Here is a 56306-nt window from a genome sequence, read left to right as displayed (position 1 = left end):
CGGTGCGCTGGGTGGCCCGCGGCCAGCACGCCGACCGGATCGAGGAGGTGCGCGAGCAGTTCCGCCGGCACGGCTGGCAGATCATCGTCGCCGGGCGGCTGCTGCCGGCCGGGCGCATCCCGGTGCTGCTCGCCGCCGGGGCGCTGACCTACCCGTGGCGGCGGCTGCTGCCGGCCTCGCTGCTGGCCGCCACGCTGTGGGCGGTCGCCTACGCGCTGATCGGCGTGGCCAGCGGCGGCGTCTTCGACAACCCGCTGCTCGCCACGCTGGTGGCCACCCTGCTGGTGCTGCTGGTCGGCGCGGTCCTCAACCTCGTGCAGTCCCGCCGGCGCCGGCACGCGGCCGAGCAGCCGGGCGGCCCCGGCGACGGACCGGACGACGCCGACGACGACGCCCCCGCCCCGGCCACCCCGTGCGGCCCCGCGTCGTGACCCGCTCCCCCGGACGCGGCGGCGGCCGGATGCTCGGCCGCGGGCGGGCGCCGGCCCGCGTCCTGCTGACCTGGCTGCTCACCACCCTCGCCCTCGTCGCCCTCGACCGCTGGCTCGAGGGCTTCGAGATGGGCAGCTGGTGGCAGCCGCCGCTGGCCGCGCTGCTGCTCGGCGTGCTCGCCGGGGTGGTCTGGCCGCTGGTCATGCGGGTCGCGCTGCCGCTGGCGTTGTTCACCCTGGGCCTGGGCAGCTTCCTGCTGCTGGGCGCGGCGGTGCTGGCGGTCTCCTTCGCCATCCCCGGGGTGCGGGTGGCCGACCTGCGCACCGGCGTGCTGGTCGTCGTCGCGATGGCCGCGGTGACGGCGGTGGTCAACAGCGCGCTGGCCATCGACGAGGACGAGGTGTTCTTCCGCCGCGCCCGCCGCCGCGCCGCCGCCTCCGGGGCGGCCGCGCCCTCCCCGCCGGGCGTGCTGTTCCTGCAGATCGACGGCCTGGGCGCCGACACCGCCCGCCGCGCCGTCCGCGACGGGTCGATGCCCACCCTCGCCGCCTGGCTGCGCTCGGGCAGCCACGCCCTGACCAGCTGGCACACCGACTGGAGCTCGCAGACCGGCGCCTCGGTCTGCGGCATCCTGCACGGCTCCAACCACGACGTCGTCGGGTTCCGCTACTACGAGAAGGACCGCGACCACGTCGTGCAGGTCTCGCACCCGGCCGACGCCGCCGAGGTCGAGCGCCGCCACTCCGACGGGCGCGGGCTGCTGGCCGGCGGGGGCGCCAGCCGCGGGAACCTGTTCAGCGGTGACGCGCCGCACGTCAGCCTGACGATGAGCTCGCTGCCGCTGGTCACCACCCGCCGGGCCGGACGGCGCCGCGAGCGGGTCGGCGCGGGCTACTACGCCTACTTCGCCAACCCGGTGAACGCGATCCGCACGCTGGGCGTCTCGCTGGTCGACGTCTACCGGGAGCTGGCCGCCGCGGCCCGGCAGCGGCGCGCCGACGTCCGCCCCCGGGTCAGCCGCGGCGGGATCTACCCGCTGGCCCGGCCGGGGACGACGGTCATCGCCCGCGACGTCGTCGTCGCGGCGATCCTCGAGGACATGCTGGCCGGGCGGCCGGTCGTCTACGCCGACTTCCTCGGCTACGACGAGGTGGCCCACCACAGCGGCGTGGAGCGCTTCGACACCCTCGAGGTGCTGCGCAGCATCGACCAGCAGATCGGGCGGCTGGCCCGCGCCGGCCAGCTGGCCCCGCGGGACTACCACCTGGTGCTGCTGTCCGACCACGGCCAGACCCAGGGCGAGGCCTTCGCGCAGCGGTTCGGCGAGACGATCGAGGCGTTCGTGGGCCGGCACTGCGGCGGGTCCCCCGCGCCCGACCACCGCGGGCCCGAGCCGCGCGACAGCCGCCGCGCCGCCGAGGGCTGGCAGGTCGCCTCGGCGCTGGCCGAGGCGGCGTCGGGGCCGGGCCCGATCGCCCGTCGGCTGCGCGAGCGGGTGGAGAGCGCCGGGGCCACCGAGCACCGGCACCGGACGCCGTCGGGGCGCCCCGGCCAGGTCGCGCGGGTGGCGCCGGGCGTGGTGGTCGTCGTCTCCGGTCACACCGCGGGCATCTCCTTCGCCGACCTGCCCGGCCGCGTGCCGCTGGAGGAGATCGAGCGGCACTGGCCCGACCTGCTGCCCGTCCTGGTCGACCACGACGGCGTCGGGTTCGTGCTGGTGCACTCCGAGGAGCACGGGCCGGTCGTGCTCGGCCGCGACGGCCTGCACCGACTCGACTCCGGGGTGGTCGTCGGCGCGGACCCCCTGGTCCCCTACGGCGAGCACGCGCCCGCACTGGTGGCGCGGGTGTCGGGCTTCCCGCACTGCCCCGACCTGATGGTCAACAGCCGCTACGACCCCGACACCGACGAGGCCTCGCCCTTCGAGCCGCACGTGGGCTCCCACGGCGGGCTCGGCGGCCCGCAGCAGCGCGGCTTCCTCGCCCACCCGCGGCAGCTGACCCCGCCCGGCGAGATCGTCGGCGCCGAGCACCTGCACCGCGTGCTGCGCGGCTGGCTCACCGAGCTCGGCCACCCCGAGCCCGACGGCGCCGGCGCGGCTGTCGGCCCGCTCAGCGTCACCGCCCTGTACGAGGCCGACCGCAGCCGCGTCTGACCGGTGACCTCCCGGCTACGGGTGCGTGAACACGTGCTGCGCCCGTGGCGACGCCGGCCGGGTCTCCACGACAGTGGGCCGATGCGACCCGACGCCCGCGCCTGGTTCTCCGGCCGCACCTCCACCGTCCGCTCCCTCGCCGACGTCGACGTCGACGCGCTGCTGCTGGCCAAGCGCCGCGGCGGGCACCGGGTCAGCGTGGTGCTGCCCGCGCGGGACGAGGAGGCGACCGTCGGCGGGCTGGTCGCCGACCTGGTCGAGCGGTGGGTGCGGGCCGTGCCGCTGGTCGACGAGGTGCTCGTCGTCGACTCCGACTCCACCGACCGCACCGCGCAGGTCGCCCGCGCCGCCGGCGCCGAGGTCGTCGCCGCCGCCGCCGTGCTGCCGGCCCACGGGTCGCGGCCGGGCAAGGGCGAGGCGCTGTGGAAGGCGCTGGCCGCCACCGACGGCGACCTGCTGGTCTTCCTCGACGCCGACCTGCTCGGCGACGTGTCGCACTACGTGCCGGGGCTGCTCGCGCCGCTGCTGGCCGATCCGCAGGTCGGCTACGTCAAGGGCTGCTACACCCGCCCGCTGGAGGTCGGCGGCCGCTCCACGCCGGCCGGCGGGGGCCGGGTCACCGAGCTCACCGCCCGGCCGCTGCTCAACGCGCTGTGGCCGGAGCTCGCCGGGTTCGTCCAGCCGCTGGGCGGGGAGTACGCCGGCCGCCGCGGGGCCCTGGAGCAGGTGCCGTTCCTCTCCGGCTACGGGGTGGAGGTGGGCCTGCTGGTCGACCTGCTCGGGCTGCTGGGCCTGGGCGGTCTGGCGCAGGTCGACCTCGGGGTGCGCCGGCACACCTCCCAGGACCAGGAGGCCCTGGGCCGGATGGCCGGGCAGGTGGTCTCGGCGGTGCTTGCCCGCAGCCGGGCCGGGTCCGCCGGCGCCGGCGGGCTGCTCACCCAGTTCCGCGGCGACGGCACCGGTTTCACGCCGGTGAGCACCCCCGTGGCCGTCGACGAGCGGCCGCCGATGACGACCGTCCCCGAGTACCGGGCCGGCCGCGCCGGGGCCGTCTGAGACCCGGTCCCCGGGACCCGCAGCGCCGCCACCTGCGAGGACGCCCTCCGGACGCCCCGGCGACGGAGGGGTGCCACCGGGGGCGCCGTACGGCATCCTGTCGCGACGGGGGTCCCGTGTCGGCGGGGGTGCCGGCACCCGACCATGGGGAGACGACCCATGCGGCCTGACGTCCGCCGGTGGCTGAGCCGGCGCACCTACACCGCGGCCAGCTGGACCGCGGCCGACCTGGCCGGGGCCAAGCGGTCCCGGGGCAGCACCGTCAGCGTCGTCCTGCCCGCGCTGGACGAGGAGCCGACCGTCGGCGCGATCGTCGCCGCCATCCACGAGGCGCTGGTCCGGGACGCGCCGCTGGTCGACGAGGTGGTCGTCGTCGACAGCGGGTCGGCCGACCGCACCGCCGCCGTCGCCGCGGCGGCCGGGGCGCGGGTCGTCGACACCGCCACCGTGCTGCCCGCCCACGGCCGGGTGCCGGGCAAGGGCGAGGCGCTGTGGAAGGGGCTGCACGCCACCAGCGGCGACCTGGTCGTCTTCGTCGACGCCGACCTGGTCGGGTTCGACCCGCAGTTCGTCGTCGGCCTGCTCGGCCCGCTGCTCACCGACCCGGGGATCGGCTACGTCAAGGCGCTCTACGACCGCCCGCTGGTCACGACCGAGGGCATCGTCCCCTCCGGCGGCGGCCGGGTGACCGAGCTGCTCGCCCGGCCGCTGCTCAACGCCTGGTGGCCCGAGCTGTCGGGCTTCGTGCAGCCGCTGGGCGGGGAGTACGCCGGCCGCCGCGAGCTGCTCGAGCGGGTGCCCTTCGTCTCCGGCTACGGCGTGGAGTTCGGCCTGCTCGTCGACCTGGCCGGGCTGGCCGGGGTGGACGCGCTCGCGCAGGTCGACCTCGGCACCCGCACGCACGGCCACCAGTCCGACGCCGCCCTCGGCCGCATGGCAGGGCAGATCCTGCAGACCGCGATCGCCCGCCGGCCCGGCACCGGCAGCCCCTCCCCGGAGCTGCTGCAGTTCCTGCGCACCGCCGACGGCGTGGAGGCGGTGAGCTGGGACGTCGCGGTGACCGAGCGGCCACCGATGCGCACCGTGCGGCCGGCGGCCGGGCGGGGCCGCTCGTGAGGATCCTCATGGACAGCGGCCCGTGGCTGCCGGTGCCGCCGTCCGGCTACGGCGGGCTGGAGAACGTGGTGGCGACGCTGACCACGGAGCTGCGTGCCCGCGGGCACACCGTCGTCCTCGCCGCGCCGGGCGACTCCCCGCTGCCCGTCGACGGGCTGGTCAGCGCCTTCCCCGCCGGCCGGTTCGACCGGCTGGGCGCGCCCTACGCGCACGTGGTGGGCACCGCGCACGCCCACGCGCTCGTGGTGGCCGAGGCCCTCACGAGCGCCGCCGAGCCCTTCGACCTGGTGCACACCCACCTGGAGGTCGTCGGCCCGGCGCTGCTCGGCGCGCTCGGGCCGGCCGCTCCCCCGGTGCTGCACACGCTGCACTGGGACGTGCGCCGCAACGCCGACTTCTACGAGCGCTTCGACGGCCGCGGCCGGGTGTTCTTCGCCGGCGTGTCCGACAGCCAGGTGGCCCGCGGGCCGGAGCGGATGCGCCGGCAGACGCTGGGCGCGGTGCCGCTGTCGGTGCCGGTGGACGGGCGCCCGCCACTGCCCCGCGAGGAGCGCGACGACGCCGTCCTCGTCCTCGCCCGCCTCTGCGAGCTCAAGGGCACCGACACCGCGGTGCGGGCCGCGGCCGCCGCGGGCGTCCCGGTGGTGCTGGCCGGGCCGGTCGGGCCCCTCGCCGACCGCGCCGCCCTCGACGCCGCGCTCGCCGTCCCCGGGCACCCGGCGCTGGGCCACCCCGACGTCGCGTGGTTCCGCGAGCACGTGGCCCCGCTGCTCGACGGCGACCGCGCCCGCTGGGTGGGCAGCGTGGCCGGGGAGGCGAAGGCCGACCTGCTGCGCCGCGCGCGTGCGCTGCTGTCGCCGGTGCGGTGGGACGAACCGGGGGCGACGGCGGTGTGCGAGGCGCTGGCCGCCGGCACGCCGGTGGTCGCCACGCCCCGTGGGTGCCTGCCCACGCTCGTCGACGACGGCCGCACCGGGTTCCTCGCCGACGACGAGGCGGGCCTGGCCGCGGCGCTGCGCCGGGTCGGGACCCTCGACCCGCGGGCCTGCGCGGAGGAGGGGCGCCGGCGGTTCGCCCCCGCCGTCATGGCCGCGGCCTACGAGCGGCTCTACGGCGAGGTGCTGCGGCGCGCCGCTCAGGCGTCCAGCCGCACCCGCGACCCGGTCCTGGCCGACTCGGCGACGGCGACGGCGAGGCGGTGGGTGCGCAGCGCCTCGGCGTAGTCGACCAGGCCCTCGGCGCGGACGCCGGAGACCACCAGGTCGACGAAGGCCCGGTCGACGGCGGTGCGGGCGTCCACGGCCGGCTCGCGGTGCTCGGCGCCCTCCGCCGTCGTCACGGTCAGCGACGTCTCGGTGAGCTCCACCGCCGCGCCCGGGCAGGAGAGCTCGAGGCCGGCGCGGGTCCTGGCCGGCTGCACGCACGCGGCGGTCAGCGTGCCCACCGCCCCGGAGGCGAAGCGCAGCAGCGCCGCGGTGGCGTCGTCGACGTCCCGGGACGACGGGTCCGACGACGGCGCGGCCACCGCCTCGACCTCGTCCACCTCGCCGGCGAGCACGCGGGCCAGGTCCAGCACGTGCGTGGCCTGCTCGACCACCTGCCCGCCGGACCGCTCGGCCCGCGCCCACCACGCCGGCGGCGGCACCTTGTCGTACCAGCTCAGCGACACCAGCCGCGGGGGGTGCGCCGCGCAGACCGCCCGCGCCGCGGCGACGGTGTCCAGGTGCCGCCAGTGGTAGCCGGTCGCCGTCGGCAGGCCGGCCGCGGCGACGGCGGCGGCCACCTCCTCGGCGACGGCGAGACCGGTGCCCAGCGGCTTCTCCACGAACAGCGGCAGCCCGGCGCGGACCACCGCGAGCTCGAGCTCCCCGTGCGCGAACGGGGGCACGCACAGCCACACCGCGTTGACCCCGGCGCGCAGCAGCTCGTCGACCCCGAGGGCGGGCACGCCGAGCTCGGCCGCGAGCGCGGCCCCCGCGGCGGGGACCGCGTCGGCGATCCCCACCAGCTCCACGCCGTCGAGGCCGCTGAGCGTGCGCCCGTGCCGGGCGCCCACACCACCGGCGCCGACCAGGCCGGCCCGCAGCGTCACGCGAGGGGGGTGCCGCCGAGGCCGGCGAGCAGCTCGCCCGGGGTGTCGAAGACCCCGACCGCGCCGGCCTCCCGCAGCTCCTCGTCGCCGGCGCCCCCCGAGCGCACCGCGACCGCGGGCATCCCGGCGTTCGCCGCCGCCTCCACGTCCCACACCGGGTCACCGACCACGACGCTGCGGGCGCCCTCCGGCTCCCCGAGCTCGCGCAGCGCCACCTGCAGCAGGTCCGGCGCGGGCTCGGTCGCCTCGACGTCCCCGCTGGTGATCCACGCCTCGGCGACGTCGCGCGCGTCGAGCAGGTCGAGGTAGTGGTCGACGTGGTGCGGCTTGCCGGAGCTGGCCAGCACCACCCGGTGCTCCCGCTCGCGCAGGCCCACCAGCAGGTCCCGGGCGCCGGGCAGCGGCGCGACCTCCGGCAGGAGCGCGTCGAACTCCTCGACCCAGCTCTCCCGCGCCCGGTCGCCGATGCGCTGGTCGAGCTCCTCGCCGCCGATGGCCTCGACGAGCTGGTCCCCACCCATGCCGATGAGCCGGTGGATGCGCCAGACCGGGAACGTCTCCCCCAGCGAGCGGAACGCCCGGTACCAGGCGAGCGCGTGCTGGTAGTCGGTGTCGACCAGGGTGCCGTCGACGTCGAGGACCGCGACGAGGGGCGTGCTCATGGGCGGGAACTGCCCGGACCCGCACCCGCGGAACCCCCGCCCCGTTCCGGGGGCCCGCCGCCCGTACGGCAGGATCGGCACCGTGTCCGTCGGCCGGGAGCCGGACGGCGCCCCGGCCGACTCGGCAGATCCTGTTCCGTATCCTGCGAAGCGAGCACTCCCCGTTGTTAATCTCCGAACCGTGAGTGAGCAGCCCCGCCGCGCACTGAAGAAGGCACGGACCCGCGCCCAGGTGCGAGAGACGGCCCAGCGCCTGTTCTGCGAGCGCGGCTTCGACACGGTGACCATCGCCGACGTCGCGGCCGCGGCCGGTGTGGCCGTGCAGACGGTGTTCAACCACTTCGCGACCAAGGAGGAGCTCTACTGGTCCGGCCGGTCGCCGTGGGTCGAGGGCCCCGCCGACGCGGTGCGGGACCGGGCCCCGGGCGTGCCGGCGCTGACCGCGCTGCGCGAGCACCTCACCGAGGCGATGGGGAGCTTCGTCGAGCGCCTGGCCGCGCCGGAGGGACGCTGCACCGCCGGTGACCTCGACCGGTCGGCGGCACTGCAGGCGGCCGAGCGGGAGCTGCACCACGGGGCCGAGCAGCAGCTGCGCGCGGCCCTGGAGGAGGCGTGGACCGGCCCCGACGCCGACCGGCCCGCACCGGCCGACCCCCGGCTGACCGCCGGGCTGGTGGCCGCCACGTGGCTGGCGACGACGCGGACGCTGGTCACGGAGCTGCGCGACCGACCGCCCGCCCCCGAGGAGGTGCCCGCGGTCGCCGCGCGCACCCGCGCGCTCACCGACCGGCTGCTCGCCCGGCTGGAGGACGACCTGCGGGCCGCCCCGGGGACCGGTCCCGCCCGGGACGACGCGGGCCCCGGCGTCCTGCGCGCCGTCTGACGGCGGGCCGCCGGGAGGCGCCGGTCAGTGGTGGGCGGGCTCCGCGGCCGGCGCCACGATCGGCATGAGCACCTCGTCGACGACCTGCTCGACGTGCTCGGCCACCATGGCGCCGTCGCCGGCCACGGTCAGCCGCTGCCACCAGAAGGCCTCGAGCACCGAGCGCAACAGCGCCAGGCGCTCGGCCGGGACGTCCTCACCGTGCTCGGCCCACCGCGCCCCGAGCGTGTCGACCACCGCCGTCAGCGGGTCGACCAGCGCGGCGTCGAGGCCGGCCCGCAGGTCCTCGTCGTGCCGGGCGGCACCGACGAGGCTGGCCACGGCCCGCTCCTCGCGCGAGAGCGGCCGGCGCCAGGAGGCGACCAGCGCGACCAGGTCGGCGCGGGGCGAGCCCTCGTCGTCCGGTACGCGCACCAGCCGGAAGCGGCTGACGGCCGAGCGCGCCAGCGCGGACATCGAGGGCCAGCGCCGGTAGATGCCGGCCTTGCCGGCGCGGGCCCGGGCCGCGACCCGGTCGCTGTTGAGGCGGCCCCAGCCCTCCTCGGCGAGGATGTCGACGGCGACCGCGACCAGCTGCTCGGACAGCTCGGCGCTCAGCGGGCGCCCGGGGGTGCCGCTCACGAGCGGATCCGTTCGCACGTCATCAGGTTGTGCACTGCCTCATACTGGCGCCTGGATGGAGTGACCACAACGACCGAATTGCGGCGACCGGCGCGCGGCCGACGAACGCACAGCTCAGGCGCCTGCAGCGCTCTCCACGTGGACCTGCAGCGTGGCACCGTCCTCACTGAGCCACCCCCGCTCGCGGGCGTGCTCGACCATCCGGTCCCAGCGCTGCGCCCAGTCGGCGACGTCGGCGTCCGGCTCGGCGGCGGCCCGCAGCGCCGCGGCGTCGAGCGACCCCGTGTCGGCGTCCTCCAGCCGTCCGAGCCCCGCCTCGCGCAGGGCCTCGTCGGCCTCCTCGTCGGTCACCTGGCCGAGGGCCAGGTGGAGCCTGGTCAGGTCGTCGGTGTCGACGACCCGCACCTCGGGACGCTCGTCGGCGCCCCCCACCACCTCGACGATCATGTGCATCCTCTCCAGGGAACTCTCGGGTGCGGCCCCGTCCCGGGTCCCGCCCCGAGCCTGCGAGGGGTGGGGAGGACGGGGTCGCTCACACGTGCCAGGGGAAGCGGGAGAAGTCGGGATCGCGCTTCTCCAGGAAGGCGTCGCGCCCCTCCACGGCCTCCTCGGCCGCGTAGGCCAGCCGGGTGGTCTCCCCGGCGAACAGCTGCTGGCCGACCAGCCCGTCGTCGACCAGGTTGAACGAGTACTTCAGCATCCGCTGGGCGGTCGGGCTCTTGGCGACGATCCGCCGGCCCCAGTCCAGCGCCGTCGCCTCGAGCTCGGCGTGCGGGACGACCCGGTTGACCATCCCCATGCGGTGGGCCTCCTCGGCGGAGTACTCCTCCCCGAGGAAGAAGACCTCGCGGGCGAACTTCTGCCCGACCTGGCGGGCGAGGTAGGCCGAGCCGAAGCCGCCGTCGAAGCTGCCGACGTCGGCGTCGGTCTGCTTGAACCGGGCGTGCTCGGCGCTGGCCAGGGTCAGGTCGGACACGACGTGCAGGCTGTGCCCCCCGCCGGCCGCCCAGCCGGGGACGACGCAGACGACGACCTTCGGCATGAACCGGATCAGCCGCTGCGCCTCGAGGACGTGCAGCCGCCCGCTGCTGCGCCCGACCTGGTGCTCGTAGCCGTGCCGCCCGCGCACCCGCTGGTCCCCGCCGGAGCAGAACGCCCAGCCGCCGTCCCGCGGGCTCGGGCCGTTGCCGGTGAGCAGCACGCAGCCGACGTCGGTGGACAGCCGGGCGTGCTCGAGCACGGCGATCAGCTCGTCGACCGTCTGCGGCCGGAAGGCGTTGCGCACCTCCGGCCGGTCGAACGCGATCCGGACGACGCCGGCGTCGACGGCGCGGTGGTAGGTGAGGTCGGTGAGGTCGAAGCCCTCGACCGGCCGCCACGCCGCGGCGTCGAAGATCTCCGAGACGTCGTCGCGGGCGCTCACGGGGAGAAGGTATCGACTCCGGCCGGGTCCGGCCCGCTCCCGGGTCCCACCCCGAGCGTGCGAGGGGGGGAGCGGGTCCTTCGTGCAGCGAGTGCTGCTCGGCCGGGCGCGGCGGCCGCCGCGCGGCTAGCGTCGCGGGCGTGCCCGACGGCGGAGCCCTGCGCGTGGGCACCCTCAACCTCGCCTCCGGGCGCGGTCCCGACGGTCGCGTGCTGACGGCGCCGCGGCTGGCCGCCGCCGTCGCCGGGCTCGACGCCGACGTGCTGGCCGTGCAGGAGGTCGACGCCTGCCAGCCCCGCTCCGGCGGCGCCGACCAGGCCGCCGTCGTCGCCGGGGCGCTGGCCGCGGCCGACTGGCGGATGGCCGCCACGCTCGACGGGACGCCGAGCCCCTTCCGCGGCACCTGGACCGCGGCCGACCCGGCGGGGCTGCGCGGCCCCGGGGACCCGGTGTCGGAGCCGGCGTACGGCATCGCGCTGGTGTCCCGCCGCCCGGTGCGCCGCTGGGCGGTGCTGGGGCTGGGCACGGGGCGGGCGCGGCTGCCGCTGCGGGCTCCCGACCCCGGCGCCGGCCGGCTGCGCACCTGGTGGGTGCCCGACGAGCCACGCGTCGCCGTCGCCGCGTGCCTGGACGGGCTGACCGTGGTGGCCACCCACCTGTCGTTCTCGCCGCCGACGGCGGTCCGCCAGCTGCGCCGGGTGCGGCGGTGGGCGGCGGCGCTGCCCGGCCCGGTGGTGCTGGCCGGTGACCTCAACCTGCCCGGCGGCGTGCCCGCCCGGCTGACCGGTGCGGCGCGGCTGGTGCAGGAGGCGAGCTTCCCTGCACACGCGCCGCGGCTGCAGCTGGACCACGTGCTGGCCCTCGGCCGGGCGGCGACCGGCCGCGACCCCGCGGTGCAGGAGCTGCCGGTGGGCGACCACCGGGCGCTGACGGTGACCGTCGACAGGGGTTAGGCCGCCGTCCCGTCGGAGAGCAGCGGCCGCAGCCGGTCCATCGAGGCGGCCAGGCCGGGGTGCAGCGTCACCTGGTGCAGCGACGCCAGCGCCACCCAGGCCACGCCGGTGCTCTCGCCGTCGAGCCGCAGCCGCGAGGGGTCGAGGTCCCCGACGGGGCGGGCGAGCACGGTCGTGTAGGCCCAGCCGCCGTGGTCGTCGACCGACATGGCACCGAGAACCAGGTCGCCCGCGGCCAGGCCGAGCTCCTCCTCCACCTCCCGCAGCGCCCCCTGCTCGGCCGTCTCATCCAGGTGCAGCGCGCCGCCCGGCGTCCCCCAGGTGCCGCCGTGGTGCGACCACAGCGCGCGGTGCTGCAGCAGCAGCTCCGGCCCCCCGGCGCCGTCGCGGTGCACCAGCAGCCCCGCGGCACCGGCACGCCCCCAGTGGCGGTGGCCGAGCGAGCAGGTGGTCCAGCCGTCGGTGGGGGTCAGCCCGCTGGTCGCCACGCCTCCATTCCACCGCACCGGCCCGGTCCCCGCCCCGGCCCGGCGGTCAGTCCCAGCCCGGGGGGCGATGCCTGCGCCTCGGCCTCCAGCTGCCAGGCGCCCTCGCCGTCGATCGGCTTCCGGATGACGTCGGCGTGGCGGGCCTGTGCCAGCGCGCTCGCCCTCGGCGTGGCGGGCTGGGCTCGGGTTCCTCCTGGCCGACGCCGGTGCGGCCGTCCTGCGCCGCCCGAGCGGGACGGACCAGGGCCGCGACCGCGCCGCCCCGGTGGCCCCCGGCGACCGGGCTGCCTAGCGTCGCCGTCGTGGAGCGCTGGGACGTCGTCGTGGTCGGGGGCGGTCCGGCGGGCGCGGCCGCGGCGCTGTCCGCCCTGCACACGGGCGCGTCGGTGCTGGTGCTCGACCGGGCGGACTTCCCGCGCGACAAGGTCTGCGGCGACGGCATCGCCCCGGAGGCGCTCGACGTGCTGGCCGGTCTCGGGGTCGACGTCGCCGCGCTCACCGCCGGGTACGCGCCGGCGCCCCGGCTCTCGCTGCGCTCACCGGGCGGCGCCGCCGTCGAGCGGACCACGCACCGGCCTTCGTCGGTGGTGCCGCGGGAGGTGTTCGACGCCCGCCTGCTCGCCGCCGCCCTCGACCGGGGTGCGGTGCTGCACCGGCACACCGTCCGCTCGGTCGCGCCGGGACCCGACGGCGTCGTCGTCGACGGCGCGCTCACCGCCGGGGTGCTGGTCGGCGCCGACGGGGCGGAGTCGGTGGTCCGGCGGGCGCTGGAGCTGCGGCGCAACCGTGACGACCGGCTGGCCGTGGCGCTGCGCGGCTACGCGCCGGAGCCGCCAGGGCAGGCCGGCACGCAGGTGCTGGTGACCACCGAGCAGCGCTGGCCGGCCTACGCGTGGTCGTTCCCGCTGGGCGACGGGCGGGTGAACGTCGGCTACGGCGAACTGGTCTCCGGCGGGGCGAACCGGGCGGCGCTGGTCGAGGGCCTGCACCGGCTGCTGCCCGGCGTCGAGCCGGAGGGTCTGCGGGCGCACCGGCTGCCGCTGTCGACCGGCCGGCCGCGCCAGCCCGACGGGCGGGTGCTGCTGGCCGGCGACGCCGCGTCGCTGGTCAACCCGATGACCGGTGAGGGGATCTTCTACGCCGTCCTGTCCGGGGCGCTGGCCGGAGCCGCGGCGTCGGCGGGGGCCGGCGCGGGCGCGGTGCACCGGCGGGCGCTGCGCTCGCGGCTGGGGGCGCACCACCGGTCGGCGTCGGCGGCCTCGTGGATCAGCCGGTGGCCGGCGGTCATGGACGCGGCGTTCCGCGCGGCGGCGGCCGACCAGCGGGTGTTCGACGACGTGGTGGCGCTCGGGCTCGCCGACGGCCGGCTCACCGCCCGCGCCCTCACCGCCGCCGCCCGCCACCTCCGCCGGTGAGCAGCCCTCATCGCGCTGTTGGCACCCGGAGGAGGATGCCAATATCGCGATAATGGCCCCTCCTCAGGCGGGGGCGACCTCGACGCGGCCGCGCCCGCCCCGCTTGGCGCGGTAGAGCGCCCGGTCGGCGGCGGCGTAGAACTCGCGGCGGCCGAGCGCGCCGGCACGGCAGTGCGCCACCCCGACGCTCACCGACATCGCCAGCAGGCTGCCGTCGGGCAGCGTGAGCGGAGTGGACAGCACCGTCTCCAGCACCGACTCGGCGCGGGCGACGGCCACCGCGGAGCTGCAGCCGGGCAGCAGCACGGCCAGCTCGTCGCCGCCCAGCCGGGACAGCACGGCGTCGCCGGCGCGGATCTGCCCGCGGACGATCCCGGCGAGGTGCACCAGCGCGTCGTCTCCGACGGGGTGACCGTGCTCGTCGTTGATCTGCTTGAACGAGTCGACGTCGAGCAGCAGCAGGGCCGTGCCCTCGTCCCCGGACCCGGTCAGGGCGACGGTGAGGGCGTCGTCGAGGACGCGGCGGTTGACCAGGCCGGTGAGGGTGTCGACGGTGGCCTGCTGCTCGAGGGCCTCGACCAGCCGCTCCTGCACCGCGCAGGAGCGCTCCAGCATGGACGCGACCACGGTGAGCACGACCCCGGTGATGAGCACGTCGCTGATCCCGACCTCGAGGGGGACGAGCAGCGGCACGACGACGGCGTTGGCCACCACCGCCGTCGCCGTCACCACGGTGACCGCGGCCCGGCGCAGGTGCGACGCCGCCCAGAGCACCGGGAAGGCCAGGAAGGCCTGGGCGCCGGCCGAGGAGTCCTGCGTGAGCAGGTTGAGCCCGCAGACGAGCAGGGCGCCCGCCGCACCGGCCGCGGTGAACAGGCCGGCGCGGTCGAGGCGTTCGGGGTCGATCGACCGCACGGCGACGGCCAGGACCACGAGGAGGCCGACCCCGGCCCAGGAGGCCCCCGTGCTCAGCCAGCTCGCCGCGTTGGTGCCGAAGGTGCTGACGACGGCGAGGACGAGGGCTGAGACGCCCAGCATGAGCACGAGGGACCGCGCGGCGGCCCACGGCTGCCGCGCTCTCAGTCCCCGGGGAGCGGCCACACCTCATCCTTCGGCCGCAACGGGCCGTTGCCCTGAGCCGACCCACCCGAAGGGGGCGGGTGTCGGCGCGCGGACGGCGTGTCGGGCGGTGCCGGCGTCGGTGCGGAGGGCGTGGGATTCGAACCCACGATGGGTGTGACCCCATAGCGGTTTTCAAGACCGCCGCCATCGGCCGCTAGGCGAGCCCTCCTCCGTCCCCCGCCCGTGGGCCGGGGTGCGGGCTGCCGACGCTACCCGCCCCCGGACCCGGCCGGCGTGTGCACCGGCGGACGATCGTGGACGCGCAGGACGGCGGCGGTCGCCCCGCCCGGGATCAGCAGCAGGCGGCCGCGGTGACCGGAGCAGCGGGCGAGGTCGACTCGCCGGGGTCGGTGGGGGTGCAGCAGGCCCCGCCCTCGGCCCCGGCGGCCGCCGGAGCGGTGTCGCCGGAGAAGGTGGCGCTGTCGGCGAGCACGGTGTAGACCTCCCACCGCTCCCCGCCGGGGGTGTTCTCCACCCAGAACTTCGTCTGCTTCGCGTAGCAGCAGGTCGAGTCGCGCTCCTCGGTGGAGGCCAGGCCGACGGCGGCGAGGCGGGTCCGTTCGGCGTCGACCTCCTCGACGGAGGCCACCTCGACGCCGAGGTGGTTCAGCGTGCCGCCCGACCCCGGGTTCTCCAGCAGCACCAGCTTCAGCGGCGGGTCGGCGACCGCGAAGTTGGCGTACCCCGGCCGGGTCTTGGCCGGCGCGACACCGAAGAGCCTGGCGTAGAAGGCGGTCGCGGCCTCGACGTCGTCGACGTTGAGGGCGAGTTGCAGACGGGACACGGCTGACCTCCTGGGGTGGCGGCGCGGACGCCGGAAGCATCGACGATTGTCGATGCGTCACTGTGCCGCTACCATCGATGGCTGTCAATGGGTCCGTGGCAACGGGCCGCGACGACGGAGGAGACCGACCCGATGACCGCTCGCGAGCTGCCCGTCCTCGACGCGCCCGACGTGGCCTGCTGCGCGCCGCTGTCGGTCGAGGTGCTCTCCGAGCCCGGCGCGGAGACCCTCGCCCGGCAGTTCGCCGCGCTGGCCGACCCGGTCCGGCTGCGGCTGGTGTCGCTGCTGGCCACCGCGGAGGGCGGCGCGATCTGCGTGTGCGACCTGACCGACCCGGTCGGCCGCAGCCAGGGCACGGTGAGCCACCACCTGCGGATCCTGGTGGAGAGCGGGCTGGCCACCAGCGAGAAGCGCGGCCGCAACGTCTGGTACGCCGTCGTCCCGGCCGCGCTGGAGGCCCTGCGCGCCGCCCTGGCCACCCGCTGACGGCGATGGGCCCGGCACTGACGCGCACGGCGCTCGCCGAGGCGCTGGGCACCATGCTGCTGGTGGCCACCGTGGTGGGCTCCGGCATCGCCGCGCAGCGGCTGTCCCCCGGCGACGCCGGCCTGCAGCTGCTGGAGAACAGCCTGGCCACCGGCGCCGTCCTGGTCGCGCTGGTCCTGGCGCTCGGGCCGGTGTCGGCGGCCTTCAACCCGCTGGTCACCCTCGCCGAGCGGGCCTTCGGCGCGATCACCACCCGCGACGCGGTGGTGGTGGTCGCCGCCCAGCTCGCCGGCGGCGCGGCCGGGGCACTGCTGGCCAACGTGATGTTCGACGTACCCGCGGTCGAGCTCAGCACGCGCGACCGGTCCGGTGGCGGGCTGTGGCTCGGCGAGGTGGTGGCGACGTTCGCCCTGCTGCTGGTCGTCTTCGGCGTGGTCCGCTCAGGCCGGGCGTCGCACGTCGCCTACGCCGTCGCCGGTGTCATCACCGCCATGTACTGGGCCACGAGCAGCACGTCCTTCGCCAACCCCGCGGTCACCGCCGCGCGCACCCTGTCGGACACGTTCGCGGGCATCGCGCCGTCCTCGGTGCCCGGGTTCGTGCTCGCCCAGCTCGCCGGCGCCGCGCTCGCCGTCGGCGCGGTCCGCCTGCTCTACCCGGACGCCGCCGCGGTCGCCGGGGAGCTCGCCGGCACCGGCCGCGGCGACCGCCGACGCCCCTCCTCGGAAGGCACTCCATGACCTCCAGGCCGTCCGTCCTGTTCAGCTGCGTCCACAACGCCGGCCGGTCGGTCGCCGCGGCCGCCCTGCTGCGCCACCACGGCGGCGACCGCGTCGAGGTCCGCAGCGCCGGCTCGCAGCCGGGCACCGAGGTGAACCCGGTCGTCGCCCGGGTGCTCGCCGAGCGCGGCCTGCCGGTGACCGACCACACGCCGACCAGGCTGCGGCACGACCTGGTCGAGGCCGCCGACGTCGTGGTCACCATGTCGTGCGGCGAGACCTGCCCCTACGTGCCCGGCACGCGGTACGAGGACTGGCCGGTCGACGACCCGAAGGACCAGGACCTCGACACCGTGCGGCGCATCGTCGACGACCTCGACGCCCGGGTCCGCGCCCTGCTCGCCGAGCTGGTGCCGCCGGCCGCCCAGGACCGGCCCCCGCGGCACGGCTGACGGGCCGACGCGCCCGGCGCTGCCGGTCCGGCCGCGGTGCGGCGGGTAGATTCCCGGGCGCCGGCCCGTCCCCCTCCCGCGCGGACGGGCCGCACCGTGCCGCACCCCGGCGCAGCCCGCTGCCCCGTGCCGAGGGAGGCCTCCCGCCGGCCGGCGCGACGTCCGACGGCGATCGACCCAGAGCGGAGCGGCTGGCCATGACAGCGACCGGGGACCTGCTGGGCCACCGGTACCGGCTGGGCACCATGATCGCCGGCGGTGGCATGGGCGAGGTGTGGCGCGCGCAGGACACGCTCCTGGAGCGCACCGTCGCGGTGAAGCTGCTGCGCCGGGAGTTCACCGGCGACCCGGCCTTCCTCCAGCGGTTCCGCGCCGAGGCCCGGCACGCCGCCCTGCTCAACGACCCCCACATCGCCGCGGTGCACGACTACGGGGAGGTCGAGGGCCCCACCGGGACCCTCCCCTACCTCGTCATGGAGCTCGTCCACGGCACCCCGCTGTCGGAGCTGCTGGTGCAGCGGGGGCGGCTCGACGTCGCCTCGACGCTGCGGATCGTGCGCCAGACGGCGGCGGCGCTGGCGGCCGCCCACGCGGCCGGCGTCGTGCACCGCGACGTCAAGCCGGCCAACGTGCTGGTCACCGGCGACGGCGACGTGAAGATCACCGACTTCGGGATCGCCTGGTCGGCGTCCAGCCTGCACCTCACCCGGACCGGGCAGGTCCTCGGGACGGCGCACTACCTCTCCCCGGAGCAGGCCGACGGCGTCCCGGCCAGCCCCGCCAGCGACGTGTACGCGCTGGGCGTGGTGGCCTACCAGTGCCTGGCCGGCCGGGTGCCGTTCGACGGCGACGGCCCGGTGCAGATCGCACTGGCGAAGATCCGCCAGCCGGCCCCTCCCCTGCCACCGGACGTGCCCGGGGACGTGCGCGACCTCGTCGCGCGGGCCATGGCCCGGGACCCCGCCGCCCGGTTCCCCGACGGAGCGGCCCTGCGCGACGCCGTCGACGCGCTGACCCCGGCTGCCCCCGCGACCGCCGCCGCGCCCGACGTCGGCGTGGACCGCCACGCCACGGCGGTGCTGCCGTTCCCGCTCCCGGCCACCGGGCCCGCCGCCGCGCCCCTCGACACCTCCACCGGGGACACCGCCGGGGACACCGCGGTGCACGACGGCACGGCGCCGGAGGAGCCCCCGCGCCGGCGCAGGGCGTGGCCGGCCGTCGCCGGCGCCGCCGTCGCGGCGGTCCTCGTCGCACTCGGCGTCTGGGGCCTGCTCGGCAGCGCGGGCGACGACCCGTCCTCCCCCCCGGCCGGCGCCACGGCGGCGACCACGACCAGCAGCGCCCCCGCTCCGCCGAGCACCGTCCGGATCGACCCCGCCGCGCTGGTCGGCCGGCCGGTCGCCGAGGTGGAGGCCGAGCTCGCCGCGCTGGGCCTGCAGGTGCAGCGGCGCCCGCTCACCACCGCCGACGTCGCCGACGGGCTGGTCATCGCCGTCGACCCCGCCGGGGAGCTGCTGCCCGGGCAGCCGGTGACGCTGACCCACGCCGTCGCCCCGCCGCCGGCCCCCGCCCCCACCGCGACGCCGGCCCCTGCGCCGGCCCCGGCGCCGGAGGAGCAGGACAGCGGTGACGACGGCGACGAGGGCTCCGGGAACGGCAACGGCAACGGTCGGGGCAACGGGAACGGCAAGGACAAGGACAAGGAGAAGGACTGAGGGAGGCCGCCCGGGCATGGAACCGGCCCGATCGGTGTTGACCCGGAGTTGCCCCGCTGCCGATCGCGGCGGCCGCATCCCTCCCGCACGACCGACCCGAGGACCTCTCCTGCCCGAGACCGCTCCCCCGCCGTCCACCGTCCGCCGCCGCGAGCGGCGCTCCGCCGCCGAGCGTCCCGCCGCGGGCCACGCCGTCGGCCGCACCGACCGTGCCGCCGCCCGGGACGCCGACCGCGAGGCCGCCCGCGCCGAGCGGCGCGCCCAGCAGCTGTGGGTGGAGGGCGCCGCGCCGGAACTGCCCGTCCGCACCACCCCGCCGCAGCGGGTCGTGTTCCACCTCGGCCCCACCAACTCCGGCAAGACCTACGAGTCGCTGCAGGCGCTGGCCGCCACCGGCTCGGGCGTCTACGCCGCACCGCTGCGCCAGCTCGCCCACGAGGCCTACGCCAAGCTCGCCGCGCTGCTGCCCGAGGGCACCGTCGGCCTGTCCACCGGCGAGGAGGAGATCGACCCCTCCGCGCCGATCGTCTGCTGCACGGTGGAGAAGGCACCGGTGCGCGGCGAGCTGCTCGTCCTCGACGAGTCCCACTGGGTCGCCGACCCCGACCGCGGCCACCACTGGGCGCGGCTGCTGCTCACCGGCGAGTACCGCGAGATGCACCTGATCGCGGCGGCCGAGGCCCACCCCCTGCTGGCGCCGCTCGTCGACGACGCCGGCGACGTCGAGGTCGTCCACCACCAGCGGCTGTCCCGGCTCGACGTGCTGCGCGCACCGGTCCGCACCACCGGCGTCCGCCCGCAGACCCTCGTCGTCGCCTTCTCCCGCAAGACCGTCTACGCCGTCGCCGCCGAGCTCGACCGGCACCGGCCGGGGCGGGTGGGCGTCCTCTACGGCGCGCTGCCCCCGGCCACCCGGCGGGAGGTCATCGACCGGTTCGTCACCGGCGAGCTCGACGTCCTGGTCACCACCGACGTCATCGGGCACGGCATCAACGTCCCGGCCACCACCGTGCTGTTCGCCGAGACGACGAAGTTCGACGGCGTCGAGCTGCGGCCGCTGCGCACCTGGGAGACCGCGCAGATCGCCGGGCGGGCCGGCCGCTACGGCCTGACCGGGCACGGCGCCGTGGGTGTCCTGACCGGCGTGCCGAAGCTGCGGCCCTCCGTGGCGCTGGTGGCCGTCGGCGCCGAGGTCGCCCGCGGCGACCGGGCCAGCGACCTGCCCGAGCGCCGGCCGCGGCTGCGGCCCGAGCTCGAGGACCTCGGTGCGATCGAGGCCGTCGACCTGCCCGAGGCGCTGGTGCGCTGGCAGGCCTGGGCCCGCGCGGCCACCCGCGACCAGGCCATGACCCCCGACGACGTCGGGCCCCTCGTCCTGCGGGTGCAGGCGCTGCTGCCGCTGCTGCGCGGCCCGCTCGGCGCGGCCGGTGACCTGCACACCGTCTGGCGGCTGGTGAACCTGCCCATCGACTACAGCCCGCCGCGGCGCACCCGCTGGCTGGTGCTGGCCCGGGCGGCGCTGCGGCACGCGGTCGGCCTGCCGGTCCGCCCCGAGCTGGTGCTGCCCGACGTCCCGGTGGGCGGCGGTGTCGAGGACTTCGAGCAGACCGCCGCGGCCGCCCGGGACGCCCAGACGCTGCTGCGGCAGTTCCCCGGCGTGGCCGGCCTCGACAGCGACGACGCCGCCTGGGTCGAGGAGGAGTGCGCCGAGGCGATCAGCGAGCTGCTGCCCGACGCCATCGCGGTCAGCCGGTCCAGCGCCTGCGTCGAGTGCGGCACCGCCATCGCGCCGTGGTTCTCCACTTGCCGGCCGTGCAGCGCACCGCGCGGACGGGCCCACGACGGTCACCCCCGCGCCGGCGGCCGGGACACCCGGCGCGGCCCTCGCTCGGGCTCCCGGCAGGGCCGCCGTCCCACCCGCAGCGGCCGGGGCTGACCCGGGTCCCCTAGCGACGACGGGGGCGCCCGGCGCGCTCAGGCCTCCGGGGGTGCGCCCGAGGACAGCAGGCGGTCGTAGACCAGGGCCGCGAGGACGCCGCCGACGACGGGGGCCAGCAGGTAGATCCACAGCGACGACAGCTGCCCGGCCAGCACGTTCGGCCCGAAGGCGCGCGCCGGGTTCACCGCCCCGCCGGTGAGCGGCCCGGCGGCGAAGACCGCGGCGGCCAGCGCGAAGCCCACGGCCACCGGCGCGATCGAGGACTCCGCGCGGTCGTCGGTGGCGACCGAGACGACGACGAGCACCAGGACGAAGGTCACCAGCGCCTCGGCCAGGAACGCCTGCCCCGACGAGACCCCCTCCTGTGGCGTCGTGGCGCCGAGCACCGCCTCGCTGCGGGCGGCTCCGCCGTAGACCGCCCACGTGGCCGCCGCGCCGGCGAGGCCACCGGCGAGCTGCGCGGCGACGTAGGCGCCGGCCGCCCGCCACGGGAAGCGTCCCGTCACCGCCAGGCCGAGGGTGACGGCGGGGTTGAGGTGGCACCCCGAGACGTGGCCGAGGGCCGCGGCGAGCGCGGTGAGGGTCAGGCCGAAGGCGAGCACCACGCCCAGCAGCTCGTAGAGGCTGCTGCCGGTGGCGGGCCCGGCCACCACCACGCTGGTGCCGACGAACACCAGGATCGCCGTCCCGACGAACTCGGTGAGCGCCGTGCGCCCCACCCTCGGCCCGATCCTGCTGCCGTAGAGACCGGTGGCCACGGCACCCCGGTCGGTCCTGCTCGACGCCATCACGCGATCCCCGTCCCCCGCAGCACGCCCTGCGCCGCCTCCCGGCGCGCGGTAGCCGGACGATCACGCAGGCAAACGGACGGCCGCGTCTCGCGGGTCAGCGCGCGGGGTCGCCGGCGTCGACCGGTTCGCCGGGCCGCTCCCGCTGCACCGGCGTCCCGACGACGCCGTGCAGGTGGCAGGCGGCCACGTGCCCGGGCGCGGACCCGACCGGCTGCAGCGCGGGGTCGACGTCGGGGCAGGGCTCGAAGACGTCGGGGCAGCGGGTGCGGAAGCGGCAGCCGCTGGGCACCCGCGCCGGCGAGGGGACGTCGCCGCGCAGCACGATGCGCCGCCGCGAGCGCTCCAGCTGCGGGTGCGGCAGCGGCACCGCCGACAACAGCGCCCGCGTGTAGGGCATCTGCGGTTCCGCGGCGACGGCGGCCGCGGGCCCGACCTCCACCACCCGGCCCAGGTACATGACCGCGATCCGGTCGGACACGTGCCGCACCGCCGACAGGTCGTGGGAGATGAACAGCAGGGTGAGCCCCAGCTGCCGCTGCAGCCGGCGCAGCAGGTTGAGCACCTGCGCCTGCACGCTGACGTCGAGGGAGGCGATCGCCTCGTCGCACACCAGGAAGTCCGGCTCCCCGGCCAGCGCCCGGGCGATGCCGACGCGCTGCCGCTGCCCGCCGGAGAACTCGTGCGGGTAGCGGGCGGCGACGCCCGGGTCGAGGCCGACGAGCTCGAGCAGCTCGCGCACCCGCGCGGCGCGCGCCTGCCGCCCGGGGTGCAGGCCGTGGACCTCCAGCGGTTCGCCGACCGTCTGCGCCACGGTGCGCCGCGGGTCGAGGGAGGCGAAGGGGTCCTGGAACACCATCCCGGCGCGGCGGCGCAGGTCGCGCAGCTGCGCCCGCGACATCGCGGTGACCTCGGCGCCGTCGAAGGAGACCGTGCCGCCGGTGGGCCGGACCAGGCGCAGCAGCGCGTTGCCGAGCGTGGACTTGCCGCACCCGGACTCCCCCACCAGGCCCAGCGTCTCGCCGCGGTACACGTCGAGGTCCACGCCGTCGACGGCGCGCAGCACGCCGGTGCCGCGGCGCAGCAGCCCGCCGGCGCGGATCGGGAAGTGCACCTCCAACCCGCGCGCGGAGACCAGGACCTGCCGCTTCGTCGTCGACGTCACGATCCGCTCCCCTCCGCGCACCACGTCGCCGCCCGGTGCGGCACCCCTGAAGTGCCTTCGTCGCGATATTGGCCCTCCCCCGGCACCCCGGAAGTGCCTTTGTCGCGATAATGGCTCCCCTTCACCGGGGCGAGGGGCGGCTGCTCGGTCTCGCACCGGGCGTCGCCGCGCACCGGGCAGCGCGGCCAGAACACGCACCCGGCCGGCAGGTCCGTCGGGGGCGGCGGGGTGCCGGCGATGGTGGCCAGGTCGCCGCCGTCGTCGGCGGCGAGGTCGGGCAGCGCGCCGAGCAGGCCGCGGGTGTAGGGGTGCGCCGGCCGCTCGAGGACGTCGTCGACCGTGCCGTCCTCCACGCAGCGCCCCCCGTACATGACCAGCACCCGGTCGGCGATGCCGGCGACGACGCCGAGGTCGTGGGTGATCCAGACGACGCCGGTGCCGTGCTCGGTCTGCAGCCGCTCGACCAGGTCGAGGATCTGCGCCTGCACGGTGACGTCGAGGGCGGTGGTGGCCTCGTCGGCGATCAGCAGCGACGGGGAGTTGGCCAGCGCGATCGCGATGACCACCCGCTGCCGCATGCCGCCGGAGAGCTCGTGCGGGAAGCGGTCCACCGCCCGGCCGGGATCGGGCAGGCCCACCTCGCCGAGCAGCTCCACCGCGCGCGCCCGCGCCGCGGCCTTGGACACGTGACCGTGCGCCCGCAGCCCCTCGGTGAGCTGCCGGCCGACGCTGAGCACCGGGTTGAGCGAGGTCATCGGGTCCTGGAACACCATGCCGACGCCGGGGCCGCGGACCTGCCGCAGCCGCTCGGGGGACATGGTCAGCAGGTCCTCGCCGTGCAGCAGCGCGCGGCCGCTCACCGTCGCCGTCCGCGGGGGGAGCAGGCCCAGCAGCGCCAGCACCGAGACGCTCTTGCCGCTGCCGGACTCGCCCACGACGGCGACGGTCTCGCCCGGGCCGACGGAGTACCCCAGCCCGTTGACCACGTGCGCCGTCCCCCGCGGGGTGCGCAGCCGCACCCGCAGGTCCTCGACCTCCAGCACGGGCCCGGCCGCGGGCTGCGGCGCCTTCGACAGCGACGTCACCGGCCGCCCCCGGCCATCAGCGTGCGCTGGCGCGGGTCGAGGACGTCGCGCAGGCCGTCACCGAGCAGGTTGAAGCACAGCACCGTGACGACGATCGCCAGGCCGGGGAAGACGGTGTACCACCAGGCCTGCTCGATGAAGCCGCGGCCGTCGGCGAGCATCAGCCCCCACGACGGGTTGGGCCGGCGCGGGCCCAGGCCGAGGAAGGACAGCGCCGCCTCGGCCAGCACGGCGAAGGCCAGGCTGATCGAGGTCTGCACGATGATCGGCGGGGCCGCGTTGGGCAGCACGTGCCGGGTGATCAGCCGCCAGTCCGAGGCACCCACCGACCGCGAGGCCCGCACGTAGACCTCCTCGCGCACGCCGAGCACGCTGGCGCGGGTGACACGGGCGAAGATCGGCACGTAGACGATGCCGATGGCCAGGATCGCGTTGGCCGGCCCGGCGCCGCGGATGGCCACGATGGCGATGGCCAGCAGCACCGCGGGGAAGGCGAACAGCACGTCCATCAGCCGCATCAGGGTGTCGTCGACCCACCGGCCGTAGAAGCCGGCCAGCAGCCCGATGAGGGTGCCCACGACGAGGGCGAACGCGACGGAGAGGAACCCCACCCGCAGCGACGTCGCCGCGCCCAGGACGACCCGGCTGAACACGTCGCGGCCGAACTCGTCGGTGCCGAACGGGTGCGCCCAGCTCGGCGGCTGCAGCTGCCGGCCCGGGTCCTGGTCGTTGGGGCCGTCGGGCGCCAGCGTCTCGTCGAAGACCGCGACCAGCACGATCAGCACCAGCACGACGGCGGAGACGGCGGCGGTCGGGTTGCGCGCGAGCAGGCCGAGGGTCTCCCGCCAGCGCGGCCGGGGCGGGGCCGCCGCCGGGATCGGCTCGGACGGCGGGGGCTGTGCGGGGGTGGCGCCCGGCGTGGGCAGCTGGGTCATGAGCGCGAGATCCTCGGGTCGATCCGGCTGTAGAGCAGGTCCACCAGCAGGTTGATCACCAGGAACACCAGGGCGAACAGCAGCACCGCGCCCTGCAGCACCGGGAAGTCGCGGTCGCGGACCGCCTGGTAGGCCAGCTGACCCAGGCCCGGCCAGGAGAACACGATCTCCACGACGACGACGCCGGACAGCAGGTATGCCAGCTGCACGCCGGTGACGGTGACCAGCGGGAGCAGCGCGTTGCGCAGCACGTGCCAGGTCAGCACCTGGCGGGTCGGCACGCCCTTGGCCTGGGCGGTGCGGACGTGGTCGGCGCCCAGCGCCTCGAGCGTGCTCGACCGGACGAACCGGGTGATCACCGAGCCGGAGACCACCCCGGTGGCGATCGCGGGGAGGACCAGGCGCTGCAGCCAGCCCAGCGGGTCCTCGGTGAGCGAGACGTAGCCGCCCGAGGGCAGCCAGCCCAGCGTCCCGGCGAAGACCAGGATGAGCATGATCGACAGCCAGAAGTCCGGCACCGAGATGCCGAACTGGCTGACGACGGTGGCCAGCCGGTCGACGAACGACCGCGGGTGCAGCGCCGAGAGCAGCCCCAGCGGCAGCGCGATGACCAGCGCCACCAGCAGCGCGGCGACGGCCAGGGTCAGCGTCGCGGGCAGCCGCTCGGCGATCAGCGCCGTCACCGTCTCCCCGCTGCGGAAGCTCACCCCCAGGTCGCCGGTCACCGCCCGGCCGGCCCAGGTGAGGTACTGCTCGACGAGGGGGAGGTCCAGGCCGCTGCGCTCCCGCAGGGCGTCGTAGGTCTCCTGGGAGTACCGGGTGCCCAGCGCCAGCCGGATGGGGTCGCCGCGCACCAGGTGGATGAGGGAGAAGACCAGGACGCTGACGCCGGCCAGGACCACCAGGGCCTGGCCGGCGCGCCGGAGCAGGTACCCGGTCAGGGCAGCTCCACCGTCTCGAAGTTGATCGCCGCGTCGGCCCGGACCTGGTAGCCGGTCAGCCCGGCCGCCCAGGCCTGCACCTCGTCGGGGTTGTAGAGGTACAGGTAGCTGACGTCGTCCACGATGATCCGCGCGGCCTGGTCGTAGAGGTCCTTGCGGACCGCCTGGTCCGGCTCGGTGGCCGCCTGGGTCAGCAGGGTGTCGACCTGCGGGTTGGTGTAGCCCTGGTAGTTGCTGCCGCCGGTGGACAGGTGCTGGTTCTCGTAGAAGTCCGCCGGGTCGATGTTGCCGATCCAGCTGAGCAGGAAGGCGTCGAAGTCCCCCTGCGACTGGCGGTCGAGCCAGGTGGCCAGGTCCTCCTCCTGGATCTCCACCTCCACGCCGATGGGCTGCAGCTGGCTGGCGATCACCTGGGCGGCGGCCACCGTCTCGGGGATCTCGTCGGTGACCATCAGGCCCATCGTCAGCGGCGTCTGCACGCCGGCCTGCGCGAGCAGCTGCCGGGCCGCCTCCTGGTCCGGCGTGAAGGGCGCGTAGTCCAGGTACCAGGGGCTGCCCTGGGGGATGGCGGTCTCGTTGGGCTGCGCGGCACCGAACCGGGCGGCCTGGGTGACCTCCTCGCGGTCGACGGCGGTCGCGATCGCCCGGCGCACGTCCCGGTTGTCGAACGGCGGGACCCGGTAGTTCATCGACAGGTAGTAGTACTCGACGCTGGTCACCGAGCCGATCTCGACGGCGTCGTCGTCCTGCAGGGACTCGATGTTCTGCGGGGGCACGTTGTCGGTCCACTGCACCTCGCCGTTGCTCAGCGCGGTGAGCGCCGCGCTGGGCTCGGTGATGTAGCGGAACTCGACGCCGTCGACGGTGGGCGCGCCGCCCCAGTGGTCGTCGAAGGCGGTGAGCACGGTGGCGTTGGCGTCGGAGCTCTCCAGCTCGAAGGGGCCGGTGCCGTTGGCCTCGGTCTGCAGGTCGAGGTCCTCGGCGGCGTTCTCCGGGAGGATCGCCATGCCCTTGAACGAGCCGATGAGCTCCAGCAGGTTGGGCGTGGGCCGGGTGAGGGTGAGGACCACGGTCCGCGGGTCGGGTGCGGTGACGTCGGCGACGGTGGCGAAGCGGTAGGCGTTGGCCAGCTCCTCGTCGATGATCCGCCGGTAGCTGTAGACGACGTCGGCGGAGTCGAACTCGCTACCGTCGTGGAACGTGACGCCGTCGCGGAGGGTGAACGTCCAGCTCAGCCCGTCGGGGCTGGTGGTCCACGACTCGGCCAGGCTCGGCTGCATGGTGAGGTCCTCGGGGTCCGGGACCACGAGGGTGTCGTAGACGTTCTCCAGCACCTGGAAGCTCGCGTAGGCGTTGGTGGCGTGCGGGTCGAACTGGTCGGGCTGGGCGCTGACCGCTGCCACCAGCACGTTCTCCCCACCGCCGCCCCCGCCGGTGTCGACGCTCTCCCCTCCCCCGCAGGCGGAGAGGACCAGGGCCGCGGCCGCGGCGAGGGGCAGGAACCGGTTCGTACGCACGCGGACCTCCGGGGGTCGGGGCGGTGTCCTCCGCCTCCGACCCTGGCCCTGTCGCTCCGGCCGTGCCAAACGAGAACTCGATCGTTACGTTCCGTCCACCTCCCGGGCGGGGAGTTCCCGTGCCGTGCGCACGCTGCTCGCCGGAGGCCGGCTGCTCGACGCCGGCGGGGTCACCGGCGACGGGTGGGTGCTGTTCGACGGCGACACGATCACGGCCACCGGCAGCGGGCCGCCCCCGCCGGCCGAGGAGACCGTCGACCTGTCCGGCGCGGAGCTGACCCCGGGGTTCGTCGACCTGCACGCGCACGGGGGCGGCGGGTCCTCCTTCGACGACGGCCCCGACGCGGTCCGCCGGGGTCTCGCCGTGCACCGGGCCGCGGGCACCACCCGGTCGGTGGTCAGCCTGGTCGCCGCGCCGGTCGGGGAGCTGGCGGCGTCGCTGGCCGGCATCGCCGACCTGGCCGAGGCCGACCCCACCGTCCTCGGCGCGCACCTGGAGGGGCCCTTCCTCGCACCGGCCCGCTGCGGCGCGCACGACCCCCGCCACCTGCGCGCGCCCACCGCCGGCGACGTCGCCCGGTTGCTGGCCGCCGCCCGGGGCACGCTGCGGCAGGTCACGATCGCACCGGAGCTGCCCGGGGCGCTGGAGGCGGTGCGCGCGTTCACCGCCGCGGGCGTCGTCGTCGCCGTGGGGCACACCGAGGCCGGCGCCGCGCTCACCGCGGCCGCGTTCGACGCCGGCGCCCGGCTGCTCACCCACGCGCTCAACGCCATGCCCGGCCTGCACCACCGCGAGCCCGGCCCGGTCGGCGCCGCGCTGGCCGACCCCCGGGTCACCCTCGAGCTGGTGCTCGACGGCGTGCACGTGCACCCCGTCGTCGCGCGGTTGCTGATGGCCGGGGCGCCGGGGCGGGTCGCGCTGGTCACCGACGCGACGGCCGCCGCCGGGGGTGCCGACGGCGGGTACCGCATCGGCGGGCGGGCGGTCACCGTGCGCGACGGGCGGGCGGTGCTCGCCGGCACCGGCACGCTCGCCGGGTCCACGCTCACCCAGGACGCCGCGCTGCGCGCCGCCCTCGACGCCGGCGTCGACCCGGTCGCCGCGGTCACCGCGCTCACCGCGACGCCGGCCCGCGCGCTGGGCCTCGGTCACCGGTTCGGCCGGCTGGCCCCCGGGTGCGCGGCCGACGTCGTCGCCCTGGGTGCGGACCGGTCCGTCACCGCCGTCTGGGCGGCCGGGCAGCGGATCGGTTAGGACGCCCGAGCGTGTGCGCCGACGCCGCACGACCGGCGGTCGGGTGCGGCCTCCGCGCACACCCTCGGTCCCGGCCGGGCGCGCACGCGCCCGGCCAGGGGCTCACTCGGCCGGGGGCAGCCCGCCGTTGACCGTCACCGAGTCGACGGCGCCGTGCCCGACCTCCCAGCGGTCGAGCAGCTGCTGGTAGACGCCGTCGTCGACGAGCCGCTGCAGCGCCCGGGTGAGCGTGTCGCGCAGCCCCGGCCGGTCGGTGGCGACGGCGATGCCGTAGAGCCCCGGCTCGTACTGCGTGTCGGAGACCAGCTGGAAGCTGCTCTGCGTCCGCGGGTCGGTGGTCACGAAGACCGCCGGCGGGTAGTCGGCGACGACGGCGTCGGCACGGCCGGTGCGCAGCTCGAGCAGGGCGTCGTCGTTGGTGGGCAGCTCGTGGACGTCGATACCGCCGGTGCACGAGGACTGCGCCCGCTCGAGCAGCCCGACCTGCACCGTCCCGGCCTCGACGGCGACGCTGCGCCCGCACAGCCCGGCCAGGTCGTGGATGCCGTGCGGGTTGCCCCGCGAGACGACGATCGAGGACCCCGCGCGGAAGTAGTTCACGAAGTCGGCCTGCTGCTCGCGCTCCGCGGTGTCGGTGACCGCGCTCATCACCAGGTCGAACCGGTCGGCGGCGAGGTCGTCGAGCAGGGTGTCGAACGACGACGCCTCGAACCGCACCTCCACGCCGAGCAGGTCGCCGAGCGCCGCGCCGAGGTCGGGCTCGAAACCGACGATCGTGCGCCCGTCCGGGCCGAACGACGACGCCGGCGGGTAGGACGGGTCGTTGGCCACGGTGAGGACGCCGCTGTCGCGCACCTCCTCGGGCAGTGCCGCGTGCAGCCGCTGGTCCACGGTCACCGCCGGTGCGGCGTCGGTGGCGGGCGCGGCCGGGTCGGCCGACGCGCCGCAGCCGGCGGCGAGCAGGGCGGCGGCGAGGACGGCGGTGCCGGCGAGGGCACGGTGGGTGCGGGTCACGCGAGGACCTCCACGGAGGGCGCGGACACCGCTGCGGCCGCGCGGGAGAGCTCCGGCCACGGGCGCGGCCGGGAGAACAACCAGCCCTGGGCGCGGTCGCAGCCGACCGCCCGCAGCCAGGCCGCGACGGCGGGCGTCTCCACGCCCTCCGCGCAGACCGACAGCCCCAGGCCGTGCGCGAGCTCGACCAGCGACCGCACGACGGCGGCGTCCTCGGCCGAGACGTCCACGCCGGTGACGAAGGCGCGGTCGACCTTCACCTCGGTCAGCGCCAGCGAGCGCAGGTGCGACAGGCTGGCGAAGCCGACGCCGAAGTCGTCGAGCGCGGCGCCGAAGCCGTGCGCGGCCAGCTCGGCCAGGCACGCCGAGGCGGTGGCGAGGTCGGCCGGCAGCGCGGTCTCGGTCACCTCGAGGTGCAGCCGCGCCGGCGGCACCCCGGCCGCGGCGGCCAGCCGGGCGACGGTGGCGGCGAACCCGGGGGTCTCGAGGTTGCGCACCGAGACGTTGACCGACACCGTCCAGTCCTCGCCCACGGCGCTCCAGGCGGCGCAGTCGGCCAGCGCCTGCCGCAGCACCCACTCGGTGAGCGCGCCCATGACGCCGGACTGCTCCAGAGCCGGCAGGAAGTCACCGGGACCGAGCAGCCCGCGGACCGGGTGCTGCCAGCGCAGCAGCGCCTCGACGCCGACGGTGCGGCCGGAGGCCAGGTCCACCTGCGGCTGGTAGTGCAGCCGCAGGTCGCCGTCGGCCAGGGCGCGGCGGACGTCGTGCTGCAGGGCCGGCGAGTGCGGCGAGGGCGCGGTGGCGCGCGGGTCGAAGACGACGACCCCGGTCGCGCCGCGCTTGCCCTGGTACATGGCGGCGTCGGCGCAGGTCAGCAGCGTCTCGACGTCAGTGGCGTCGGCCGGGTGCATGGCGATGCCGCAGCTGGCCTCCACGGCGAGCGGCACGCCCTCGACGACGGTCTCGACCGACAGCGCGTCGCTCACCCGCTGCACCAGCTCCCGGGCGTCGGCGGCGCTGTCCATCCCGGGCAGCAGCAGGCCGAACTCGTCGCCGCCGAGGCGGGCCACGGTGTCCCCCGAGCGCACGGTGGCGGTCAGCCGGCGGCCGACCTCGACCAGCAGCTGGTCCCCGGCGTGGTGGCCGAGGGTGTCGTTGACCTCCTTGAACCGGTCGAGGTCGACGAGGACGACGGCGCCGGGCGTGCCGCGGCCGATCTCGGCGGCGACCCGGCGGGCGAACAGCTCGCGGTTGGCCAGCCCGGTCAGCGGGTCGTGCAGGGCGTCGTGCTCGGCCTGCGCGGCCTGGCGGCGCAGCCGGCGCGTGGTCGACCAGGAGATCCCGGCGAGCACGACGTAGAGCGCGGCGAGGCCGGCGCCCAGGCGCCAGTAGGTGCGGGTGGTGGCCGCCTCGACCTGTGCGGCGACCGTGTCGTAGGGCAGCAGCAGCTCCAGGACGCCGACCGAGCGGCCGGAGGAGTCGGCCACGATCGGCTGCAGCACGCGGATCATCCGCCCGACGGCCATGCCCTCGCCGTCGAGGAGGGCGACGTCGGTGCCGCCGGTCGCGGCCGTGGTGAAGGCGGTGCCGCCGGCCGGGACGACGCCCTCGCCGGCGGGGTAGTCGGGCAGCGCGGTCTCGGGGCCGGTGGCGCCGTCGTCGGCGAAGACCACCGCGCCGGAGAAGTCGCGCAGCCGCAGCCGCAGGATCGAGCCGCGGAAGACGGCCAGGTCGGTGGCGGTCTGCAGCCGCAGGAGCTCCGCGCCGCTCACGCCGGCGGCGAGGTCGCGCCCGCGCAGCGCCGGGGCGATGGCCATCTCCTCGACGACGGCGGCCTGGGCGTGGCCGTACTCGAGCGCGCGGTCGACGGCGTCCTGCCGGATGCCCGCCGCGAGCCCAGCACCCAGCAGCACGACGGGCACCAGGCTGGCCGCGGCGTAGGCGGCGAACAGCCGGGTGCCGACCGCCTGGGCGACACGGGACCGGATCACGGAGACCAGATCGACCGGAACCCGGAGGAGTTCAACCGCCCCTCACCCGTCGGGGTGGTCCGCGTCCCGGCCGGGCGCGCCCCGGGCGGGAGGATGGTCGGCCGTGAGCACCCTCGCCGCGACGGCCGAGACCCTGCACGTCCCGGCCGCCGTCGACCTCGCGGCGATCGTCGTCGGCGCGCTGACCGGCGGGCTGCTCGCCGCGCGCGAGGGCTTCGCCGTCTCCGGCGTGCTGCTGCTGGCCGTCAGCGGCGGCCTCGGCGGCGGCCTCATCCGCGACGTGCTGCTGGCCCAGGGCCCACCGGTGGCGCTGACCGACCGCAGCTACCTGCCCGCCGTCGCGATCACCGCGATGGTCACCTTCTACTTCTCCGGCTGGCTGTCCCGGCTCACCGCCCTGCTGGTGGTGCTCGACGCGCTCACCCTCGGCCTGTTCACCGTGATCGGCGCCCAGAAGGCCCAGCTCGCCGGGCTGCCCAGCGCCTCGGTGGTCTTCATCGGGACGCTGACCGCCGTCGGCGGGGCGGTGATCCGCGACGTGCTGCTGGCCCGGCGCGCCGACATCGTGCAGCCCGGCCCCTACAACGCCGTCGCCGCGCTGCTCGGGGCCACGGCGCTGACCGTGCTCGCCGGTCCGCTCGGGCTGGACCCGATCCCCGTCGCGCTGGTGGTCATCGCCCTGGTCTCCGGGCTGCGGGTGCTGTCGGTCTGGCGCGGGTGGGAGGCCCCGGTCGCCGTCGACCTGCCCGGCCGCGCCCGCACCCGGCTGGCCCGCACCGGCCGCCCCCGGCGCCGACGCGGGCGGGCCGACGGGCGCGGCCGGAGCTGACGGGCGGGGTCGGGGCTGACGGGCGGGGTCGCCCCCTCCCGGGGCAGGATCGGGCGGTGACCGGACCCTCGCGCGAGCACGACGTCGTCCTCTTCGGTGCCACCGGGTACGTCGGCCGGCTGGTCGCCGGCTACCTGGCCGAGACCGCGCCGCCCGACCTGCGGGTGGCGCTGGCCGGCCGGTCCCGCGAGCGGCTGGCCGCGGTCGCCGCCGAGCTGCCCGCCCCCGGCCGCGCGTGGCCGCTGCTGGAGGCCGACAGCGCCGACCCGGCCTCGATGACCCGGCTGGCCGAGAGCACCCGGGTGCTGGTCACCACGGTCGGGCCCTACACACGCCACGGGCTGCCGGTGGTCGAGGCCTGCGCGCGGGCCGGCACGCACTACGCCGACCTCACCGGCGAGGTGCTGTTCGTCCGCGAGGCCATCGACCGCTGCGACGCCGTCGCCCGGGAGACCGGCGCCCGCCTGGTGCACGCGGCCGGCTACGACTCGATCCCCTCCGACCTGGCGGTGTTCCTCCTGGCCGAGCGGGCGCGCGCGGACGGCGCCGGCGGGCTCACCGACGTCCGGCTGGTGGCCGGTCTCCGCGGCGGGTTCAGCGGCGGGACCGTCGCCTCGATGCGCGGGATGGTCGAGGACGCCGCCCGCGACAAGGCCGTGCGCCGGCTGCTCGCCGACCCGTTCTCCCTCTCCCCCGACCGCGCCGCCGAGCCCGACACCCGCCAGCCCCCGGACGCCACGCCGCCGGCACTCGCCGCCGACGGCCGCTGGACCGCGCCGTTCGTCATGGCGTCGTTCAACACCCGGATCGTGCGGCGCAGCAACGCGCTGCAGGAGTGGGCCTACGGCCGCGGCCTGCGCTACGGGGAGTCGATGAGCGCCGGCCGCGGGATCACCGGGGCGTTCACCGCCGCGGGGATCACCACCGGCCTGGCCGCCGCCGTCGGTGCGCTGGCCTTCGCGCCCACGCGGGCGCTGGTCGACCGCGTGCTGCCCGCACCGGGCACCGGGCCGTCGGAGTCGGCGCGGGAGAAGGGCTGGTTCCGCATGGTCGTCGACGCCGACACCGAGGGCGGGCGGCACTACCGCGCCACCGTGGCCGGCACGGGCGACCCGGGCTACGCGGCGACGTCGGTGATGCTCGGGCAGGTCGCGCTCGGCCTGGCCCTCGAGGGCGACCGGCTGCCCGAGCGGGCCGGGTCGCTCACCCCCGCGACGGCGCTCGGCGGCGTGCTGGTCGAGCGGCTGCGCGCGGCCGGGCACACCTACGAGGTGACCGCCCTCTGACGCAGCCCCAGACCGGGCACTTCCGCGGAAGTGCCCGGTCCAACCCGTGCACCTCCGCGGAAGTGCCCGGACGGTGTCACAGCACGCGGACGGCGAGCAGCGCGACGTCGTCCTCGGCGTCGGGGAGGAACAGCCGCTCCAGCACCCGGTCGCACAACCGCTCCAGCGGCAGGTCGGCGGCCTCGCGCAGGACGGTGAGCAGCTGCTCGGTGCCGGCCTGCAGGTCGCGGTCGCGCCGCTCGATCAGCCCGTCGGTGTGCAGCAGCACCGTGCTGCCCACGGGCAGGACGGTGCTGTGGTCGGTGCGCCGGCGACCCGGGTCCACGCCCAGCAGCAGGTCGGCCGACCCGGGGGCGAGCACCCGCACGCTCCCGTCCGGGTCGACGACGACCGGCGGCGGGTGGCCGGCGCTCGACCAGTGCAGCACGGCCTCGTCGGGGCCGGTGCGGTCGAGCCGGGCCACCAGCGCGGTGGCCATCGCGTCGAGCGCCAGGCGGTCGGCGGCCCGGTCGAGCTGGCCGAGGACCTCGGCCGGGTCGGCGCCGCTGGCGTGGCTGATGCCGCGCAGCAGCCCCCGGAACTGGCCCATCAGCGCGGCGGCGTTCCGGTCGTGGCCGACGACGTCGCCGATGACGAGGACGGTGCCGCCGAGCACCCCGGGGAAGGCGTCGTACCAGTCGCCGCCCACCTCGGCGCCCTCCGACGCCGGGACGTAGCGCACGACGATGTCGAGCCCCTCGGGCCGCGGCGGCGCGGTGAGCATGCTGCGCTGCAGGGCGTGCGCCAGCCCGCGCTGCTGCTCGTACAGGCGCGCGGTCTGCAGCGCCAGGCCGGCGCGGCGGCCGACCTCGGCGGCGGTCTCGACCTCCGCCGTCGTGTGCGGGCCCCGCTCGGCGCCGTTGGCGGTGCCCAGGGCGCCGATGACCTCCCCGCGGGCCACCAGCGGCACGATCAGCGCCGAGTGCGGCGCCAGCCGCAGCAGCGCCTGCTGCGCCGCGGGCTCGTGCAGCGACTGCTGGATCCGCTCGACGTCGACCTCCGGCACCACCAGCGGACGGCCGGTGCGGGTCACGACCCGGGCGGCGTGCTCGTCGGTCATCCCGTGCACCATCGCCCCGACGTACTCCGCCACGGCCTCCCGCTGGGCGGGGTCGCGGTGGGACCAGGCCATCTCGTGCAGCCGGCCCTGCTCGTCGGTGACGACGATCCAGCACCAGTCGGCCAGCGCCGGCACCACCAGGTCGGCCAGCCGGCCCAGCTGCTCGGTGATGTCCAGGCTCCCGGACAGCACCCGGCCGGCGTCGGCGAGCAGCTGCAGCCGCTGATTGGCCTCGGCCATGGCGGCGACGGCGGCCGCCCGCTCGGCGTCGGCCCGCAGCCGGGACACGCTGAGGGCGATCTGCGCGGTCAGCGCGTCGAGCAGCTCGACGTCGACGTCCTCGAAGGCGTGCTCGGTGTCCCAGACGACGACGAAGCTGCCCAGCAGCCGGCCCTCCACCCGCAGCGGCAGGGCGGCGAGGGCGCGCAGGCCGAGCGCCGGACCGACCTCGGCCATCCGCGGGAACCGGGCGACGGCGTCGTCGAGGTCGGTGAGCAGCACCCGCTCGCCGTGGCGGGCGGCGTACTGGGTGGGCAGCTCGTCGTCGAGCTCGATCTCCAGCCCCTCCGGCGGGGCCTCCACCTCGGCCTCCGCCGCGGCGGCCGCGACCGTGTCGGCGAGCTGCCGGGCGAGGTAAATCCGCAGCGCCTCCTGGGTGTCGAAGGCGGCCAGCGCGCTCGACGACGCCCCGAGCAGCCGGGCGCCGCGCAGTGTGATGTCGGCCAGCTGCGACAGCGCGGTGGCGTTGGCCAGCTCGGCGGCGACCTCGGCGACGGCGGCGGCGCGCTGCACCGCGGCCATCCGGCGGGCGGCCTGCTCGCGGGCGTCGGTGACGTCGACGACGGTGCCGAGCACCCGCACCGCGTCGCCCCGGGAGTCGCGCACGACGCGGCCGCGGGAGACCGTCCAGCGCACCGTGCCGTCGGTGTGCAGCGCCCGCGCCTCGACGACGTACTCCCCCGTGCCGCGCAGCGCGTCGGTCATGGCGTCGCGGACGGCGGCGTGGTCGTCGGGGTGGATGCGGTCGGCGAGCATCCCGTCGACGTCGGTGATCGTCAGCGGGCCGTCGAGTCCGTGGACCGCGGCGCAGCGCTCGTCCCAGTGCAGGACCCGCGTGCGCAGGTCGTGGTCCCAGATGCCGATCGCGCCGGCCTCGAGGGCGACCTCGAGGCGGACCCGCGAGGCCCCGATCGCCGACCGGGCGGCGGCGAGCTCGAGCTCGGCGACCACCGAGTCGGCCAGGTGCTCGAGCAGGGCGACGTCGTCGTCCTGCCAGGTGCGCGCCCGCCCGTCGTAGACGGCGAGGACGCCGATGACGTGGCCGGAGGCCGAGATCAGCGGGATGCCGAGGTAGGCGGTGACCTCACCGGCGGTGACGGCGGGGAGGTCGGACAGCCGCGGGTCGACGCGGGCGTCGGGGACCACGAGGGCCCGGCCCTCCCGGACGACGCACGCGGAGAACGCCCCGGTGAGCTGGGCCCGGCCGCCGACCACCCCGGGCGGCAGGCCGTGTCCCCCGACGACGGTGTCCTCGTCGGTGAAGACGGTGACCTTGGCGTGCCCGGCGCCGAGCAGGCGGGCGGCGAGGCCGGAGAGCCGGTCGTAGGCGGCCGGGCCGGGCACCTCGAGGAGGAGCCGGCGCGCGGCGGCGACGCGCTGGGCGTCGTGCAGCACGTCGGCGGCAGGCGACGGCGCGGGGACGGACACGGCCCTCCTCGGCCAGGCGCGGCCCGGGCGGCCGCAGCCGACCATGCTGCCACGCGTGTAGCGGAACGGAACCGACCGTCCGGCCTTCCTCCCCGGACGGGTCGTCACCCGGCCGGGTGAGGCTGTGGGAGCCGCAGGTCGAGCGGCCGTCGGCCGGGGCCGATGGTCGGCGCATGACGGGGATGCTGACGCGGAGGCTGCCGGACTGCCGGCCGCTGCTCGCCGACCCGGACGACCTGACGCTGGTCTTCCAGCCGGTCGTCGACCTCGCGCGGGCCCGCGTCGCCGGCTACGAGGCGCTGGCCCGGTTCCCCGGCACCGCCGGCCCCGACGTGTGGTTCGCCGCGGCGGCCGACGCCGGCGTCGCCGCCGAGCTCGAGGCGCTGGCGCTGCACAAGGCCCTCGCCGCGGTGCCCGGGCTGCCCGCCGACACCTTCCTCTCCGTCAACGTCAGCCCCGCCCTGCTCGGCACCCGCCCGGTGCAGGCTGCCCTGGCCACCCGGCCGGACCTGCGCCGCGTCGTCGTCGAGCTGACCGAGTCCGCCCCGGTGCCCGACCTCGCCGCGCTGCGGGTCGAGGTCGCCGCGCTGCGGGCCCGAGGCGCTCTGGTGGCCCTCGACGACACCGGCTCGGGCTGGTCGGGCCTGCGGCAGCTGGCCGCGCTGCGACCCCAGCTGGTCAAGCTCGACCGGTCACTGGTGGCCGGTGCCGACACCGATCCGGTGCGTGCGGCGCTGGCGGGGGTGGTCGGCGAGTTCGCCGCCCGCATCGACGCCTGGCTGGTCGCCGAGGGCATCGAGACCCGCGGCGAGCTGGCCGCCTTCTCCCGGCTGGGCGTGCCGCTGGCGCAGGGCTGGCTGCTCGGCCGGCCCTCGCCGTCGTTCGCGCCGCTGGCCCCGGAGGTCGTCGCGCTGGTCCGCGGCCAGGCCGCCCGCGCCCGGGCGGAGTCGGCCGTGGCGAGCCTGCTGCGGCCGGTCCGCCAGTGCGAGGTCACCGAGGCCTCCCCCGGCGTCCCCCCGGTGGTGCTCGTCGGGCCGCAGGGCGAGCCGCTGGCGCTGCGGCTGACCGACCCGCGCACCGGGCTGGCGCACACCGCGCCGGTGTCGCTGTGCGCCCGCCCGACCGACGACGTCCCCGGCACGCTGCACCGCGCGCTGACCCGCCCGCCGGCCCACCGCTTCGACCCGGTGGTCTGCACCGACGCGACCGGCGCGGTGCTGGGCCTGCTGCGCGTGGAGGACCTCGCCTCCGCGGCGGCCGCCCGTTGACGAAGGACCCTCCTGCCCCCCGCCACTCGCACGCTCGCGGCGGGCCCCTGCAGGAGGGCCGCCCGCGTCAGTCGCTGGCGGCGGTCAGGGCGGCGCGCTCGTCGTCGGCGAGGACCAGGTCCAGCACCGGCAGCAGGTCGGCGACCTGGTCGACGTCGCGGGCGCTGGCGATCGGCGCGGTGACGGTGGGCCGGTCGGCCAGCCAGCGCAGCGCCACCGCGGCCTGGCTGACCCCGTGCGCGGCCGCCACCTCCGCCAGCGCGGCGAGCACCCGGTCGCCCCGCTCCCCCGCGTAGGCCTGCGCGCGCGGGGCACGCGGGGAGTCGACCCGCTCGCCGGCCCGGTACTTGCCGGTCAGGAACCCCTTGGCCAGGCCGAAGTAGGGCAGGCAGCCCAGCCCGTGCGCGGCGACGACGTCGCGCAGGCCGTTCTCGTAGTCGGCCCGCTCGACGAGGTTGTAGTGGGGCTGCAGCGCCACGTACCGGGTGACGCCCAGCCGCTCGGAGGTCTCCAGCGCCTCGGTCAGCCGGGCCGGGGAGTAGTTCGACGCCGCGACGTGCAGCAGCTTGCCCTCGCGCACGAGCTCGTCGAAGGCGGTGAGCGTCTCCTCCAGCGGGGTCGTCTCGTCGTCGTAGTGCGCGTAGTAGAGGTCGATCCGGTCGGTCCGCAGGTTGCGCAGCGACCGCTCGGCGGCGGCCTTCACCTCCGCGGCCGCCAGCGGGTGGGCCTTCTGCTGCGGTGAGGCCTTGGTCGCCACCACCACGCGGTCGCGCAGGCCGCGCTCGGCCATCCACCCGCCGAGGATCTGCTCGGAGCGGCCGTCGCCGTACATCTCGGCGGTGTCGACGAACGGGTGCTGGGTGCTGGGGACGGCGTCGACGAAACGGTCGAGCACGGCCTGCGACGTCGGCTCGTCGGCGGTCCAGCCGAAGACGTTGCCGCCCAGGCACAGGTCGCTGACGATCAGGTCGGTCCCGGGCAGCTGCGGCATGCCCTCACGCTATGTCGGACCCCGGGCGCCCGCCCCCGCTGGGACGGGTGGTACCGGCGGTTCGGCTGGGTGCCTCCGTGCCCCTGGACTGGCCAGATACCCCGCTGTCGTGACACGGTGCCCCGGGCCGGACCCCCGCGTGGGGACCGGTCCGTCCCGGGTGACCGCCCGGGAGCGACCGGCCGCGCCGCCGCGGCCGGCACCGTCACCGGCGGCCCACCGAGCACCGGGCGGGCCGCGCCCCCCAACGAGAGGATCCCCGTGAACAAGGCCGAACTCGTCACCGCCATCGCCAAGCGCGCCGACGTGCCCAGCGCCACCGTGGACGCCGTCCTGTCGGGCCTGCAGGAGGAGCTCGTCGACGCGATCACCCGCGGCGAGAAGGTCGCCGTCTCCGGTCTGCTGACCGTCGAGCGGACGCAGCGGTCGGCCCGGACCGGCCGCAACCCGCAGACCGGCGAGTCGATCGACATCCCCGCCGCCAACACCGTCAAGGTCACCGCCGGCTCGAACCTGAAGAAGGCCGCCAGCAACGTCCCGGTGTGACCCGCCGCGTCCCCTGCGACGTCCCGGTGTGACCCGCCGCGTCCCCGCCGGGGCGGCGCCTGCCTCCCTGTGACCCGCTGCACACCCATGGGTCAGGATGCGCAGGCAGGCGCCGCCCGAGGGGGACGGCACCGGGACGGAGGCACGCGTGACGAGCGGACTGACCCACGACACCGACCCCGCCGAGGTCGGCCTCGACGGCACCCGGCTGGAGCGCCTCGACCGGCGGCTGGCCCGCTGGGTCGACGACGGGCAGCTGCCCGGCTTCCTGGTCACGGTGTCCCGGCACGGCCGGCTGGCACACGTGGGCCGCTACGGCTCGCGGGACGTCGAGAACGGCCGGCCGGTCGAGGAGGACACCCGCTGGCGCATCTTCTCGATGACCAAGCCGGTCACCTCGGTCGCGGCGATGATGCTGTACGAGGAGGGCGCCTTCGAGCTCGGCGACCCGATCGCCCGGTGGCTGCCGGAGTTCGCCGAGACGCGGGTCTACGTGGCCGGGTCGGCGCAGAAGCCGGTCACCCAGCCGCAGATCGAGCCGATCCGCATCCGGCACCTGCTCACCCACACCTCGGGGCTGACCTACGGCTTCCACCACGCCCACCCGGTCGACGCCATGTACCGCGCGATGGGCCACGAGTGGGGCACCCCGCCCGGCGTCGACTCCGCCGAGGCCTGCCGGCAGTGGGCCTCGGTCCCGCTGGTCTTCCAGCCCGGGTCGGAGTGGAACTACGGGGTCTCCACCGACGTGCTGGGCCGGCTGGTGGAGGTGGTCTCCGGCCAGACGCTCGACGTGTTCTTCCAGGAGCGGGTGTTCGCCCCGCTCGGGATGACCGACACCTCCTTCGGCCTGCGGGAGGCGGACGACGTCGACTCCCTCGCCCGGCTCTACGCCGCCGTCCCCGGGCAGCCCGGCGGGGCGCCCACCGGGTACGCGCCGATCGACGCCATGGGCCAGGCGGCGCTCACCCGGCCCACGTTCCTCTCCGGCGGCGGCGGGCTGGTCTCGACGGCGGCGGACTACCTGCGCTTCTGCGAGATGCTGCGCCGCGGCGGCTCCTACGACGGCGGGCGGCTGCTGGGCCCGCGCACGCTGGCGCACATGGTGCGCAACCACCTGCCCGGCGACGCCGACCTGGAGGCCTTCGGCCGGCCGCTGTTCGCCGAGACGCCGCTGCGCGGGGTCGGCTTCGGCCTGGGCTTCTCGATGGTGATCGACCCGGCGCGCTACGGCGGGGTCGCCAGCACCGGGGACTACAGCTGGGGCGGTGCGGCGTCGACGGCGTTCTACGTCGACCCGGTCGAGGACGTCGTCGTCACGTTCTTCACCCAGCTGCTGCCCTCGAGCACGCTGCCGATCCGCGCCTACCTGCGGGCCCTGGTCAACCAGGCCATCGTCGTCTGACCGTGCACTTCCGCGGATGTGCCCGGGGCACATCCGCGGAAGTGCAGGCCTCAGACGTAGCGGCGGAAGAGGATCGAGGCCACCATCGCCGGCTTCGGCGCGCCCTCGATCTCCATGGTGATGCCGAGGTTCATCTGCACGCCGCCCTCGAACTGCTTGGCGTCGTTGAGGGTCGCCGAGGCGCGGATGCGGGCACCGACCGGCACCGGCGAGATGAAGCGGATCCGGTCGGCGCCGTAGTTGACGCCCATCCCGAAGCCCTTCGCGTCGATGATCTGCGCGGTCAGCGCCGACACCAGCGACAGCGTCAGGTAGCCGTGCGCGATCGGGCCGCCGAAGGGGCTCTCCCGCTTCGCCCGCTCGACGTCGACGTGGATCCACTGGTGGTCGTGGGTGGCCTCGGCGAACTGGTTCACCTGCTCCTGGGTGATCTCCAGCCAGTCGCTGTGCCCGAGGTGCTGGCCGACCTTCGCCAGCACGCCGTCGATGCCCTCCACGGTGGTCTGCGCCATCGCCTGTCCTCCTGTGTCCTGGATCGGTGTCGCGGGTGGTCTGGTTGGCTGACTCCACCACACCGGCGACGGGGACGGGGGCGACGGGTGCTGCGACTGGGCCGGCTGGACGTGCCCGACGGCGGTCTGGTGGTGATGGCCATCGTGAACCGCACGCCCGACTCGTTCTACGACCGCGGTGCCACCTACGAGCTCGCCGCCGCCGTCGAGCGGGTGGACCGGGTCGTCGACGAGGGCGCGGACGTGGTCGACGTCGGCGGGGTGAAGGCCGCGCCCGGCGAGGAGGTCGACGCCGCCGAGGAGATCCGCCGCACCGTCGACCTGGTCGCCGCGATCCGGGCCGCGCACCCCGACCTGCCGATCTCCATCGACACCTGGCGGGCGGAGGTGGCGCGGGAGGTGCTCGCCGCGGGTGCCGACGTCGTCAACGACGCGTGGGGCGGCGTCGACCCCGAGCTGGCCCACGTGGCGGCCGCGGCGGGCGCGGGGATCGTGTGCACGCACGCCGGCGGGCTGCCGCCGCGCACCCGGCCGCACCGGGTGCAGTACGACGACGTCCTGGCCGACGTCGTCGCGCGGACGACGGCGCTCGCCGACGCCGCGGTGGCCGCGGGCGTCGACCCCGAGCGGGTGCTGGTCGACCCCGGCCACGACTTCGGCAAGAACACCCGCCACTCGCTGGAGGCCACCCGGCGGCTCGGCGAGCTGGTGGCCACCGGCTGGCCGGTGCTGGTGGCCCTGTCGAACAAGGACTTCGTCGGCGAGACCCTCGACGTCCCGCTGGAGCAGCGGCTCACCGGCACGCTCGCGGCGACGGCGGTCAGCGCGTGGCTGGGCGCGCGGGTGTTCCGCGCCCACGACGTCGCCGCGACCCGGCAGACGCTGGACATGGTCGCCGCCATCCGCGGCGACCGCCCGCCGGCGCGCACCACCCGCGGGCTGGCCTGACGTGGACGCCGTCCCGACGCTGCGGCCCGGCCCCGGCACGCTGCACGGCTGGTTCGACCGCGACCTGCCGCCGGCGCTCACCGTCGACCCGGGCGCGACGGTCCGGTTCACGACCCTCGACTCCGGCTGGTTCGTCGAGCCCGACACCGGTGGCGACGTCGCCGACCGCCGGCGGGACCCGCGGTACACCCCGGGCGACGGTCACGCCCTGACCGGCCCGGTCGAGGTGCGCGGCGCCCGCGCGGGACAGGTGCTCGAGGTCGGCATCGGCGCCGTCGTCCCGGCGGCGTGGGGCACCGGCTTCGCCGGCCTGGCCGACACCGCCTGGAACGCCCGGGTCGGCGGCCTCCGGCCGACGGTGCACCGCTGGCGCATCGACGCGGCCGCCGGCACCGCGCGCAACCAGCACGGCCACACCGTCGCCGTCTCGCCCTTCCTCGGCATCATCGGCATGCCGCCGGCCGAGCCGGGCCGGCACTCGACGATCCCGCCCCGCCGGCACGGCGGGAACCTCGACTGCCGCGCGCTGGTGGCCGGCAGCACGCTCTACCTGCCCATCCCGGTGGACGGCGCGCTGCTCAGCGTCGGCGACGCGCACGCGGCCCAGGGCGACGGCGAGGTGAGCGGCGCGGCGATCGAGTGCGGGGCCGAGCGCGCCGACCTCACCCTCGACGTCCGCGACGACCTGTTCGGCCGGCCGCTGGCGACCCCGGTGGCTAGCACCCCCGCCGGCTGGGTGTGCCTCGGGATCGGCGACGACCTCGACGAGGCCGCGGCGGAGGCGATGGACGCGATGCTCGACCTGATCGGCGCGCTGCACGGGGCCTCCCGGTCCGACGCCATGGCGCTGGCCGGCGTGGTGGTCGACCTGCGGGTGACCCAGGTGGCCAACCAGGTCTTCGGGGTCCACGCCGTCCTGCCGCCCGGCGCCGTCCGCTGACCGTCGCGTCCCCTGCACCGCGGGTCCCTGCACCGCGGGTCCCCGCACCGCGGGTCCCCGCACGATCGGGTGACCTGGCAGTGCGGCGCGGCGGCGGACCGGGCGCGGCGAACGCAACTGGCGAGTAACCCCCGCGTCCTGCACCACAGCCCGGGTGTGAGACTGGCGCCACTACGTCCCCGCTGAGGAGGAGCACCGTGGCTCTGGCCAGTCGTTACCCCGACGTCGAGATCCCGGACCTGTCGGTCCCTGACTTCGTCCTCGCCGCGGGGCGGGAGAAGCCCGACGCGCCGGCGCTCGTCGACGGCCTGACCGGTGACTCGATCAGCCACGGCCAGCTGGCCACCTACGTCGACCGGGTCGCGGCCGCGCTCGCCGCCCGCGGGCTGCGCAAGGGCGACGTCGTCGCGGTGCTGTGCCCGAACACCATGTGGTACCCGGTGGTGTTCCACGGGATCGCCAAGGCCGGCTGCGTGATGAGCCCGATCAACTCCCTCTACACCGCCCACGAGGTCGCCTTCCAGCTGAAGGACTCCGGCGCGAAGGTGCTCGTCACCGTCTCGCCCTTCCTCGACCGGGCGCTGGAGGCCGTCGAGCAGGCGCCGGTGGACGAGGTGATCGTCATGGACGGCGCCGAGGGCCACGCCTCGCTGCTCGACCTGATCAGCAGCGACGCGCCGTCGGTGCAGGTCGACATCGACCCGGCGAACGACCTGGTCACGCTGCCCTACTCCAGCGGCACCACCGGCCTGCCCAAGGGCGTGATGCTGACCCACCGCAACCTGGTGGCCAACGTCGCCCAGTGCCGCCCGCTGATCCAGCTGGGCGCCGACGAGCGGATCATCGCCGTCCTGCCGTTCTTCCACATCTACGGCCTGACCGTGCTGATGAACCAGGGGCTGGCCTGGGGCGGCGCCGTCGTGACCCTGCCGCGGTTCGACCTCGAGCAGTTCCTGCGCACCATCCAGGACCAGAAGATCACCCGCGCGTTCGTGGCCCCGCCGATCCTGCTGGCGCTGGCCAAGCACCCGATGGTCGACCAGTTCGACCTGTCGTCGCTGACCTCCATCCTCTCGGGCGCGGCACCGCTGGACGAGGCGCTGGCCCAGGCCGCGCAGGCGCGGCTGCGCCGCGGCGCCGACAGCGGCGTCACCGTGGGCCAGGGGTACGGCATGACCGAGCTGTCCCCGGTCTCGCACACCACCCCCGACCACGGCGGCGAGCCGGAGGGCTTCCCCGGCGAGGTCCCCAAGGGCTCGGTGGGCCTGGCGATCCCCAACACCGAGTGCCGGCTGGTGGACCCCTCCACCGGTGAGGACGCCGCCCCCGGCGAGCGCGGTGAGCTCTGGGTGCGCGGCCCCCAGGTGATGAAGGGCTACCTCAACAACGAGAAGGCCACCGCCGACACCCTCGACGCCGACGGCTGGCTGCACACCGGCGACGTCGCGATCGTGGACGCCAACGGCTGCTACACCGTCGTCGACCGGGTCAAGGAGCTCATCAAGTACAAGGGCTACCAGGTGGCCCCGGCCGAGCTCGAGGCCGTGCTGGTCGGCAACCCGCAGATCGCCGACGCCGCCGTCATCGGGGTCAAGGACGAGGAGAGCGGCGAGGAGCTGCCCAAGGCCTTCGTGGTGCGGGCGCCGGGCTCGGAGATCAGCGAGGACGAGGTCATGGAGTTCGTGGCCTCCCGGGTGGCGCCGCACAAGAAGATCCGGGCGGTGGAGTTCATCGAGCAGGTGCCGAAGTCCGCGGCCGGCAAGATCCTGCGCAAGGACCTCAAGGCCCGCGTCTGAGGGAGCACCCGCTCCGGGTCCGCGCCGACGCCGTCCTCGCCCCGCCCGTCACCGGGCGCAGCCGAGGACGGCGTCGCGCGTCGCGGCGTGGCGCCGGGCGCCCAGCCGCAGGGTGAGCAGCTCGCCCCGGGAGGCGGACCGCAGCACCGCCGCCTGCTCGGCGGGGTGGCAGGCGTCGAGCAGCCACGGCAGGGCGAACAGCGCCTGACGGGCGCCGCGCCGGGCGGTGCCGGGGAGCCCCGCGGCCGCGGACAGGCGGGCCTCGACGAGGTCGGCGAGGTCGGTCAGGGCGAGCGCGAGCGCGGGCGCACCGGCGCTCACCTCACGGGCGAACAGCGCCAGCGCGAGGTCGGTGCGGGCGAGGACCGCGTCGAGGGGAACGTCGCCGTCGCGGCGCAGCCCCGGGTGCGCGCGGACCTCGGCCGTCACACCGGTGGTCCAGCGGACCAGCTCGCGCTGCCGGGCCGCGCAGCACGGGTCGTCGAAGGCGATGCCGGTGAGCGCCTCGGCGGCCAGCCGGGTCCCCGAGCGCAGCGCGCGGGAGACCAGCGCGGGGTCGGCCAGGGAGGTCACGGCGCGGCCGCGCGTGGCCGGCAGCGTGTCGTGGTCGGGGGTGCGCGGCGCCGGGACGCGGACGGGGGTCGTCGTGGTCATGGCGCAGACGGTGCCGCCGGGCTCCTGCAGGGCACTTGCGAGCAGCTTGGACGCCGGCGCACGGCGTCCTCCTAAGGTCGGCGCATGCGTGCGGTGACGACCAGCGGACCCGGCGGACCCGAGGTGCTCGGCTGGGGTGAGGTCCCCGACCCGGTGGCCGGGCCGGGCGAGGTCGTCGTCGACGTCGCGGCCAGTGCCGTCAACCGGGCCGACCTGATGCAGCGCGCCGGCTTCTACCCGCCGCCCCGGGGCGCCAGCGAGATCCTCGGCCTCGAGTGCAGCGGCGTGGTCAGCGAGGTCGGCGAGGGCGTCACCGGGTGGTCGGTGGGCGACGAGGTGTGCGCGCTGCTGGCCGGCGGCGGCTACGCCGAGCGGGTCGCCGTCCCGGCCGTGCAGCTGCTGCCCCGCCCCGCCGGGGTGGAGCTGGCCACCGCCGCGGCGCTGCCCGAGGTGGCCTGCACGGTGTGGTCCAACGTCTTCCAGCTCGCCGGCCTGCGCCGGGGCGAGACCCTCCTCGTGCACGGCGGGTCCAGCGGCATCGGGACGATGGCGATCCAGCTCGCCGTCCGGGCCGGTGCGCGGGTGTTCACCACCGCCGGCAGCGCGGCCAAGCGGGCGTTCTGCCGGGAGCTCGGCGCCGAGGTGGCCGTCGACTACCGGACCGAGGACTTCGTCGAGCGGGTCCGCGAGGAGACCGGTGGCGCCGGGGTCGACGTCGTGCTGGACAACATGGGCGCGAAGTACCTGGCCCGCAACGTCGACGCCCTCGCCGTCGGCGGGCGGCTGGTGGTCATCGGCCTGCAGGGCGGCGCGCGGGCCGAGCTCGACCTCGGGAAGCTGCTGGGGAAGCGGGCGTCGGTGGCGGCGACGGCGCTGCGCTCGCGTCCGGTGACCGGCCCCGGCGGCAAGGACGCGATCGTCGCGGCGGTCCGCGCCCACGTCTGGCCCGACGTCGAGCGCGGCGTGGTGCGGCCGGTGGTGGACCGCCGGCTGCCGATGTCCCGGGCGGCCGAGGCCCACCGCGTCGTCGAGGCGAGCGAGCACATCGGGAAGGTGCTGCTGCTCCCCGACGCCTGATGGCCCCGGTGCCGGGCGAGGGGTGCGACCCTGCGGGCGTGGCTGCCGACCTCCCGGACCCGCGGTCGCCGCGCTTCGCCCGGGGGACGCCGGAGTTCGACCGCGCGCTCGTCTTCTCCGACGGGACCTACGCCGTCGCGCTCACCCTGCTCGTCACCACCCTCGACGGCGGGGCGGGCCCGGGCGCCTGGGCCGACCTCGCCGCCCTGTGGGCGGCGATCGGGACCGAGCTCGTGGCCTTCTTCGTGGCCTTCGCCATCGTCGCGTTCTACTGGCGGGCCAACCACGCCTTCGTCGCGCGGCTGCACCACCTCAGCGGGCGCCTCATCACGGTGGACCTGGTGCTGCTCGCCTTCGTGGTGCTGCTGCCGTTCAGCACCGACGCGCTGGGGGAGCACGATGAGCCGCTGGCGACGGCCGTTTTCGCCGTCAACGTCGCGGTGGTCTCCTCGACGGAGGCGGTGATGTACGTGCTGGCGTGCCGGACCGGGCTGCTCGCCGCGCCACCGACGGCGCGGCGGATGCGGCTGGAGCTGGTCCCCCAGCTCGTCCCCCCGGCGTTCTTCCTCGCGTCGATCCCGGTGGCGTACCTCGTCTCCTCCTCCGCCGCCCGGCTGTCGTGGCTGGCGCTGCTCGTGCTCAACCCGGTCGTCGGCGTCCTGGTGCGACGCCGCGCCGCCGGCTAGAGCAGCGCGCCGCGCAGGGCGGCCACGGAGTCGATCACGTAGCCGACCTCCTCGGCGGTGGTGTAGTGCGCCAGCCCGAGGCGGACGGCGCCGCCGGCCTCGTTGACACCGAGGGCGTCGAACAGCTCCCGGGCGTAGAAGTCGCCGTCCCAGGCGCAGATGCCGCGGCGGGACAGCTCGGCGGCGACCTGGCGGGGACGCATGCCGGTGACGGTGAACGACAGCGTCGGCGTCGTGTGCTCCGGGAAGCCGACCACCTGCACGTGCCGCATGGCGCGCAGCGCCTGGTCCAGCCACTCGAACAGGCCGCCCTCGTACGCGGCGACGGCGGTCATGGAGTCGCGCAACCGGTCCCGGCGGCTGCCGGTGGCGTCCTCGCACAGGCCGGCCAGGTGGTCGACGGCGGCGGTGACGCCGGCGTAGAGCTCGAACGGCGGGGTGCCGTTCTCGAAGCGGTCGGGCACCCGGTCGGGCGTGGGCAGCAGCCGGTCGGGATCGAGCTCGGCCAGCAGCTGCGGGTCGGCCACCACCGCGCCCACGTGCGGCCCGCACCAGGTGTAGGCCGAGACGGCGAGAAAGTCCGCGCCGAGCGCGGCCCGGTCGAGGAAGACGTGCGGCGCGGCCTGCACCGCGTCGACGTACACCAGCGCCCCGACGGCGTGGGCGCGGGCGGCGATCGAGGCGACGTCGGGCCGGGTGCCGATCGCGTTGCTGGCGGCGGTGACCGCCACCAGCCGGGTGCGCGGGGTGATGAGGTCGTCGTACTGCCACGCGGGCAGCTCCCCGGTCTCGATGTCGACCTCGGCCCACCGGACGACGGCGCCGACCTGGGCCGCCGCGGTCAGCCACGGCCGGATGTTGGCGTCGTGGTCGAGCCGGCTGACGACGACCTCGTCGCCGCGGCGCCAGGTGCGCGCCAGCGCCCGGGCCACGGCGTAGGTCAGCGCGGTCGTGCTGGGCCCGAGGACGACGCCGGTGGGGACCCCGCCGACCAGGTCGGCCACCGCCGCGCGGGCGCCGGCCACCAGCCCCTCGGTCCGCGACGACGACGGGAACACCCCGCCGCGGTTGGCCACCGGCACCCGCATCGCGGCCGACACCGCGTGCACCACGCTCTCGGGCAGCAGGGTGCCGGCCGGCGCGTCGGTGTGCACGAAGCCGTCGGACAGCCCGGGGAACTGGCCGCGGACGCGCGCGACGTCCAGCCGTGGTTCCCCCGGGTGCATGCGGGCGACCCTAGTTGCCGCCGTCCGGGGCCCGCGCCGCCGCACCGGGGGCCCCAGCGGCGGGCGTTCGCCCGCCGAGCGCGCGGGGCAGGATGGGGGCATGACGGCACCCGGCAACGGCAGTGAGCGCCCGCAGCAGGTCCTCGTCGTCGGCCCCGACGGGCGGCCGGTCGGCGCGATGCCCGTGCCCGCGGTGGGTCCGGCGGGCGGGGAGGGCGAGGCGGGCGGCTCGTCGACCGTCGGCGAGATGGTGGAGCAGCCGGCCAAGGTCATGCGGATCGGCACGATGATCAAGCAGCTGCTCGAGGAGGTCCGGGCCGCGCCCCTCGACGAGGCCAGCCGCGCCCGGCTGCGCGACATCCACGCCTCCTCGATCCGCGAGCTCGAGCAGGGCCTGGCCCCGGAGCTCTCCGACGAGCTGCGCCGGATCACCTCGCCGTTCAGCGAGGACCAGACGCCGTCGGACGCCGAGCTGCGGATCGCGCAGGCGCAGCTGGTCGGCTGGCTGGAGGGCGTGTTCCAGGGCATCCAGACGGCGCTGTTCGCCCAGCAGATGGCCGCCCGCGCGCAGCTGGAGGAGATCCGCCGTCGCGCGCTGCCCGGCGGTCCCGGCACCGCCACCGAGCCCCGCCCCGGCGGCGGCCAGTACCTGTAGGGGCGCCGCCGGTGTGTACTTCCGCGGAAGTGCGCACCGGCGGGCGGGGGACCTAGACGGAGAAGCGGCGGACGGCGTCCTGCAGCTCACCGCTCATCCGCGCCAGCTCGGCGGCGGCCTGCCGGGCGTCGCCCACGCGGGCGTTGGTCTGCTGGGTGCCGTCGGCCAGGCCGGTGATCGCCGCGGCGATCTGACGGGTCCCGCCCGCCGCCTCGGCCACGTTGCGGTTCATCTCGTTCGTCGTCGCCGTCTGCTCCTCCACGGCGGCGGCGATGGTCGCCTGGAAGTCGTTGATCTCGCCGATCACCGAGCTGATCCGGCTGATCGCCTCGACGGCGCCGGAGGTGTCGGCCTGGATCGCCTCGACCCGGCGGGAGATGTCCTCGGTGGCCCGCGCGGTCTCCTGCGCCAGCTCCTTGACCTCGCTGGCCACGACCGCGAAGCCCTTGCCCGCCTCTCCGGCGCGGGCGGCCTCGATGGTGGCGTTGAGGGCCAGCAGGTTGGTCTGCTCGGCGATGCCGTTGATCAGCTTGACGACGGTGGCGATCTCCTGCGAGGAGTCGCCGAGCTTGCCGACGGTGCGGGTGGTGGTCTCCGCGACGCCCACGGCCTGACCGGCCACCCGGGCGGCCTCGGTCGCGTTGTGCGCGATCTCGCGGATCGCCGACTCCATCTGCGAGGAGCCGGTGGCCACGGTGTCGACGCTGGCGGCGACCTCACCGGCGGAGGCGACCACGACGTCGGTCTGGTCGGAGGCGGCGCGGGAGAACTCGGCGATGCCGCCGGCCGCGGTGTCGAGCCGGGTGGAGGCGCCCTGCAGCCGGTCGGCGGAGTCGCGGACCAGGGTGAGCACGCCGCCGAGGGCGTCGAGGGTCTCGTCGAGCGACCGGGCCACCTCGCCGAGCTCACCGCCGCCGGTGGCGCCGGCGCGCACCCGCAGGTCGCCGCGGGCCACCTCGCCGAGGACCTCGCGGATCCGCTGCACCGGCCGGGTCACGCTGCGCGCCACCGCGAGGGCGAGCACGACGGACACGACCAGGCCCAGCACGACGACGACGAGCGTGAGGGTGCGCGCCGAGGCGTAGGCGTCGCGGGCCTCGGCGACCGTCGCGCGGGCGGCCGCGGCGGCCGACGTCGTGGCCGCGGTCAGCGACTCCTCGATGACGTCCTCGTTCTGCGACATCGTCTGCAGCAGCGGCAGGGCGTCGGGTGAGGTCGGCGGCAGGGTCTGCAGCCGCGCGAGCGCCGTCAGGTAGGTCTGCGACGCGGTCCGGTACTCCTCGAAGCCGGCGCGGGCGTCGTCGGACAGCGGCATGCCGGCCACGGCGTCGGCGTGCTCGACCATGGCCTCCCCCGCGGCGGCGGCGGACTCCCGGGCCTCCTGGAGGGTGGCCGGCGGCAGTGTCGGGATGTTGGCCCGCGCGGTGTGCGCCGACAGCTCCCACCAGTCGACCTGCAGCCGGCGCAGCCCGTCGAGCGGCGTCGCGCCCTGCCCGTACACCTGGTCGGCCTTGTCGGCGAGGACCGACATCCGCGCGATGCCGAACAGCCCCACCCCCAGCGTGGTCAGCGCGACGACGAGGATCGCGCCGAGGAGCCTCGTGTGCAGGCTCCAGCCGGAGGAGCCGGGCTCGGCGGACGTCGGGACACGGGCGGGGGTCTGGCTCATGGATCGCCTTCCGTGGCGGGGTGCCGGTCGCTCCGACACATCGGCACGGGAGAGGCGATCTCAAGCCGGGTCTAGATCGAGGCGAGGAACGCCGCGACGCCGTCGTCGTCGTTGCCGACGGTGACGTCGGTGGCCGCGGCCAGCAGCTCGGGGTGGGCGTGCGCCATGGCCACCGCCCGGCCGCCGCCCTCGCGCACCCAGTCGAAGGCGGCGATGTCGTTGGGCATGTCCCCGAAGACGACGACGTCCTCGGGGCCGACGCCGTGCCGGGCGGCGACCCGGGCCAGCCCGCTGGCCTTGGTGACCCCGCGCGCGGAGATCTCGGCCAGGGCGTCGGAGGAGGAGTTGGTCACCGTGGCCAGGTCACCGACCACGCGCTCCACCAGCGCGACGAACGTGTCGCGGTCGAGGTCCTCGTGGCGGGCCAGCAGTTTGGCCGCGGGCGCGGCGACCATCTCCTCCAGCGAGGCCTCGGCCACGCCGGGCGCGTCGACGTCCCACCGCGGCCGGTAGACCGGCTCGTGACGGAACTCCAGGCCGTACTCGACGGCGAACCAGGTGCCGGGCTGCTCGGCGCGCAGGCCGGCGGTGATCTCGCCGAGCACCGCCGGGGGCAGCGCCTCCTCCTCGAGGATCTCGAAGCGCCCGAGGTCGAGCAGCACCGCGCCGTTGCAGCAGACGGCGGTGCCCTCGGTGACCACCTGCCGGATGCGGTGCATCCAGCGCGGCGGCCGGCCGGTGGCGAGCACGACGGGGACGCCGTCGGCCTGCCAGCGGCGCAGCTCGGCGACCGTGGCGTCGCTGACGGTGTCGTCGGAGCGCAGCAGCGTGCCGTCCATGTCGCTGGCGATCAGCCGGGGGCGCCAGTCAGACACCGGCGAGCACCGCCTCGAGGTAGCGGGCGACGCCGTCGGCGTCGTGACCGCCGGTCAGCCCGCCGGCGGCCGCCCGGACGGCGGGGTGGGCGTTGGCCACCGCGACCGCCCGCCCGCCGGCCTCCGTCACCGCGGTGATCATCGGCAGGTCGTTGGGCATGTCGCCGAAGACGAGCACGTCGGCGAAGCCGACGCCGTGGTGCTCGAGGGCGACGGCCAGGCCGGTGGCCTTGGTGACGCCCGGCGGCAGCACCTCGATGAACCCCAGCCCGGCGTGGGTGACCTCGGCCTCGGCCGGGTCGACCACCCGGCGGGCGCGGGCGAGCAGCTCGTCCTGGCCGAGGGAGGACGAGCGCAGGAAGACCTTGAGCACCGCCCCCTCGGGGACCACCGCGTGGCGCGGCAGCAGGTGCGCCGGCTCCGGGTAGGGCCAGTCGAAGCCGTGCTGCACCCGCAGCGGCGCGAACGCCTCGGCCTGCTCGGCGGCGTCCTCCACGGCCAGGATCAGGTCGCCGGCGACCGCCTCGATCCGATCGATCACCGCCATCGCCTGCTCGCGCGGCAGGCCCACCGCGCGCAGCACCTCGCGGCGCTCGAGGTCGACGACGTAGCCGCCCTGTGCCAGCACGGCGATGCCGCGCCCGTCGAGCGCGGTGCGGACGCTGTCGAGCAGCCGCGGCCCGCGCCCGGTCACGCCGACGACGGGGATGCCGGCGGCCCAGCAGGCGTCCAGCGCGGCGCGGGTGCGCGGGCTGACCACGCCCTCGGAGGTCAGCAGCGTGCCGTCGAGGTCGCTGGCCACCAGCCGCGGGCGCCAGCTGCCGAGGTCAGCGGGCTCGATCACCCGGTCGGCGTCCGGGGAGGGGACGTGACCGGAGAGGACGGCGCGGGGCACGGTCTCGCTCACGCAGCCGCCGGGGGGACCGGCGCGGCCAGCGTCATGCCGGGCGCGAGCACCTCGTGCCCGCCCAGCCAGGGCCGCAGCGCCACCGGGACGTGCACCGACCCGTCGGCGCGCTGGTGCACCTCGAGCAGGCAGGCGATGGTGCGCGCGATGGCGCACAGCGTGCCGTTGAGCGTGGCCGCCGGCTGTGGCCGGCCGTCGGCGTCGCGGAAGCGGATGGCCAGCCGGCGGGCCTGGAAGGTCGTGCAGTCCGACGTGCTGGTCAGCTCGCGGTAGGTGCCCTGGCTGGGGAACCACGCCTCGATGTCGTACTTGCGGGCGGCGCTCGTGCCGAGGTCGCCGGCGGCGATGTCGACGACCCGGTAGGGCAGCTCGAGCGCCTGGAGGAACTCCTCCTCCCAGGCCAGCAGCCGCAGGTGCTCGGCGGCGGCCTCCTCGGGGCGGCAGAAGCTGAACATCTCGACCTTGTCGAACCAGTGCACGCGGATGATCCCGCGGGTGTCCTTGCCGTAGGAGCCGGCCTCGCGGCGGAAGCACGACGACCAGCCGGCGTAGCGGCGCGGCCCGCCCGACAGGTCGAGGACCTCGTCGGCGTGCATGCCGGCCAGGGCGACCTCGGAGGTGCCGACGAGGTAGAGGTCGTCGCGTTCGACGCGGTAGACCTCCTCGTCGTGCTCGCCGAGGAAGCCGGTGCCCTCCATCGCCTCGGGCTTGACCAGCGCGGGGGCGACGACGGGGGTGAACCCGGCGGCCACCGCCCGGGTGATCGCCAGCTGGGCGAGGGCGAACTCCAGCAGCGCGCCGGGGCCGGTCAGGAAGTAGAAGCGGGCGCCGGAGACCTTGGCGCCGCGCTCGGTGTCGATGGCGCCGAGCGCCTCGCCGATCTGCAGGTGGTCGCGGACCTCGAAGTCGTAGGACGGGACCTCGCCCACCGTCCGCAGGGTCACCGCGTCGTCCTCACCGCCGGGCGGGACGTCGTCGGCGACGACGTTCGGGATGGCCAGGTGCGCCGCGCGCAGGGCGGCGTCGGCGGCGCGCTGGGCCTCCTCGGCCTCCTTCACCTGCGCCGCGAGCGCCCGGGCCCGCTCCAGGACGGCGGGCCGCTCCTCGGGGGTCGCCTTCCGCACCGCCTGGGAGGCCGCCTTCTGCTCGGCGCGCAGGTCGTCGGCGCGCTTGACGGCGGCGCGGCGGGCCTCGTCGGCGGCCAGGAGCGCGTCGACCCGGGACTCGTCGGCACCGCGGGCGCGCTGGCTGGCACGGACGACGTCGGGGTGCTCGCGCACCAGGCGCAGGTCGATCACCCCCCGATCGTAGAGAGGCGCGCCCGGGAGGAGCCGGACCCGCGGCGACACCTCCCCGCACGGGGGAGTGCTGGGACACTCGGGGGCATGCGATTCCTCGGCGGCAACCGCCCGGCCACCGACCTCACCTACGCCGACGTCTTCATGGTGCCCAACCACAGCACCGTGGGCTCGCGGCTCGAGGTCGACCTGACCACGCCGGACCGGGTGGGCACCACGATCCCGGTCGTCGTCGCCAACATGACGGCGATCAGCGGCCGCCGGATGGCCGAGACGATCGCCCGCCGCGGCGGCCTGGCGGTGCTGCCGCAGGACATCCCGGTCGACGTCGTGACCGAGGTCGTCTCCTGGGTGCACGCCCGGCACCCCGTCTACGACACCGCGATCACGCTGTCACCGACGTCCACCGTCGGCGAGGCGCTGTCGCTGATGACCAAGCGGGCGCACGGCATCGTCGTCGTGGTCGAGGACGGCGTGCCGGTCGGCGTGGTCACCGACGGCGCGTGCCAGGGGGTCGACCGGTTCAGCCAGCTCGGGCAGGTGATGGCCGAGCACCCGCTGACCATCCCCGCGGGCACCGACCTGCCGAAGGTGTTCGACGTGCTCTCCGGTGAGCGGGTCAGCGCCGCGCCGGTGGTCGAGGGTGACCGGCTCGTCGGCGTCATCACCCGCAAGGGCGCGCTGCGCTCGACGCTCTACACGCCGGCGGTCAACGCGACCGGCCAGCTGCTCGCCTCGGCCGCCGTCGGCATCAACGGCGACGTCGCCGGCAAGGCGTCGGCGCTGCTGGCCGCCGGGGTCGACGTGCTCGTCGTCGACACCGCGCACGGCCACCAGGAGAAGGCGGTCGAGGCGGTGCGCGCGGTCCGCGCGGTGGCCGGGACGACGCCGGTCGTGGCGGGCAACGTGGTCACCGCCGAGGGCACCCGCGAGCTGGTCGAGGCCGGCGCCGACGTCGTCAAGGTCGGCGTGGGCCCCGGCGCGATGTGCACCACGCGGATGATGACCGGCGTCGGCCGGCCGCAGTTCTCCGCCGTGGAGGAGTGCGCGGCCGAGGCCCGCCGGCTGGGCCGGCACGTGTGGGCCGACGGCGGGGTGCGCCACCCGCGCGACGTCGCGCTGGCCCTGGCCGCGGGCGCGGCCAACGTGATGGTCGGGTCGTGGTTCGCCGGCACCTACGAGAGCGCCGGCGACATCCACGACGACGGCGGCCGGCTGTACAAGGAGTCCTTCGGCATGGCGTCGGCGCGCGCGGTCAAGGCGCGGACGGCGGCGCAGAGCGGCTTCGAGCGGGCCCGCGCCGGGCTGTTCGAGGAGGGCATCAGCTCCTCGCGCATGTACCTCGACCCCGCACGTCCCGGCGTGGAGGACCTGGTCGACGGCATCGTCGCCGGGGTGCGCTCGTCGTGCACCTACGCCGGTGCCCGCACCATCGACGAGCTGCACGAGCGCGCCGTGGTGGGGGTGCAGAGCGCGGCCGGCTACGAGGAGGGCCGCCCGCTGCCCACCAGCTGGTGAGGCCGCTCCCCCGCGAGGTCTTCGAGGCGCTGGTCGCCGACGCCCTCGACGCGGTGCCGGCCGAGCTGATGGCGCTGCTGGACAACGTCGTCGTGCTGGTCGAGGACCGCAACGAGGACGAGCCGGACCTGCTGGGCCTCTACGAGGGCTTCGCGCTCACCGAGCGCGGCTGGCAGTACGGGGGCACGCTGCCGGACCGGATCATGATCTACCGCGAGGCCATCTGCGACATCTGCGAGACCGCCGAGGAGGTGGTCGAGGAGGTGACGGTGACCGTCGTCCATGAGATCGCCCACCACTTCGGCATCAGCGACGAGCGGCTGCACGAGCTCGGCTGGGGCTGAGACGGCGACGGCCCCGGCGGCCACTCCCTGGGGAGCGGACCGCCGGGGCCGCCGGCGTCTACCTGGTGTCGGTCAGTCCTGCTGCGCGGCCTTGCGGCGACGGCTCACCAGGACCAGCAGGCCACCACCGACGAGGGTGGCGCCACCGAGCAGGGCCGGCACCAGCGGCTCGGCGCCGGTGAAGGCCAGCGCACCGCCGGACGACGACGCCGTGGTGACGGCGACCGCACCGGCCTCGTCGACCGTGACGTCGAGGCGCAGGAAGTGCTCGTTGCCGTCGGGGTCCACACCGGAGGCCACGAGCGAGTGGTTCCCGGCCGGCAGGTCCGACGGGATGGTGACCTGGACCTCGAACCGGCCCTGGGCGTCGGCGACGACGGTGGTCAGCACCCGCGGCTGCGAGTAGATGATCACCGAGACGCTCGAGAAGGGCATGAAGCCCTCACCCTTGATCGTCAGCTTCTCACCGACGGTCAGCTCCGTGTCGGCGCCCTGGTCGGTGGTGAGCTTCAGCGAGGTGCTGGGCACCGTGGCCGGCACGATCGGCGCGCTCGGTACGGGCTTCGTGCCACCCGGGTCCTGCACCGGGGTCACCGGGATGTCGACCGGCGCCTCAGGAGCCGGCTGCTCGGTGGTGGGCTCCTCGGTGGTGGGCTCCTCGGTGGTGGGCTCGTCGGTGGTGGGCTCGTCGGTGACCGGCGGCTCCTCGGTGGTGGGCTGCTGGGGCTCCGGCCCACCGGCGTTGGGGTCGCCGGCGTTCGGGTCGCCCGCGTCGGGGTCACCGGCGTCGGGGTCACCGGCGTTCGGGTCGCCGGCGTTCGGGTCACCGGCGTCGGGGTCACCGGCGTCGGGGTCACCGGCGT

53 protein-coding genes and 1 tRNA gene (1 of these 54 cut by a window edge) are annotated in these 56306 nt (G+C 76.3%); 27 read left to right on the top strand and 27 right to left on the bottom strand.

What is annotated here, in order from left to right:
- From CHC04_RS20820 to CHC04_RS20800, 5 genes are all read left to right on the top strand, one after another.
- On the top strand, window positions 1–431 hold the 3' portion of the coding sequence (locus CHC04_RS20820; protein ID WP_089405860.1) for a DedA family protein. Its footprint begins 253 nt before the window's first position; 431 of the gene's 684 nt are visible here — the last part of the coding sequence; its start codon lies off the left edge, out of view; it ends in the stop codon at window positions 429–431.
- On the top strand, window positions 428–2587 hold the full coding sequence (locus tag CHC04_RS20815) for a phage holin family protein (protein WP_245817575.1): 2160 nt from the start codon (window positions 428–430) through the stop codon (window positions 2585–2587). Before CHC04_RS20820 ends, CHC04_RS20815 begins: the two co-directional genes overlap by 4 nt.
- Window positions 2588–2668: 81 nt before the next feature.
- Complete coding sequence (locus CHC04_RS20810) at window positions 2669–3643, top strand: glucosyl-3-phosphoglycerate synthase (protein WP_089405859.1); 975 nt, start codon at window positions 2669–2671, stop codon at window positions 3641–3643.
- 159 nt (window positions 3644–3802) lie between these two features.
- A complete protein-coding gene (locus CHC04_RS20805) occupies window positions 3803–4759 on the top strand; it encodes a glucosyl-3-phosphoglycerate synthase (RefSeq protein WP_089405858.1) in 957 nt (318 codons plus the stop codon).
- An 8-nt stretch (window positions 4760–4767) separates the two neighbouring features.
- The gene (locus CHC04_RS20800; RefSeq protein WP_245817573.1) at window positions 4768–5982 is read left to right on the top strand and encodes a glycosyltransferase; all 1215 of its coding nucleotides are present in this window, start codon (window positions 4768–4770) and stop codon (window positions 5980–5982) included.
- Here the strand turns inward: CHC04_RS20800 and CHC04_RS20795 are convergent.
- On the bottom strand, window positions 5895–6851 hold the full coding sequence (locus CHC04_RS20795) for a Gfo/Idh/MocA family protein (RefSeq protein WP_089405856.1): 957 nt from the start codon (window positions 6849–6851) through the stop codon (window positions 5895–5897). The genes CHC04_RS20800 and CHC04_RS20795 overlap by 88 nt on opposite strands.
- A complete protein-coding gene (locus CHC04_RS20790; protein ID WP_089405855.1) occupies window positions 6848–7513 on the bottom strand; it encodes an HAD family hydrolase in 666 nt (221 codons plus the stop codon). Before CHC04_RS20790 ends, CHC04_RS20795 begins: the two co-directional genes overlap by 4 nt.
- A 181-nt stretch (window positions 7514–7694) precedes the next feature.
- Between CHC04_RS20790 and CHC04_RS20785 the strand changes: the two genes are divergently transcribed.
- Window positions 7695–8396 (top strand): TetR/AcrR family transcriptional regulator, encoded by a 702-nt coding sequence (locus CHC04_RS20785; protein ID WP_176450121.1) that lies wholly within the window; start codon window positions 7695–7697, stop codon window positions 8394–8396.
- Window positions 8397–8420: 24 nt separating this feature from the next.
- Here the strand turns inward: CHC04_RS20785 and CHC04_RS20780 are convergent, their stop codons facing one another.
- The 3 genes from CHC04_RS20780 to CHC04_RS20770 all read right to left on the bottom strand — a co-directional run bounded on the left by CHC04_RS20780 (window position 8421) and on the right by CHC04_RS20770 (window position 10440).
- Window positions 8421–9017, bottom strand: coding sequence for a TetR-like C-terminal domain-containing protein (locus tag CHC04_RS20780; protein ID WP_089405853.1), 597 nt, complete (start codon window positions 9015–9017; stop codon window positions 8421–8423).
- A 114-nt stretch (window positions 9018–9131) separates the two neighbouring features.
- Window positions 9132–9464: a hypothetical protein gene (locus CHC04_RS20775; RefSeq protein WP_089405852.1), complete on the bottom strand. Its 333-nt coding sequence runs from the start codon at window positions 9462–9464 to the stop codon at window positions 9132–9134.
- Between the two features lie 85 nt (window positions 9465–9549).
- The gene (locus CHC04_RS20770) at window positions 9550–10440 is read right to left on the bottom strand and encodes a 1,4-dihydroxy-2-naphthoyl-CoA synthase (RefSeq protein WP_089405851.1); all 891 of its coding nucleotides are present in this window, start codon (window positions 10438–10440) and stop codon (window positions 9550–9552) included.
- A 140-nt stretch (window positions 10441–10580) separates the two neighbouring features.
- On the opposite strand from CHC04_RS20770, the gene CHC04_RS20765 reads away from it, so the two are divergent.
- The gene (locus tag CHC04_RS20765) at window positions 10581–11393 is read left to right on the top strand and encodes an endonuclease/exonuclease/phosphatase family protein (protein WP_245817571.1); all 813 of its coding nucleotides are present in this window, start codon (window positions 10581–10583) and stop codon (window positions 11391–11393) included.
- Here the strand turns inward: CHC04_RS20765 and CHC04_RS20760 are convergent.
- Window positions 11390–11881, bottom strand: a complete 492-nt coding sequence (locus CHC04_RS20760) for an NUDIX domain-containing protein (RefSeq protein WP_176450120.1) — start codon at window positions 11879–11881, stop codon at window positions 11390–11392. The genes CHC04_RS20765 and CHC04_RS20760 overlap by 4 nt on opposite strands.
- A gap of 302 nt (window positions 11882–12183) precedes the next feature.
- Here CHC04_RS20760 and CHC04_RS20755 point away from each other — a divergent pair, with 302 nt between their 5' ends.
- Window positions 12184–13296 (top strand): NAD(P)/FAD-dependent oxidoreductase, encoded by a 1113-nt coding sequence (locus CHC04_RS20755; protein WP_089405849.1) that lies wholly within the window; start codon window positions 12184–12186, stop codon window positions 13294–13296.
- Window positions 13297–13359: 63 nt separating this feature from the next.
- Here the strand turns inward: CHC04_RS20755 and CHC04_RS20750 are convergent, their stop codons facing one another.
- From CHC04_RS20750 to CHC04_RS20740, 3 genes are all read right to left on the bottom strand, one after another.
- Window positions 13360–14397 (bottom strand): GGDEF domain-containing protein, encoded by a 1038-nt coding sequence (locus CHC04_RS20750; protein ID WP_245817569.1) that lies wholly within the window; start codon window positions 14395–14397, stop codon window positions 13360–13362.
- Between the two features lie 103 nt (window positions 14398–14500).
- Window positions 14501–14587, bottom strand: a tRNA-Ser gene (locus CHC04_RS20745).
- A gap of 123 nt (window positions 14588–14710) precedes the next feature.
- Complete coding sequence (locus CHC04_RS20740; protein WP_089405848.1) at window positions 14711–15202, bottom strand: ArsI/CadI family heavy metal resistance metalloenzyme; 492 nt, start codon at window positions 15200–15202, stop codon at window positions 14711–14713.
- 132 nt (window positions 15203–15334) lie between these two features.
- On the opposite strand from CHC04_RS20740, the gene CHC04_RS20735 reads away from it, so the two are divergent.
- The 5 genes from CHC04_RS20735 (at window position 15335) to CHC04_RS20715 (ending at window position 20510) form a co-directional block, all read left to right on the top strand.
- Window positions 15335–15688 carry an ArsR/SmtB family transcription factor gene (locus tag CHC04_RS20735; protein WP_089405847.1) on the top strand — a complete coding sequence of 118 codons (354 nt, stop codon included), beginning with the start codon at window positions 15335–15337 and terminating at the stop codon, window positions 15686–15688.
- A 5-nt stretch (window positions 15689–15693) separates the two neighbouring features.
- Window positions 15694–16428, top strand: coding sequence for an aquaporin (locus CHC04_RS20730; protein WP_089405846.1), 735 nt, complete (start codon window positions 15694–15696; stop codon window positions 16426–16428).
- Complete coding sequence (locus CHC04_RS20725; RefSeq protein WP_089405845.1) at window positions 16425–16859, top strand: arsenate-mycothiol transferase ArsC; 435 nt, start codon at window positions 16425–16427, stop codon at window positions 16857–16859. Before CHC04_RS20730 ends, CHC04_RS20725 begins: the two co-directional genes overlap by 4 nt.
- Before the next feature lie 197 nt (window positions 16860–17056).
- A complete protein-coding gene (locus CHC04_RS20720) occupies window positions 17057–18574 on the top strand; it encodes a protein kinase domain-containing protein (RefSeq protein WP_089405844.1) in 1518 nt (505 codons plus the stop codon).
- Between the two features lie 16 nt (window positions 18575–18590).
- Window positions 18591–20510 carry a helicase-related protein gene (locus CHC04_RS20715; protein ID WP_245817567.1) on the top strand — a complete coding sequence of 640 codons (1920 nt, stop codon included), beginning with the start codon at window positions 18591–18593 and terminating at the stop codon, window positions 20508–20510.
- A gap of 38 nt (window positions 20511–20548) precedes the next feature.
- Here the strand turns inward: CHC04_RS20715 and CHC04_RS20710 are convergent, their stop codons facing one another.
- The 6 genes from CHC04_RS20710 to CHC04_RS20685 form a co-directional block, all read right to left on the bottom strand.
- Window positions 20549–21301, bottom strand: coding sequence for an MIP/aquaporin family protein (locus CHC04_RS20710; RefSeq protein WP_089405939.1), 753 nt, complete (start codon window positions 21299–21301; stop codon window positions 20549–20551).
- A 97-nt stretch (window positions 21302–21398) separates the two neighbouring features.
- Window positions 21399–22466 carry an ABC transporter ATP-binding protein gene (locus CHC04_RS20705; RefSeq protein WP_245817564.1) on the bottom strand — a complete coding sequence of 356 codons (1068 nt, stop codon included), beginning with the start codon at window positions 22464–22466 and terminating at the stop codon, window positions 21399–21401.
- The gene (locus CHC04_RS20700; protein ID WP_245817562.1) at window positions 22463–23551 is read right to left on the bottom strand and encodes an ABC transporter ATP-binding protein; all 1089 of its coding nucleotides are present in this window, start codon (window positions 23549–23551) and stop codon (window positions 22463–22465) included. The genes CHC04_RS20705 and CHC04_RS20700 overlap by 4 nt, the downstream gene beginning before the upstream one ends.
- On the bottom strand, window positions 23548–24486 hold the full coding sequence (locus CHC04_RS20695) for an ABC transporter permease (RefSeq protein ID WP_089405843.1): 939 nt from the start codon (window positions 24484–24486) through the stop codon (window positions 23548–23550). Before CHC04_RS20695 ends, CHC04_RS20700 begins: the two co-directional genes overlap by 4 nt.
- Window positions 24483–25415: an ABC transporter permease gene (locus CHC04_RS20690; RefSeq protein WP_281252262.1), complete on the bottom strand. Its 933-nt coding sequence runs from the start codon at window positions 25413–25415 to the stop codon at window positions 24483–24485. The genes CHC04_RS20695 and CHC04_RS20690 overlap by 4 nt, the downstream gene beginning before the upstream one ends.
- 8 nt (window positions 25416–25423) lie before the next feature.
- Window positions 25424–26944, bottom strand: a complete 1521-nt coding sequence (locus tag CHC04_RS20685) for an ABC transporter substrate-binding protein (RefSeq protein ID WP_089405842.1) — start codon at window positions 26942–26944, stop codon at window positions 25424–25426.
- 124 nt (window positions 26945–27068) lie between these two features.
- Here CHC04_RS20685 and nagA point away from each other — a divergent pair, with 124 nt between their 5' ends.
- Entirely contained in the window at window positions 27069–28199 is a 1131-nt protein-coding gene (gene nagA, locus CHC04_RS20680; RefSeq protein ID WP_089405841.1) for an N-acetylglucosamine-6-phosphate deacetylase, read from the top strand.
- Window positions 28200–28301: 102 nt separating this feature from the next.
- On the opposite strand, the gene CHC04_RS20675 is transcribed toward nagA, so the two are convergent.
- Both CHC04_RS20675 and CHC04_RS20670 read right to left on the bottom strand, forming a co-directional pair.
- The gene (locus CHC04_RS20675; protein WP_089405840.1) at window positions 28302–29213 is read right to left on the bottom strand and encodes an ABC transporter substrate-binding protein; all 912 of its coding nucleotides are present in this window, start codon (window positions 29211–29213) and stop codon (window positions 28302–28304) included.
- Complete coding sequence (locus CHC04_RS20670; RefSeq protein WP_217897486.1) at window positions 29210–31207, bottom strand: putative bifunctional diguanylate cyclase/phosphodiesterase; 1998 nt, start codon at window positions 31205–31207, stop codon at window positions 29210–29212. Before CHC04_RS20670 ends, CHC04_RS20675 begins: the two co-directional genes overlap by 4 nt.
- Window positions 31208–31310: 103 nt before the next feature.
- Between CHC04_RS20670 and CHC04_RS20665 the strand changes: the two genes are divergently transcribed.
- Together CHC04_RS20665 and CHC04_RS20660 are read left to right on the top strand one after the other, a co-directional pair.
- Entirely contained in the window at window positions 31311–32036 is a 726-nt protein-coding gene (locus CHC04_RS20665; protein WP_089405838.1) for a trimeric intracellular cation channel family protein, read from the top strand.
- Between the two features lie 56 nt (window positions 32037–32092).
- Window positions 32093–33322, top strand: coding sequence for a saccharopine dehydrogenase family protein (locus tag CHC04_RS20660; RefSeq protein WP_089405837.1), 1230 nt, complete (start codon window positions 32093–32095; stop codon window positions 33320–33322).
- A gap of 76 nt (window positions 33323–33398) precedes the next feature.
- On the opposite strand, the gene CHC04_RS20655 is transcribed toward CHC04_RS20660, so the two are convergent.
- Window positions 33399–36128 carry a SpoIIE family protein phosphatase gene (locus CHC04_RS20655; RefSeq protein ID WP_281252260.1) on the bottom strand — a complete coding sequence of 910 codons (2730 nt, stop codon included), beginning with the start codon at window positions 36126–36128 and terminating at the stop codon, window positions 33399–33401.
- Between the two features lie 173 nt (window positions 36129–36301).
- On the opposite strand from CHC04_RS20655, the gene CHC04_RS20650 reads away from it, so the two are divergent.
- Complete coding sequence (locus CHC04_RS20650; protein WP_089405835.1) at window positions 36302–37396, top strand: EAL domain-containing protein; 1095 nt, start codon at window positions 36302–36304, stop codon at window positions 37394–37396.
- Window positions 37397–37463: 67 nt separating this feature from the next.
- Here CHC04_RS20650 and CHC04_RS20645 read toward each other — a convergent pair whose 3' ends face one another.
- A complete protein-coding gene (locus CHC04_RS20645; RefSeq protein WP_089405834.1) occupies window positions 37464–38387 on the bottom strand; it encodes an aldo/keto reductase in 924 nt (307 codons plus the stop codon).
- A gap of 261 nt (window positions 38388–38648) precedes the next feature.
- Here CHC04_RS20645 and CHC04_RS20640 point away from each other — a divergent pair, with 261 nt between their 5' ends.
- Window positions 38649–38933 (top strand): HU family DNA-binding protein, encoded by a 285-nt coding sequence (locus CHC04_RS20640; protein WP_217897485.1) that lies wholly within the window; start codon window positions 38649–38651, stop codon window positions 38931–38933.
- A 148-nt stretch (window positions 38934–39081) separates the two neighbouring features.
- Entirely contained in the window at window positions 39082–40338 is a 1257-nt protein-coding gene (locus CHC04_RS20635) for a serine hydrolase domain-containing protein (protein ID WP_217897484.1), read from the top strand.
- A gap of 50 nt (window positions 40339–40388) precedes the next feature.
- Here the strand turns inward: CHC04_RS20635 and CHC04_RS20630 are convergent, their stop codons facing one another.
- Window positions 40389–40850, bottom strand: a complete 462-nt coding sequence (locus tag CHC04_RS20630) for a MaoC family dehydratase (RefSeq protein ID WP_089405832.1) — start codon at window positions 40848–40850, stop codon at window positions 40389–40391.
- A gap of 87 nt (window positions 40851–40937) precedes the next feature.
- On the opposite strand from CHC04_RS20630, the gene folP reads away from it, so the two are divergent.
- The 3 genes from folP to CHC04_RS20615 all read left to right on the top strand — a co-directional run bounded on the left by folP (window position 40938) and on the right by CHC04_RS20615 (window position 44534).
- On the top strand, window positions 40938–41798 hold the full coding sequence (gene folP, locus CHC04_RS20625; protein WP_089405831.1) for a dihydropteroate synthase: 861 nt from the start codon (window positions 40938–40940) through the stop codon (window positions 41796–41798).
- Window position 41799: 1 nt separating this feature from the next.
- On the top strand, window positions 41800–42738 hold the full coding sequence (locus CHC04_RS20620) for an acetamidase/formamidase family protein (protein WP_089405830.1): 939 nt from the start codon (window positions 41800–41802) through the stop codon (window positions 42736–42738).
- 197 nt (window positions 42739–42935) lie between these two features.
- Entirely contained in the window at window positions 42936–44534 is a 1599-nt protein-coding gene (locus tag CHC04_RS20615; protein ID WP_089405829.1) for an AMP-binding protein, read from the top strand.
- 48 nt (window positions 44535–44582) lie between these two features.
- On the opposite strand, the gene CHC04_RS20610 is transcribed toward CHC04_RS20615, so the two are convergent.
- Complete coding sequence (locus CHC04_RS20610; protein ID WP_089405828.1) at window positions 44583–45188, bottom strand: hypothetical protein; 606 nt, start codon at window positions 45186–45188, stop codon at window positions 44583–44585.
- 84 nt (window positions 45189–45272) lie between these two features.
- Between CHC04_RS20610 and CHC04_RS20605 the strand changes: the two genes are divergently transcribed.
- Window positions 45273–46265 (top strand): NAD(P)H-quinone oxidoreductase, encoded by a 993-nt coding sequence (locus tag CHC04_RS20605; protein ID WP_089405827.1) that lies wholly within the window; start codon window positions 45273–45275, stop codon window positions 46263–46265.
- 38 nt (window positions 46266–46303) lie between these two features.
- On the top strand, window positions 46304–46951 hold the full coding sequence (locus CHC04_RS20600) for a TMEM175 family protein (RefSeq protein WP_176450119.1): 648 nt from the start codon (window positions 46304–46306) through the stop codon (window positions 46949–46951).
- Here CHC04_RS20600 and CHC04_RS20595 read toward each other — a convergent pair.
- Complete coding sequence (locus tag CHC04_RS20595) at window positions 46948–48177, bottom strand: cysteine desulfurase-like protein (RefSeq protein ID WP_089405825.1); 1230 nt, start codon at window positions 48175–48177, stop codon at window positions 46948–46950. The genes CHC04_RS20600 and CHC04_RS20595 overlap by 4 nt on opposite strands.
- Before the next feature lie 100 nt (window positions 48178–48277).
- Here CHC04_RS20595 and CHC04_RS20590 point away from each other — a divergent pair, with 100 nt between their 5' ends.
- Window positions 48278–48832: a bacterial proteasome activator family protein gene (locus CHC04_RS20590; RefSeq protein WP_089405824.1), complete on the top strand. Its 555-nt coding sequence runs from the start codon at window positions 48278–48280 to the stop codon at window positions 48830–48832.
- Window positions 48833–48884: 52 nt separating this feature from the next.
- Here CHC04_RS20590 and CHC04_RS20585 read toward each other — a convergent pair whose 3' ends face one another.
- The 4 genes from CHC04_RS20585 to serS all read right to left on the bottom strand — a co-directional run bounded on the left by CHC04_RS20585 (window position 48885) and on the right by serS (window position 53581).
- Entirely contained in the window at window positions 48885–50501 is a 1617-nt protein-coding gene (locus CHC04_RS20585) for a methyl-accepting chemotaxis protein (RefSeq protein WP_089405823.1), read from the bottom strand.
- Window positions 50502–50572: 71 nt separating this feature from the next.
- Window positions 50573–51376, bottom strand: coding sequence for an HAD hydrolase family protein (locus tag CHC04_RS20580; protein WP_089405822.1), 804 nt, complete (start codon window positions 51374–51376; stop codon window positions 50573–50575).
- The gene (locus CHC04_RS20575; RefSeq protein WP_217897483.1) at window positions 51369–52283 is read right to left on the bottom strand and encodes an HAD family hydrolase; all 915 of its coding nucleotides are present in this window, start codon (window positions 52281–52283) and stop codon (window positions 51369–51371) included. The genes CHC04_RS20580 and CHC04_RS20575 overlap by 8 nt, the downstream gene beginning before the upstream one ends.
- On the bottom strand, window positions 52280–53581 hold the full coding sequence (serS, locus tag CHC04_RS20570; RefSeq protein ID WP_089405821.1) for a serine--tRNA ligase: 1302 nt from the start codon (window positions 53579–53581) through the stop codon (window positions 52280–52282). Before serS ends, CHC04_RS20575 begins: the two co-directional genes overlap by 4 nt.
- Window positions 53582–53668: 87 nt before the next feature.
- On the opposite strand from serS, the gene CHC04_RS20565 reads away from it, so the two are divergent.
- Window positions 53669–55099: a GuaB1 family IMP dehydrogenase-related protein gene (locus CHC04_RS20565; RefSeq protein WP_089405820.1), complete on the top strand. Its 1431-nt coding sequence runs from the start codon at window positions 53669–53671 to the stop codon at window positions 55097–55099.
- Complete coding sequence (locus tag CHC04_RS20560) at window positions 55096–55443, top strand: metallopeptidase family protein (RefSeq protein WP_089405819.1); 348 nt, start codon at window positions 55096–55098, stop codon at window positions 55441–55443. The genes CHC04_RS20565 and CHC04_RS20560 overlap by 4 nt, the downstream gene beginning before the upstream one ends.
- A gap of 72 nt (window positions 55444–55515) precedes the next feature.
- Here CHC04_RS20560 and CHC04_RS24355 read toward each other — a convergent pair.
- The coding region (locus CHC04_RS24355; protein WP_217897482.1) for an Ig-like domain-containing protein at window positions 55516–56306 on the bottom strand (791 nt) is incomplete at its 5' end.

The sequence above is a fragment of the Geodermatophilus saharensis genome (assembly GCF_900188205.1).
In the GTDB taxonomy this organism is placed as follows: domain Bacteria; phylum Actinomycetota; class Actinomycetes; order Mycobacteriales; family Geodermatophilaceae; genus Geodermatophilus; species Geodermatophilus saharensis.
The sequence above is the reverse complement of the archived record's forward strand: the minus strand, read 5'-3'. Positions and strand labels throughout refer to the sequence as shown.

Bases quoted from the DNA above. Each gene is read 5' to 3' on its own strand.
- CHC04_RS20730 (WP_089405846.1), top strand. From the start codon at position 15,694: ATGGGCCCGGCACTGACGCGCACGGCGCTCGCCGAGGCGCTGGGCACC.
- CHC04_RS20715 (WP_245817567.1), top strand. From the start codon at position 18,591: ATGGAACCGGCCCGATCGGTGTTGACCCGGAGTTGCCCCGCTGCCGAT.
- CHC04_RS20595 (WP_089405825.1), bottom strand. From the start codon at position 48,177: ATGCACCCGGGGGAACCACGGCTGGACGTCGCGCGCGTCCGCGGCCAG.
- CHC04_RS20610 (WP_089405828.1), bottom strand. From the start codon at position 45,188: ATGACCACGACGACCCCCGTCCGCGTCCCGGCGCCGCGCACCCCCGAC.
- CHC04_RS20590 (WP_089405824.1), top strand. From the start codon at position 48,278: ATGACGGCACCCGGCAACGGCAGTGAGCGCCCGCAGCAGGTCCTCGTC.
- CHC04_RS20805 (WP_089405858.1), top strand. From the start codon at position 3,803: ATGCGGCCTGACGTCCGCCGGTGGCTGAGCCGGCGCACCTACACCGCG.
- CHC04_RS20720 (WP_089405844.1), top strand. From the start codon at position 17,057: ATGACAGCGACCGGGGACCTGCTGGGCCACCGGTACCGGCTGGGCACC.
- CHC04_RS20800 (WP_245817573.1), top strand. From the start codon at position 4,768: ATGGACAGCGGCCCGTGGCTGCCGGTGCCGCCGTCCGGCTACGGCGGG.
- CHC04_RS20735 (WP_089405847.1), top strand. From the start codon at position 15,335: ATGACCGCTCGCGAGCTGCCCGTCCTCGACGCGCCCGACGTGGCCTGC.
- CHC04_RS20630 (WP_089405832.1), bottom strand. From the start codon at position 40,850: ATGGCGCAGACCACCGTGGAGGGCATCGACGGCGTGCTGGCGAAGGTC.
- CHC04_RS20710 (WP_089405939.1), bottom strand. From the start codon at position 21,301: ATGGCGTCGAGCAGGACCGACCGGGGTGCCGTGGCCACCGGTCTCTAC.
- CHC04_RS20810 (WP_089405859.1), top strand. From the start codon at position 2,669: ATGCGACCCGACGCCCGCGCCTGGTTCTCCGGCCGCACCTCCACCGTC.
- CHC04_RS20645 (WP_089405834.1), bottom strand. From the start codon at position 38,387: ATGCCGCAGCTGCCCGGGACCGACCTGATCGTCAGCGACCTGTGCCTG.
- CHC04_RS20585 (WP_089405823.1), bottom strand. From the start codon at position 50,501: ATGAGCCAGACCCCCGCCCGTGTCCCGACGTCCGCCGAGCCCGGCTCC.
- CHC04_RS20605 (WP_089405827.1), top strand. From the start codon at position 45,273: ATGCGTGCGGTGACGACCAGCGGACCCGGCGGACCCGAGGTGCTCGGC.
- CHC04_RS20695 (WP_089405843.1), bottom strand. From the start codon at position 24,486: ATGACCCAGCTGCCCACGCCGGGCGCCACCCCCGCACAGCCCCCGCCG.
- CHC04_RS20565 (WP_089405820.1), top strand. From the start codon at position 53,669: ATGCGATTCCTCGGCGGCAACCGCCCGGCCACCGACCTCACCTACGCC.
- CHC04_RS20775 (WP_089405852.1), bottom strand. From the start codon at position 9,464: ATGATCGTCGAGGTGGTGGGGGGCGCCGACGAGCGTCCCGAGGTGCGG.
- CHC04_RS20725 (WP_089405845.1), top strand. From the start codon at position 16,425: ATGACCTCCAGGCCGTCCGTCCTGTTCAGCTGCGTCCACAACGCCGGC.
- CHC04_RS20650 (WP_089405835.1), top strand. From the start codon at position 36,302: ATGACGGGGATGCTGACGCGGAGGCTGCCGGACTGCCGGCCGCTGCTC.
- CHC04_RS20790 (WP_089405855.1), bottom strand. From the start codon at position 7,513: ATGAGCACGCCCCTCGTCGCGGTCCTCGACGTCGACGGCACCCTGGTC.